The 54599-nt window shown below is 71.8% G+C and carries 54 protein-coding genes, 5 pseudogenes and 1 riboswitch (1 of these 60 running past the window's edge); of the genes and pseudogenes, 26 read left to right on the forward strand and 33 right to left on the reverse strand.

From position 1 onward, the window contains the following. The first annotated feature begins 85 nt into the window (after positions 1-85). The 4 genes from ACIP5M_RS09610 to ACIP5M_RS09625 are packed head-to-tail and all read left to right on the forward strand — an operon-like array spanning position 86 to position 2357. Positions 86-529: a hypothetical protein gene (locus ACIP5M_RS09610; protein WP_401194155.1), complete on the forward strand. Its 444-nt coding sequence runs from the start codon at positions 86-88 to the stop codon at positions 527-529. Continuing rightward, complete coding sequence (locus ACIP5M_RS09615; protein WP_401194158.1) at positions 529-1482, forward strand: hypothetical protein; 954 nt, start codon at positions 529-531, stop codon at positions 1480-1482. The genes ACIP5M_RS09610 and ACIP5M_RS09615 overlap by 1 nt, the downstream gene beginning before the upstream one ends. Then, positions 1479-1889, forward strand: coding sequence for a hypothetical protein (locus ACIP5M_RS09620; RefSeq protein ID WP_401194161.1), 411 nt, complete (start codon positions 1479-1481; stop codon positions 1887-1889). The genes ACIP5M_RS09615 and ACIP5M_RS09620 overlap by 4 nt, the downstream gene beginning before the upstream one ends. 3 nt (positions 1890-1892) lie before the next feature. Further along, entirely contained in the window at positions 1893-2357 is a 465-nt protein-coding gene (locus ACIP5M_RS09625; protein ID WP_401194163.1) for a hypothetical protein, read from the forward strand. A gap of 214 nt (positions 2358-2571) precedes the next feature. Here the strand turns inward: ACIP5M_RS09625 and ACIP5M_RS09630 are convergent. Beyond that, positions 2572-3228 (reverse strand): annotated as a pseudogene (locus tag ACIP5M_RS09630) (transposase); the annotation flags it as partial. A 114-nt stretch (positions 3229-3342) separates the two neighbouring features. Next, entirely contained in the window at positions 3343-3774 is a 432-nt protein-coding gene (locus ACIP5M_RS09635) for a DUF5958 family protein (protein WP_401194165.1), read from the reverse strand. Between the two features lie 544 nt (positions 3775-4318). On the opposite strand from ACIP5M_RS09635, the gene ACIP5M_RS09640 reads away from it, so the two are divergent. Next, positions 4319-4816 (forward strand): DUF6193 family natural product biosynthesis protein, encoded by a 498-nt coding sequence (locus ACIP5M_RS09640; RefSeq protein ID WP_401194167.1) that lies wholly within the window; start codon positions 4319-4321, stop codon positions 4814-4816. A gap of 127 nt (positions 4817-4943) precedes the next feature. On the opposite strand, the pseudogene ACIP5M_RS09645 reads toward ACIP5M_RS09640, so the two are convergent. From ACIP5M_RS09645 to ACIP5M_RS09660, 4 genes and pseudogenes are all read right to left on the reverse strand, one after another. Continuing rightward, positions 4944-5179 (reverse strand): annotated as a pseudogene (locus ACIP5M_RS09645) (IS701 family transposase); the annotation flags it as partial. A 68-nt stretch (positions 5180-5247) separates the two neighbouring features. Further along, positions 5248-6060 (reverse strand): hypothetical protein, encoded by an 813-nt coding sequence (locus ACIP5M_RS09650; protein WP_401194169.1) that lies wholly within the window; start codon positions 6058-6060, stop codon positions 5248-5250. Positions 6061-6409: 349 nt separating this feature from the next. Next, the gene (locus ACIP5M_RS09655) at positions 6410-6997 is read right to left on the reverse strand and encodes a DinB family protein (protein ID WP_401194171.1); all 588 of its coding nucleotides are present in this window, start codon (positions 6995-6997) and stop codon (positions 6410-6412) included. A gap of 222 nt (positions 6998-7219) precedes the next feature. Continuing rightward, positions 7220-7987 carry a sortase domain-bontaining protein gene (locus ACIP5M_RS09660; protein ID WP_401194173.1) on the reverse strand — a complete coding sequence of 256 codons (768 nt, stop codon included), beginning with the start codon at positions 7985-7987 and terminating at the stop codon, positions 7220-7222. Positions 7988-8874: 887 nt separating this feature from the next. Between ACIP5M_RS09660 and ACIP5M_RS09665 the strand changes: the two genes are divergently transcribed. Beyond that, complete coding sequence (locus ACIP5M_RS09665) at positions 8875-9105, forward strand: response regulator transcription factor (protein ID WP_401194176.1); 231 nt, start codon at positions 8875-8877, stop codon at positions 9103-9105. Between the two features lie 115 nt (positions 9106-9220). Here ACIP5M_RS09665 and ACIP5M_RS09670 read toward each other — a convergent pair whose 3' ends face one another. Further along, a complete protein-coding gene (locus tag ACIP5M_RS09670) occupies positions 9221-9676 on the reverse strand; it encodes a transglycosylase SLT domain-containing protein (protein WP_401194178.1) in 456 nt (151 codons plus the stop codon). Positions 9677-10172: 496 nt separating this feature from the next. Further along, positions 10173-10517, reverse strand: a complete 345-nt coding sequence (locus tag ACIP5M_RS09675; RefSeq protein ID WP_401194180.1) for a hypothetical protein — start codon at positions 10515-10517, stop codon at positions 10173-10175. 303 nt (positions 10518-10820) lie between these two features. On the opposite strand from ACIP5M_RS09675, the gene ACIP5M_RS09680 reads away from it, so the two are divergent. The 7 genes and pseudogenes from ACIP5M_RS09680 (at position 10821) to ACIP5M_RS09710 (ending at position 17143) form a co-directional block, all read left to right on the forward strand. Then, a complete protein-coding gene (locus ACIP5M_RS09680; RefSeq protein WP_401194182.1) occupies positions 10821-11201 on the forward strand; it encodes a hypothetical protein in 381 nt (126 codons plus the stop codon). 133 nt (positions 11202-11334) lie between these two features. After that, positions 11335-11664: a hypothetical protein gene (locus tag ACIP5M_RS09685; RefSeq protein ID WP_401194185.1), complete on the forward strand. Its 330-nt coding sequence runs from the start codon at positions 11335-11337 to the stop codon at positions 11662-11664. A gap of 104 nt (positions 11665-11768) precedes the next feature. Further along, positions 11769-11841: pseudogene (locus tag ACIP5M_RS09690) on the forward strand. 73 nt (positions 11842-11914) lie between these two features. After that, positions 11915-13051, forward strand: a complete 1137-nt coding sequence (locus tag ACIP5M_RS09695; RefSeq protein WP_401194187.1) for a gala protein — start codon at positions 11915-11917, stop codon at positions 13049-13051. After that, on the forward strand, positions 13048-14748 hold the full coding sequence (locus tag ACIP5M_RS09700) for an ankyrin repeat domain-containing protein (protein WP_401194190.1): 1701 nt from the start codon (positions 13048-13050) through the stop codon (positions 14746-14748). The genes ACIP5M_RS09695 and ACIP5M_RS09700 overlap by 4 nt, the downstream gene beginning before the upstream one ends. After that, positions 14745-15944: an AAA family ATPase gene (locus tag ACIP5M_RS09705; protein ID WP_401194193.1), complete on the forward strand. Its 1200-nt coding sequence runs from the start codon at positions 14745-14747 to the stop codon at positions 15942-15944. The genes ACIP5M_RS09700 and ACIP5M_RS09705 overlap by 4 nt, the downstream gene beginning before the upstream one ends. 14 nt (positions 15945-15958) lie before the next feature. Beyond that, on the forward strand, positions 15959-17143 hold the full coding sequence (locus ACIP5M_RS09710) for a VWA-like domain-containing protein (RefSeq protein WP_401194195.1): 1185 nt from the start codon (positions 15959-15961) through the stop codon (positions 17141-17143). Between the two features lie 124 nt (positions 17144-17267). On the opposite strand, the gene ACIP5M_RS09715 is transcribed toward ACIP5M_RS09710, so the two are convergent. Next, on the reverse strand, positions 17268-18587 hold the full coding sequence (locus tag ACIP5M_RS09715; RefSeq protein WP_401194198.1) for a protein kinase: 1320 nt from the start codon (positions 18585-18587) through the stop codon (positions 17268-17270). Between the two features lie 268 nt (positions 18588-18855). Then, positions 18856-19590 carry a hypothetical protein gene (locus ACIP5M_RS09720; protein WP_401194200.1) on the reverse strand — a complete coding sequence of 245 codons (735 nt, stop codon included), beginning with the start codon at positions 19588-19590 and terminating at the stop codon, positions 18856-18858. A 217-nt stretch (positions 19591-19807) separates the two neighbouring features. Between ACIP5M_RS09720 and ACIP5M_RS09725 the strand changes: the two genes are divergently transcribed. Next, entirely contained in the window at positions 19808-20584 is a 777-nt protein-coding gene (locus tag ACIP5M_RS09725) for a maleylpyruvate isomerase family mycothiol-dependent enzyme (RefSeq protein ID WP_401194203.1), read from the forward strand. 130 nt (positions 20585-20714) lie between these two features. Here ACIP5M_RS09725 and ACIP5M_RS09730 read toward each other — a convergent pair whose 3' ends face one another. Both ACIP5M_RS09730 and ACIP5M_RS09735 read right to left on the reverse strand, forming a co-directional pair. Continuing rightward, entirely contained in the window at positions 20715-21251 is a 537-nt protein-coding gene (locus ACIP5M_RS09730) for a DoxX family protein (RefSeq protein WP_401194205.1), read from the reverse strand. Positions 21252-21336: 85 nt separating this feature from the next. Further along, positions 21337-22203: a dienelactone hydrolase family protein gene (locus tag ACIP5M_RS09735; RefSeq protein WP_401194207.1), complete on the reverse strand. Its 867-nt coding sequence runs from the start codon at positions 22201-22203 to the stop codon at positions 21337-21339. A 135-nt stretch (positions 22204-22338) separates the two neighbouring features. Here ACIP5M_RS09735 and ACIP5M_RS09740 point away from each other — a divergent pair, with 135 nt between their 5' ends. Continuing rightward, positions 22339-23424, forward strand: coding sequence for a GlxA family transcriptional regulator (locus ACIP5M_RS09740; protein WP_401194209.1), 1086 nt, complete (start codon positions 22339-22341; stop codon positions 23422-23424). A 17-nt stretch (positions 23425-23441) separates the two neighbouring features. On the opposite strand, the gene ACIP5M_RS09745 is transcribed toward ACIP5M_RS09740, so the two are convergent. Next, positions 23442-25142 carry a serine/threonine-protein kinase gene (locus ACIP5M_RS09745; protein WP_401194211.1) on the reverse strand — a complete coding sequence of 567 codons (1701 nt, stop codon included), beginning with the start codon at positions 25140-25142 and terminating at the stop codon, positions 23442-23444. Positions 25143-25331: 189 nt separating this feature from the next. On the opposite strand from ACIP5M_RS09745, the gene lepB reads away from it, so the two are divergent. Then, positions 25332-26000 carry a signal peptidase I gene (gene lepB / locus ACIP5M_RS09750; RefSeq protein ID WP_401194213.1) on the forward strand — a complete coding sequence of 223 codons (669 nt, stop codon included), beginning with the start codon at positions 25332-25334 and terminating at the stop codon, positions 25998-26000. Between the two features lie 65 nt (positions 26001-26065). On the opposite strand, the gene ACIP5M_RS09755 is transcribed toward lepB, so the two are convergent. From ACIP5M_RS09755 to ACIP5M_RS09780, 6 genes are all read right to left on the reverse strand, one after another. Beyond that, a complete protein-coding gene (locus ACIP5M_RS09755; protein WP_401194215.1) occupies positions 26066-27313 on the reverse strand; it encodes a molybdopterin molybdotransferase MoeA in 1248 nt (415 codons plus the stop codon). A 166-nt stretch (positions 27314-27479) separates the two neighbouring features. Beyond that, entirely contained in the window at positions 27480-27746 is a 267-nt protein-coding gene (locus tag ACIP5M_RS09760; RefSeq protein ID WP_401194217.1) for a DUF4235 domain-containing protein, read from the reverse strand. A gap of 140 nt (positions 27747-27886) precedes the next feature. Next, positions 27887-28435, reverse strand: coding sequence for a YcxB family protein (locus ACIP5M_RS09765; RefSeq protein WP_401194220.1), 549 nt, complete (start codon positions 28433-28435; stop codon positions 27887-27889). Positions 28436-28507: 72 nt separating this feature from the next. After that, entirely contained in the window at positions 28508-28957 is a 450-nt protein-coding gene (locus ACIP5M_RS09770) for a hypothetical protein (protein WP_401194222.1), read from the reverse strand. Beyond that, complete coding sequence (locus tag ACIP5M_RS09775; RefSeq protein ID WP_401194225.1) at positions 28944-29396, reverse strand: Ohr family peroxiredoxin; 453 nt, start codon at positions 29394-29396, stop codon at positions 28944-28946. The genes ACIP5M_RS09770 and ACIP5M_RS09775 overlap by 14 nt, the downstream gene beginning before the upstream one ends. 74 nt (positions 29397-29470) lie before the next feature. Continuing rightward, a riboswitch (guanidine-III (ykkC-III) riboswitch) is annotated at positions 29471-29534 on the reverse strand. Between the two features lie 52 nt (positions 29535-29586). Beyond that, the gene (locus ACIP5M_RS09780; protein ID WP_401194228.1) at positions 29587-30666 is read right to left on the reverse strand and encodes an AraC family transcriptional regulator ligand-binding domain-containing protein; all 1080 of its coding nucleotides are present in this window, start codon (positions 30664-30666) and stop codon (positions 29587-29589) included. 236 nt (positions 30667-30902) lie between these two features. Here ACIP5M_RS09780 and ACIP5M_RS09785 point away from each other — a divergent pair, with 236 nt between their 5' ends. The 7 genes and pseudogenes from ACIP5M_RS09785 to ACIP5M_RS09815 all read left to right on the forward strand — a co-directional run. Next, complete coding sequence (locus ACIP5M_RS09785; protein WP_401194230.1) at positions 30903-31676, forward strand: type 1 glutamine amidotransferase domain-containing protein; 774 nt, start codon at positions 30903-30905, stop codon at positions 31674-31676. A gap of 83 nt (positions 31677-31759) precedes the next feature. Further along, a complete protein-coding gene (locus ACIP5M_RS09790; protein ID WP_401194233.1) occupies positions 31760-33889 on the forward strand; it encodes a hypothetical protein in 2130 nt (709 codons plus the stop codon). A gap of 114 nt (positions 33890-34003) precedes the next feature. Then, entirely contained in the window at positions 34004-34165 is a 162-nt protein-coding gene (locus ACIP5M_RS09795) for a hydrophobic protein (RefSeq protein WP_401194236.1), read from the forward strand. Positions 34166-34302: 137 nt separating this feature from the next. Next, positions 34303-34968: a DUF4230 domain-containing protein gene (locus tag ACIP5M_RS09800; RefSeq protein WP_401194238.1), complete on the forward strand. Its 666-nt coding sequence runs from the start codon at positions 34303-34305 to the stop codon at positions 34966-34968. A gap of 531 nt (positions 34969-35499) precedes the next feature. Beyond that, positions 35500-36960: a hypothetical protein gene (locus ACIP5M_RS09805; RefSeq protein WP_401194240.1), complete on the forward strand. Its 1461-nt coding sequence runs from the start codon at positions 35500-35502 to the stop codon at positions 36958-36960. 48 nt (positions 36961-37008) lie between these two features. Further along, a pseudogene (gene thpD / locus ACIP5M_RS09810) lies at positions 37009-37539 on the forward strand (ectoine hydroxylase); the annotation flags it as partial. A gap of 404 nt (positions 37540-37943) precedes the next feature. After that, positions 37944-38123, forward strand: a pseudogene (locus ACIP5M_RS09815) (ectoine hydroxylase); the annotation flags it as partial. A gap of 220 nt (positions 38124-38343) precedes the next feature. Here the strand turns inward: ACIP5M_RS09815 and ACIP5M_RS09820 are convergent. The 8 genes from ACIP5M_RS09820 to ACIP5M_RS09855 form a co-directional block, all read right to left on the reverse strand. Beyond that, the gene (locus tag ACIP5M_RS09820) at positions 38344-38748 is read right to left on the reverse strand and encodes an ectoine synthase (protein ID WP_401194243.1); all 405 of its coding nucleotides are present in this window, start codon (positions 38746-38748) and stop codon (positions 38344-38346) included. A gap of 83 nt (positions 38749-38831) precedes the next feature. Further along, positions 38832-40100, reverse strand: a complete 1269-nt coding sequence (gene ectB / locus ACIP5M_RS09825) for a diaminobutyrate--2-oxoglutarate transaminase (RefSeq protein ID WP_401194245.1) — start codon at positions 40098-40100, stop codon at positions 38832-38834. Between the two features lie 95 nt (positions 40101-40195). After that, complete coding sequence (gene ectA, locus ACIP5M_RS09830) at positions 40196-40747, reverse strand: diaminobutyrate acetyltransferase (protein ID WP_401194248.1); 552 nt, start codon at positions 40745-40747, stop codon at positions 40196-40198. Positions 40748-41047: 300 nt separating this feature from the next. Further along, a complete protein-coding gene (locus ACIP5M_RS09835) occupies positions 41048-42163 on the reverse strand; it encodes a glutamate--cysteine ligase (RefSeq protein ID WP_401194251.1) in 1116 nt (371 codons plus the stop codon). Positions 42164-42286: 123 nt separating this feature from the next. Beyond that, on the reverse strand, positions 42287-43288 hold the full coding sequence (locus ACIP5M_RS09840) for a GNAT family N-acetyltransferase (protein WP_401194254.1): 1002 nt from the start codon (positions 43286-43288) through the stop codon (positions 42287-42289). Further along, complete coding sequence (locus ACIP5M_RS09845; protein ID WP_401194257.1) at positions 43285-44535, reverse strand: MFS transporter; 1251 nt, start codon at positions 44533-44535, stop codon at positions 43285-43287. The genes ACIP5M_RS09840 and ACIP5M_RS09845 overlap by 4 nt, the downstream gene beginning before the upstream one ends. After that, complete coding sequence (locus ACIP5M_RS09850) at positions 44532-45773, reverse strand: acetyl-CoA carboxylase biotin carboxylase subunit family protein (protein ID WP_401194259.1); 1242 nt, start codon at positions 45771-45773, stop codon at positions 44532-44534. Before ACIP5M_RS09850 ends, ACIP5M_RS09845 begins: the two co-directional genes overlap by 4 nt. Positions 45774-45787: 14 nt before the next feature. Further along, entirely contained in the window at positions 45788-47041 is a 1254-nt protein-coding gene (locus ACIP5M_RS09855; protein ID WP_401194262.1) for an ATP-grasp domain-containing protein, read from the reverse strand. A gap of 216 nt (positions 47042-47257) precedes the next feature. Here ACIP5M_RS09855 and ACIP5M_RS09860 point away from each other — a divergent pair, with 216 nt between their 5' ends. Both ACIP5M_RS09860 and ACIP5M_RS09865 read left to right on the forward strand, forming a co-directional pair. Continuing rightward, the gene (locus ACIP5M_RS09860) at positions 47258-48697 is read left to right on the forward strand and encodes a coproporphyrinogen-III oxidase family protein (protein WP_401194265.1); all 1440 of its coding nucleotides are present in this window, start codon (positions 47258-47260) and stop codon (positions 48695-48697) included. Further along, complete coding sequence (locus ACIP5M_RS09865; RefSeq protein WP_401194268.1) at positions 48694-49752, forward strand: DUF1152 domain-containing protein; 1059 nt, start codon at positions 48694-48696, stop codon at positions 49750-49752. The genes ACIP5M_RS09860 and ACIP5M_RS09865 overlap by 4 nt, the downstream gene beginning before the upstream one ends. 58 nt (positions 49753-49810) lie before the next feature. On the opposite strand, the gene ACIP5M_RS09870 is transcribed toward ACIP5M_RS09865, so the two are convergent. The 6 genes from ACIP5M_RS09870 to ACIP5M_RS09895 form a co-directional block, all read right to left on the reverse strand. Further along, positions 49811-50359, reverse strand: coding sequence for a hypothetical protein (locus ACIP5M_RS09870; RefSeq protein WP_401194271.1), 549 nt, complete (start codon positions 50357-50359; stop codon positions 49811-49813). A 67-nt stretch (positions 50360-50426) separates the two neighbouring features. Next, positions 50427-50837: an SsgA family sporulation/cell division regulator gene (locus ACIP5M_RS09875; protein WP_401194274.1), complete on the reverse strand. Its 411-nt coding sequence runs from the start codon at positions 50835-50837 to the stop codon at positions 50427-50429. A gap of 141 nt (positions 50838-50978) precedes the next feature. Beyond that, positions 50979-51944 (reverse strand): prolyl aminopeptidase, encoded by a 966-nt coding sequence (gene pip / locus ACIP5M_RS09880; RefSeq protein ID WP_401194277.1) that lies wholly within the window; start codon positions 51942-51944, stop codon positions 50979-50981. Between the two features lie 76 nt (positions 51945-52020). Continuing rightward, a complete protein-coding gene (locus ACIP5M_RS09885) occupies positions 52021-52830 on the reverse strand; it encodes a hypothetical protein (RefSeq protein WP_401194279.1) in 810 nt (269 codons plus the stop codon). A gap of 162 nt (positions 52831-52992) precedes the next feature. Next, the gene (locus ACIP5M_RS09890) at positions 52993-53358 is read right to left on the reverse strand and encodes a peptidase inhibitor family I36 protein (protein ID WP_401194282.1); all 366 of its coding nucleotides are present in this window, start codon (positions 53356-53358) and stop codon (positions 52993-52995) included. Between the two features lie 16 nt (positions 53359-53374). Next, a complete protein-coding gene (locus ACIP5M_RS09895; RefSeq protein ID WP_401194285.1) occupies positions 53375-54004 on the reverse strand; it encodes a hypothetical protein in 630 nt (209 codons plus the stop codon). Positions 54005-54203: 199 nt separating this feature from the next. Here ACIP5M_RS09895 and ACIP5M_RS09900 point away from each other — a divergent pair, with 199 nt between their 5' ends. Further along, positions 54204-54599 carry the 5' portion of an EF-hand domain-containing protein gene (locus ACIP5M_RS09900; RefSeq protein WP_401194287.1) on the forward strand. 102 nt of this gene lie beyond the right edge of the window, so the window shows 396 of its 498 coding nt (coding positions 1-396); its start codon is at positions 54204-54206; its stop codon lies off the right edge, out of view.

The following is a 54599-nucleotide window of genomic DNA, read 5'->3' on the forward strand; positions in this document are numbered from 1 at the left end:
GCCCATGCCACCCCGCATCACACATGGTTGATGTTCCGTCAGAAAAGGTTGCATCAGGGACAATGCGGTGTGCGAGGCTAGGCAAATGACGTTCGAATTCGAAGCAGAATGGACGCAGGCGAAGGGCGAGGCAGCCATGCGTCTCGCTTCCGCCGGGCCGTTACCCGCACCGACTCCGCAGCCGAGTCCCTCCGCGTCCCCCTCCCCCGCCCCGGGGCAAGCCGACCTCGGCCTCATCAACGGCCCCGTGCACTCCAAGGCCTCCGGCATCCGTACGGTCAACGCCGAGGCCCGGGGCAAGTCCACGCTCGACGACGCCGAGGCCGTGGGCCGCAGCCACGCCGGGTGGGTGGCCGGAGCGGCCAGCAACGACTGCGTGGGCGCCTGGCAGCGCAGGCTGCGGGAGCTCGCGGACCTGGTCGACGCCGCGGCGGACGCCCTGACCACCGGCACGAACGCCATCACCACCGAGGACCAGGCGATAGCCGACGGCCTGCGCGCGGCCGGCGGTGTACTGGAGGACGCCTGATGGTTTCCGTACCCGAGCTGAAGCAGGCCGACCCGCAGAAGTGGCGTGCCGCGGCCGACGACGCGGTGGCCGTGGCCAAGCAGTGCGACGGCCTGGCCTCCTACGCCCGCGAGGACGTGGCCCGTACGGTCAGCCGGTGCTGGGTCGGCGAAGCCGGCCGCGCCGCCACGGAACGGTTCGTGAAGCACGCCGACGACTACGAGACCTCCGCTCTGGCCCTGCGCGCGATGGCCAAGGTCTACGACGACCTGGCCGCGGCGATCGAGGCGGCACAGCGGGACCTGAACAGCGCCCTGGACTATGCCCGCACCCGCGACCTGAAGGTCGACGACAGCGGCCGGGTCCAGCTGTCCCACCCGGTGATGGTGCCGCAGGGCAGTACCGAGCACCTCGAACCGGTCAACCACGCCCAGGGGATCATCGTCGAGGCCCTGCGCAAGGCGACGCAGGCCGATGTGGAGGCGGCACGCGCGCTCCGCACGGTCGAGGGCCTCACCGCCATCTCCGATCCGAAGCTGGCCAAGGAGGCCTTGGTTCCCGGGTCCCCGCTCGCCGTCGCCCTGGCTCTTGCGGGCGGTACCGACGGCCTGCACCCCATCAACGTCTCCCCTGCCCAGTTCGCCGCACTGAACCGGGCCGCGGCCGAGACGGGCATCAGCCGCAAGCTGCTGCTGGCGATCCTGTGGCAGGAGCAGCAGTGGTACCAGAACTTCAGCCCCGGCCTGAACGGTCCCCTGGCCCAGGCGGGCCGGATCTTCAACTGGACGTTGCAGCAGTCCCTCAAGCCCGACAAGTCCCTCGGCATCACCCATATGAAGCCGGACACCGCGCGAGAGGTGATGAAACAAACCCTGAGGCGTTCACCCTCCGCGACGGCACCTTCCTCGGGGATCTCGACGACGCCCAGCTCACCAAGTACATCGAGGAGAACCCTGACGAGAACATCCGCATGAGCGCCTACCACCTCAAGGGCATACAGGAGGACCCCTACGGGGCGAAGACCGACAAGCAGCTCTTCACCCTGTACGCGGCCGACACCCCGGGCGTTCGGGAGCTGAACGAGCAGTACGGTGACGAGTCGGGCAATCGGGCCAATGACATCAGGACCCGGGGCGAGAACTGGGACAAGGTGGAACCGCACCTGGACGACGCGATGGCCTGGTATGCCCTCACGGACGAGCAGCGGGCCACCGCCGTACGCCAGCTCGAGTCGCAGACCCCGGCCGGACACCACGTCTCCGTCGACCCGATCTACCATGAGGGCGGCGGCCCGCACACCGGAACGGGAACCGGTCCCGCGGAACCCGGCACCCCTTCCCCGAGTCCGGGTCCGGCCCCTCGGCCGCCCAGGAGCAACTGACCGATGCGCACACGAAAGTCCATCCCGCTGCTGCTCGGGCTCCTGCTGACGCTGAGCGGCTGCGGCCTCGTCGGCGGCGACCGGGGTCCCAAGCCGTTGACACCGATGCCGAGCCAGGTTCCGATCGGCCCCGAATACGCAACCGCCGACGACGTGATCGCCGCTCTGGCGAAGGGTGGTTTCGACTGCAAGGTGACCGTGCGCAACGACTACCCGCACGGGTCCAACGCCACCTGCGAGGTGCAGCACCGCGGAACCACCGTGGTGAACGAGATCTCCGTGCTGAGCACGGCCCGGTTCAGCCGGGACGAGGTCGGCGATTCGATTGCGACAGGGCGTCGGGCCTACCGGCACACCATCGTCGCCGCCGGCAACTGGTTCATCTGGGTACGGCCGGGGATCTACGCCTACGACATGGCCGCGGCGCTGCCCGGTTCCGTGGTCCTGGAACCGCTCGTGGAGAAGTAGGGATCCCGTCGCCGCGACCTGCGCACGCTGGACGCCTCGTCAGTGCTCCAGCCGTAGATCGTGTTCTTCATTTCTGATTCGCAGCTTGTCGACCGTAATGGCTTGCCCGGGCTGGGACGTGATGCGCCGCCAGGCGGACCGTGGAGCTGGTGGGCCACGTCGTGTACCGGCCTGACGACCAGCGTTGTAAACAGTCGCTGGATCTCGTTTCACGCCATGAGGTGAAGCGACGGGCCTGGGGCTCGTCCAATCCGGCTAAGCCCTTTCCGGATTGGACGGTCGCTTCCACCCGCCACCGTGATCGAGCAACGCGGGCCAGCGTGGCCAGGGGCATGAGGGTGGGCGAGAAGCTGCGGTAGCAGGCGAGTTCAGCGGGGTGCGGTTGCGGCGGCCCGGCAGCTGGAGACTGCCGGGCCGGGGCTCGGCCAGGGCGATACCAGTCCTGGAAGCGGTAACCCTTGGCGCCGACACCTGCCGACAGCTTCTGCCCGGCCCGCTTTGGCACCTTCGCGGCTAGGGCATCCGCGGGAACTTTCCCGCGCCGGTTGCGACTTCGGCTGAGCAGGCGATGGCGAGCACGTAGCCGACCGTGCGTTCTTCCCGCGCTGACCGCAGCTTCGGGTTGCCGCCATAGGCCTCGTCGCCGGCGACCCAGCCCACGCCGTGCCCAGCGTCCGGCAACCGGCCGATCATGCGGGCGGCCAGTTCCGGCTTGGTCGCGAAGAGGGTGTCCCTCGCCCCGACCCGCGACCCGGCAGCGGTCATGGTCGCGGGTCGACGAGCGCGGGATGTACAACTCCCGGTCCACCGCCGCGTGCCCGCGCAGTCCCGCGTAGACAAAGCAGACCGCGACCTGGGCGGTTTCGGTCCTCACGGGGTGGAGGCTCATTGGATTTCCCCACCCGGAGCGCGTGGACCTGCGGACGGATGTCACTCAGGAGGGGCCGCTCGATAACCGGCCCAGCCCGAGCTGCAACGACCGATGCTATGGATGCTCGGTCGCCGTCGGCAGGTTGTGCCATGCATGTCCGCAGGCGCCTTTGCAGTGCCTCTCGCGGCGGCGACTGTCAGCAACGGCGAACACGGAAACGAGGACGCGGAACGCCTTGACGTGTTCGGTGGAGGGCAGGCCCGCGAACCCGTAGCGGGGCGGGTCCATGCAGATCATGACCGAGGGGTTGGCCGTGGGCTTCACACCGGACCGCGCCACCCCCGCACGGCCGTCCGCAGCTGTCATGTGCGCCTGCATCCCATAGCCAGCGACTTCCTGAAGAACCATCCGCTGGCATGTCGGGGTGAGGTCGGAGAACCAGCGCACCCCAGCGTCCAACGTGCGGAGCCCTTGGGCGATCTCGTTGACGACCCGCTCGGTCTCGCGCCGGAAAGTGCGGCCGTCGTCGCTGCTCGGTTCAGTCATCGCTGGATGTTTTCATGAGGCTGATTCCGGACGAGGGCCGGCACCAGCACCCGACAAGGCACGGGCGACCCCGGCGATCATTGCCTCCAGTAATCGAGCGGGGAGGAGCGAAGAGCAGCACTGACCGATTTCACAGTGCTGACCGCGCTTCCTCGGATGACTGCGGCTGTAGGAGGACGACGTGCTCCGCGCCGTTATCGGCTGGGGCGTTGTCACGAGTCGTCAAGCTCGGTCTCCGCTACTTCGGACGGTGCTGCACCGGCGCGTTTCTCGATTCGCGGGTCAGGCACAATCGGGCCCTGTGGCCACACCCCCCGATCCAGCCGTCCTGTATCCCGACGTTGCAGCGCATGGCAGCCTCAGCGCGGCACTCAGGGCCGTGGCAGAAGGTCGTCTCGACTGCGTCCCGATGACGGGCCCGGAGCTCGGTCTGCTCCGGGCTGCCAAGGTCGGCTGCACGCTGCCGCACCGCCGTTCTCTGCAGGTCAGAGCACTACACCACGAACGACGGTGGTCGATCCGTGGTTCCGACTCGTTCGCGAGCATGGCACTCATCGACGGCACTACGGACGATCTGGCAGAGGTCGCCAAGGCCGCGCGGGCCTGGCACGACGGCGCAGGGTTGAGCGATATCCGTCGAGCCGCCCCGTTCGTGCATCTGACCGGCCGCTTCGAGGTGCCCGACCTTGACCCCGCACGTCTAACGCGAAGCGAGTGGCAGTACCTGCGCACAGAGGCGAGCGAGCTGGAGTACCCCTGGCGGCCTGCGTACCAGGCCCTTGTCGAGGCGGCCCATGCCGAACCGGCACTCCGGGCGCTCTTCCCGCTGACCAGCCACGGTGTGCTGAGTTTCTCGACCACGACACGCCCTCGTCTCTCCGTCGTGGGACCGCGCCTGGTCACCCGTGACGCCGACCGGTACTCGGTCGCCATGACCGTCGCCGGCGAGGGTCTGGCGCAATTCGCCACGGCGTCCGAGGCGGTGGCGGCTGCGGTGCGCCGACTGCCTGACGGCCTCGCCTCGGTCGCACTCGGTTGTTGATCCGCCCCGCTCAGAAAGCCCGGCCCGATCGGCGTTCACTCGACGGCTGCCCGGCCTGGCTGCGGCCCGTCCTTCCGGAGCAGCCATCACGGAAGAGCGGTCAGAACCGATTTCACAGATCCTCATCAGCAGTGCCGGTGTCCTGGCACCGACGGTGTGGGTTCCCTTCGCCCTTCTTCAGGTCGCCGGTCTCGTCGACTACGAGGCTGCCTGGTCATCGTGCAGCTGATCCACTACGTCATCACGGACGTTGTCATGTACCACTTCGGCGTCCAGGTGGCCGCGCAGCAGATGCTGCATGCCGTGCGGAGTCGCTTCCCCGGCCCACTCGGCGATCGACCAGCAGTTCTTGCGCGGCAGGTCCCTGTTTCCCCGAAGGCACCGCCAACCGCGCTGTGGATGCCGTCGGCGGCAGGGTTCGGTCAGCCGCTCTACCCGTAGTTCATGAACCAGTGAGTGTCGAAAAAGCGGGCCATCGTGAACGGGTGGTGCGGGTCGATGAGGATGCGGCAGACGAACTCAGCGGCTTGGCAGTCGAAGGGGACGTCCTCACCGTCGAAGGACCGGACCACGACAGGCCAGCGGTCCGGGTCGTCGCCGTCGACCCTCCAGCAATACAGGTTCTCGTGCTCCGTGCCTGCCCAAATGAGCAGGTCGTCCTCCCTGAGATCCGTCCACGGCTCCTGGTTCAGGTCCAGGAATCCGTCGAAGGCGCCCTTGCCGAACGTCTCGACCATGCGCTTGTAGTCGCTCGGCAGCGCGGTGCCCAGCCGGGACTCCATCTCCGCCCAGTCCACGTCCGGCCGCTGGTCGGACTGTGTCCAGCCGGTGAGCAGTCTGAGCCGCTCCATCCAGTCGATGTCCTCGCCCTCGCCCTCGTCCTCGTCCTCGTCCGGAGCGACACCCAAGGGTTCGGGCACTTCTCTGCCAGCGATTACCAGCACCGACCGCTGGGTCCCTTCGGCATCCCGCGCCGTCCCCGCGCCGACCCACTGATCCCCGTACGCCCACGCCCGTAGCGTCACGGCGCGGTCCTCGAAGGGGACGAGGAGAGCCGCGCCCCTGGAATCGTCGACCGTCGGATCGGTGAAGCCGTCGAGGACGAGGGTGCGCGGGGCGCCATACATGCCTGCGAGTAGGTCGATCAGGTCCTGCGGGTCCAGATCGCCGGGCAGGTACATATAGCTGTCCCCCGGGCCGAGCCGGGCCAGTAGGTCGTTGACGGCCGCTTGCGTGAGCTCCATGGCGGACAGTGAAGCGCACCGCACTGACAATGCCGCTCATCGGGGGCTCGAATGCTTCCTGTCGGCAGGCAGGGTCCACGCCGTGACCTGCGACCACCACCCGATCTGATCACGATCTACAGCTGGAGTATTAGGGAACGGATCCCAGGGATTGCCGGAACTGCTCTGTCCGCGCGGAGTTTGACGGGGCGGCGCCGCCGTGGTCCCCGGCGGGACCGGACGGCGGGTATGCCGCGGATGGGCGGCTTGAGGGTGAGGCTTCCGTGCATGTTCGCGCAGGACACGGCAACGGCGAGCGGGATGCCTTGGGTATCGGACAGCACGTGCAGCTTGCTGCCCTTCAACCGCTCTAGTAAGGCTTGATTGGGGCGGCCGACTTGGCGGCCTGCTCGATCTTCGCGCAGTGGGCTGCACGGGCTTCCTCGTCGATCTGCTTCTCGAGTTCGGCACGCAACCCGGTCCGGCCGTCGAGGCCCTCGCGCAGGATATCGGCATGCCCGGCATGCCGGATGGACTCGCCGAGGACATGGACCATGACGGCGAACAGGTTGGTGTCTGCATGAGGCTCCGGCCACCACGGCACGTGGCCGGGGGCGTCGAGGGGAAGCTCGTTGATCGTCGCGTCCGAGTGTTCCCACGTGCGCCGGTAGAACCCGATGATCTGATCGCGGGTCTCGTCCTCGGTCGCCCACAGATCGCTGCCGTTGGAGTCCTGCCACCGGGGCAGCGGTTCCGGGGAAGGGCGGTCGAAGACCTCGCCGAAGTACCTGGCCTCGACGGTGGCCACGTGTTTGACCAGGCCGAGGAGGTTGGTACCGGTCGCTGTCAGAGGTCGGCGGGCGTCGTATTCGGACAAGCCGTCGAGTTTCCAGAGCAGCGCCTTGCGGTCCCGCCGCAGTCTTCCGTGCAGGTTGTCCTTCGCGAATTCGTCGATCATGCGGTACGAGCCTGCCATGGGGCTGCTCGTGGTCTCAAGATCCCGTACCGAGCTGCAGAGCTGAGGCCTGGCCGTGGCCGCCGCCCTGACTCGCCGTCTGGCGACTGCTGGGATATGGGTGAGGAGCCGGTCGCCTCGTGTCACAGGGCCGGTGGGTCTGGGGCGTACGGCGCCACTTCATGGACGTCGCGGTTTCCTCGCGGCCGCGGCGCCATGAGGTCCCTACGCGCCGGCCGCCGGCTTCGTGGAGGCCAGGACGCCGATCTTGTCGATGCGGTGCTCCGGGTTGCCCCGGTCGTCGCGCCAGAAGTTCCCGGCTGCGTTGTCCTCCGGGGTCGCGCAGGTGGAGATCGTGATCATCGCCTTGGTGGGCTTCACGCCCGGCTCGCCAGGGACCGCGGCCCGCTGCTCGGTCAGGGAGCGCTCCGAGCGGAAGGAGGTCTTCCGAGTCCCGGTGATCCGGTACTCGTACACGGCGCCGCCCTCCGTGACGAATACGGAGTCGCCTACGCCCAGGGACGGCAGGTCGCGCAGCGGCCCACCGGCTGAGAGCCGGTGCGCCGTGATCAGGTAGTTGCCGATCTGGCCGGGGCCCACGCCGCCCCTCGCTCCGTACGGGCTGGCGGCGAGTCCCTGGTCCTGGACACGGGTGCCGGGCCGGTCGTCGGTGGTCCCCTCGTACGGAACCAGGGACAGGCCTTCCAGGCCGATCCGTGGGATGGCGAGCGTGGCCGGCTGGGTGCGCGCGCTGCTCGGCGACTCCGGCGACTCCGGCGACGAGGTCGCGACGGCGGACGGCGAGGCCGTCGAAGCAGCCACGGTGGGGGTCGGGGCGGTCGGGAGGCTCGCCACGTCCGCCGACGACGGCACGGCGGAGGCGGCGGTGGGCCGGGCTTCACCGCTCGCGGCGTCGGCAACGGTGGAGCAGCCGGCCAGCGCGAGCGTAAGGAGGGAGGCGAGCACGGTGGGGACGGTTCGCTGGCTCAACATGGCATTCCGGTTCGAGGGCCGGGCGGTCGTACCCGGCATGGGGACGACACCTATCGGGCAAATGACGCTAGCTGAGTGAGAGATTCCGCAACAGGGCTTCCTCGCGTGAGGTGGGCCATTCCGCCTCGCTGCCCATGGCGGAGGATCGCAAGGATCTTGCCAGTGGCATCGAGTCCGGAGGAGCAGTCCCGGCGGACCTGGATGGGAGTCTTGGGCTGACGCTGGTAACCGTGGTTGGCGCCCTGCGAGAGGTGAACCGTACGGGCCCGGTCCGAACCGCTGGGCGGGGTGGCTGTTCGTGCCGGTGCGCTAGCGATCTGCTACTGCCGAGCGGCAGCAGCGTCGCCGTGCCCCCCTGCCGCAAGCAGCAGTCGGGCGGTGTAGCGGGCTCCGAGCGCGTTGAGCCTGCAGGCGCGGCCGCCAGGGGGCGGACACCTGGCAGGTCGCCGGAACGACGCGGCGGGCACCGGAGGCGGGCCGGGTTCGGCCGTAGCCTCCCCTGCGGTTGTAGCCGCAGGCGGGCGCTGCACATCTGGCACGCCAGGCACCTCGGATGCTTCCCGGGTTCCCCATCCCCTCGAGGTGATCGGGATGGGGGCATAGATGGCCCAGACGGTCTCCTGCCGGGCCGGTGCCGGCGAGGCAGGGAACGGGATCGACTCACCGCGCGAGCGGAGCGGCATCACGACGTTCCTGTGCTTCATCCGAGCCCGCCGAGGCCCGGCGCCATGGGCGGAGGGCCTTGTCACACGCCTGTGACAGTCGGCGGACACTCTCGTGAAGCGCCTCAGCCAGTCTCTTAATAAGAGACAAACCGGACATTACGTCCAACTGCTTCCGAGGGTGCGAGCAGCGACGACCGAGCCGAAACCGGCGGAGGAAATCCCATGAGCCTCACCCTCACCATGCCGCACACCCAGACCCCCGCCGTCGCACTGGCCCCGCGTGAGCAGGAAGCACTGCGCCACATCGCCGCCGGCCGCACCTACCTGCAGACCGCCCGCCACATGGGCCTCTCCAAGCACACCGTCGACGCCTACCTCCGCCGCATCCGGGCGAAGCTGAACATTCACAGCACCGCTGAGCTGACCCGAACCGCCATCGCCCTCGGGCTGTGACATCCAGCTACCGCACAAGCCGCCTTGCCGGCAGCAGCGCGGCCGCATGCGCAAAGACGCTCGGCCGGGAGGTGCCGGCCGAGCGTCTTTCGTGTGTCTGCTGTCCGCTGGTGGCTTAGTACCAGTGGTTGTTCTGCCAGAAGTTCCAGGCGCCGACCGGGGAGCCGTAGCGCTCGTTCATATAGTCCAGGCCCCACTTGATCTGGGTGGCGGGGTTGGTCTTCCAGTCCGCGCCGGCGGAGGCCATCTTCGAGCCCGGCAGGGCCTGGACCAGGCCGTAGGCGCCGGAGGAGGCGTTGGTGGCGGTGTAGTCCCAGCCGCTCTCGTGGGAAACGATGTTGTTGAACGCAGCGAACTGGGCCGGGTCCTTGATCATCTGCTGGGCGATCGCCTTGGCGCTCGTCGGGGCGGCCTGCGCCGGGACGGCGGCAAGCATGGAACCGGCGACGCCCAGGGCGAGGACGGAGCCCACGAGGGTCTTCTTGGAAGCGGCGATGCGGCGGATGACGGCGTTGGACACGGATTGACCTTCCGAAGGGGACAAGGGCGGTCGCGGGCATGCCGAAGACATGCGTGAGCCACTCACGCGGAGGAGAGGGGTTCGTCGGCGGGGGTGAAGGACCCCGGCGCCTTGCGACTCATCCAGTTCTACAGACCCCCGGACCCCCTGGCAACGAACCCCCTTACTAACGGGATTCGCAGACGGGGCACACCGGCCCCCCTCGGGCGGGAGCGGCATCCGCGCAGGTGGGAGGCGGCACAACACGGGATATATGGGGCATCGACAGGCCACTATGCCCGTTCGTATGTGACCTGGGTCCTGTGGGGCGGCTCACCGCCTGGAGCCTGCCGTGTGACCCCAAGTCACCGGACGCTACGTGGAGAGGCCGGTCGAATGCCCTGATCGCTCTGAAATTCAAAGGGAAGGTGACGCCCAGAACCGGCTTCCCCATGGCCGCCATGCGCGACGCCCGAAGGGGCGCCCGCACCGGGTGGCGCTGGTCGCCACGCAGGGCGGCTCCGGGATCCGAAGCTTCGGATCCCGGAGCCGCCCTGTACCCCTGCGCTCAGACCCCGTCGGGGACGTCCACGAAGGCGTTCGTCTGGTCGAAGTCGAGGCCGAGGGCATTCGCGGCGGAGCCGTTGTCCCCGTTGACGCAGATCTGCTGGATCTCGTTCGACTGCGCGGTGTTCGTCTGCGTCGTGTTCGACTGCGCCACCACACCGAAGACGGCGACCGCGATGTTCACCGGGACATTGACACTGGTGGACGTGTTACTGGCCTCAGCAGCCTGAGTGCATTCCCGGGCAGCACCGTCCCCGTCCCCGTCGGCGGAGGCGACCCCCGCACCGACCATGCTGAGGCTCCCGATCATGGCGGCCACGAGAGCAGCCTTACGAAGCTTGCGCATTACATCCCTTTCCTGCCTCACCGGCATGTTTCGTTACCGAAACATCACGGTTGCGCACTATATGTGGCCAATGTCCCCTTTGTCCGAAACACGCCGATCTCCACCGGGGTCTCCCGTCGCCGCGGTCTCGCCGTGGCGCTCGATGGCCCCAGACGGGGGGCGAGCGGGAAATCGACGGAACACAACCGTCCGGCGGCGGTCGGTCGCTACCGTCTCCTCAGCGTCGTCACGTGCACGGGGCGCGTGGGCGCCCCTGGCATTTCGCCCTGGCGCCCCCGACGACACGACATCGAGGAGGCCACGATGAGACACCTGCTCTCCACCTTCGCGGTTGCCGCGGCACTCACCGCCACAGGCGTGACCCCGGCGGTCGCCGCCGAGCGGACTCCCGCCGCCACGGCCGTCGCCTCCTGCTACGGCGGAGCCGTCTACTTCGACGCCGTCCTGGGCGCTTGGCCGCGGAACGGCAAGGACTGGGCCTACACCACCAGCCGCTGTGCGGACATCAACGTCAAGCCCAACAAGGGCTCCTGGGCGAGCGTCTGTTTCAAGGCGACCGCCACGTGTAACGGACGGACCTGGGCAGCAGCCGGCCAGTGGACCGTGGTCGCCACGAACGTGAAGGACGGAACCGGCTTCTACCTGGCCTTCCAGACCCCCGTCGACGGGTACGCCGCCTACTGAGACGCGCCCGCGACCCCGGTTGCGGGCCGGCGCGCTTCCCGGCCTTCACCGCCGTAGCCTGCGCCGCCTCTGCTACCGCGGCCTGAAGCTCTGAACGCCGGCCCAGCACAACGCCTGCGGCACTATGGTTCGAGTGAGCGAATCCTCTGAGCAGGCGCGCAGCGCAGCCCGACTCTGGCACGAACACCGCCGTGCACCCTTCCCCGACAGCCTGCGAGGTGCCGAGGGGGGCACGGACATGTGGCTGCTCGACCTGTACACCGCCGGTTGCGTGGTGGCGTGGCTGGCCCATGGCGGCACTCTCGACTCGGAGAACAGCCGCATCCTGCAGAAGTGCCTCGACGAACTACAGCACGTCGTCCCTGAGATCAACGAGCCTGCAGCGGCTCAGTACTACCAGCGGTTGCACCGGCTCGCCCTTCTCGTATCCGGGAACAGTTCCCCGGCCCCGGTTTCGAAGTAGCCGCGTCAGGACGGCAACTGGCGGACGTACTGGGGCAATCGGGGATTGACGGCTCAGACTGGTGATCGATTTTCGGCCGCCGGGTGGGTATGATCGCCGGCAGCAAGGCCGTAGCGCAGAGGTCGTCGCGCCCACGCATCGAGCTGGAGGACGTCGGTTCGAATCCGACCGGTCTTGCGTCTGCTTCTGCATTTCTCGTCTCACGTCATGATGGACGCCGGGCACCGGCGAAGGAACCGGTGGAGTGGTGATGACACAGCCGACACCCGTACGGTGCCCCGCGATCGAGCACCCCGACCTGCCCCCGGCAGACCCGGCCGGCCTCGAGCCGCTGCTCGCCCGGCTCGCCGCGGACCGGCCCGTCGAAGCCGACGAAACCTTCCCGCTCGGCACCCTGCGCACCGACGGCCGCGTCGACCTCTGCAAGCAGGGGCTCGGCCCCCTCGGTGCGGCCCGGCTGCTGCCGGCCGCGGCCGCCTCCGTACACGCGACCCATCTGCTCCTCGGTACCAACGCCATCGGCGACGCGGGTGCCCGCACCCTGGCCGGGGCCCTCACCGGCGGGCATGGGCTGCACACCCTGTACCTCGGCTGCAATCGGATCGGCCCCGACGGAGTGAGCGCCCTCGCCGGCGCGCTCACCGAGGACACCACCGTCCGCGCCCTCTGGCTCAAGCGCAACCCGCTCTTCGGGGACGGCGCCCGCACCCTGGCCGCGCTGCTGCGCCGCAACGGCTCCCTGCGCACGCTCGACCTCGTCAACACGGGGATCGGCGCCGACGGCGTACGCCTGCTGCTCGACGCCCTGCTGGACCGCGCGCATCCCCTGGAACGGCTGTTCCTCGGCGGCAACGGCCTCGGCCCCGACGCCGCCCCGCTGCTCGCCGCCCTGATCCGGGACGCCGGCGTGCGCGAGCTGTACGTCCCGGCCAACCACCTCGGCGACCAGGGCGCCGCGGCCCTCGCCACCGCCGCGGCCGCCTCTGCGCACCCGGTCCGCCTCGGGCTCGGCGGCAACGGCATCGGCGCGGCCGGAGCGCGTTCCCTGGCCTCGTCCCTCGGGAGCATCGAAGCCCTCGACCTCGGACGCACCATGTCCGAGCGCAGCCTCGGAGCCCCCGGCAACCATCCCGGCGACGAAGGGGCGTACGCGTTGGCCGCCGCCCTCCCCGGCAGTCCCCTGCGCCGCCTGGAGCTGCGCCACACCGGCCTCACCGGACGCGGCGCGAAGGGCCTGCTCGCCGCGGTGCCCGCCGACAGCCCCCTGGAGTACGTCGGCCTGGGCCCGGGCCTGCCCCGCCGCGTGAAGCGCTCCTTCACCGAACGGCTCCGCCCCGCCCGGGCCGCCCACCCGGACGTGCGGGCCATCGGCAGCGTGTACCGGTGAGCGTGGTGAAGGCCGAACTGTCCGGCGGTTTCCGGCAGGAGGACGGCCCGGCCTGGCAGCGGATCCGCCGCTACGCGGTGCCCGGCTGGATGATCGAGCAGGCCACCGCGCACCGGCTGGCCGGTGACTGGCGGGCGGCCTGCACGGCCGCCGCCGTGGACGTCGACTTCGAGCTGCCCGAGCTCGAGGCCCGCTACGGCGCCGCCGTCGCCGAGGCAGTGGCCGATGACCTGCGGCACCTCGCCCCGGACCTGCTGCGCTGGCACCTCCCCCGGCTCCTGGGTGGCCGCACCACCATCGCCCCCGACCTGCGGATCCTGCTCGCCTCCTACGGCGGCCCGGGCGGCCCGACCCTGTCGGTCACCACGCCCGTCATGACGGAAGGCTCGCAGCGGCTGCGCCTGCAGTGCGCGCCGGTCGTCGCCAAGAAGTGGAACGTGTACACGGGACAGGGCTTCGTCCCTGAGGACTGGACCGCGGTCCGGCCGTTCTGGGACGCCCGGTGCGCATCCGAGCTGGGCGCGCGCTTCGCCGTCCAGGACGGCCTCGCGGAGCGGATAGCCCGGCTCCGGGACCGCGAGGACGTGGTCGAGGCGTACGCGGCGGCGGGCATCGAGTGCGACCTGACCGTCCCTGCGCCGCAGCCGTACCAGCGCCCGGCCGACCCGAAGGCCCTGCTGGCGCGGATTCCCGTCGACCTCACCCGGCTCGCGCCGGAGGTGGCGCGGCTCGTGGCGGCCGGAGCCGGGAACCGGTACCGGATCGCCGCCGGCTGGCTGTTCCACCTCCTGCTCGAACACGGTCCCGATGGGCTCCGGGCCCGCATCGCCCCACAGGCCGAGGCGCTCGCCGTCCCGTCCCTGCCCCGGTACGCCTGGCAACGGCTCCCCGACCTCGAACTGGTACGGGCCGGCCGGATCACCCCGCGCGAGCTGCACCCGCTGGTGGCCGCCGCGCTGTTCCCCGGTGCCGGACCCGTCGTGGGCCCGCCGGGTCCGGAATCGGGCAGGCCGGTACGGGTGCGCTGCCGCGGCGGGTGGCACGAGGTGCGCTCGCGAGGCGGCGTACTCGATGTGCCGCACACCCCCGAGGAGCAGCAACGCGAACGCGCCATGCGGGCGTTCGGCGGCGCGGTCTCGGGGTGCTTCGCCGTGCAGCAGGCCTGGACGACGGGCGAGGGGCGGCTGCCCCGTGCCCTCCGGGCCCAGCGGCACGAACTCTTCCTGCGCGCTCAGCACGGCGACACCCCCGGTGTGGTGGCCCTGCTGGACGCCGGCGTGGACCCCCGGATCCGGGACGCCCGCGGCCGCGGCCTGCTCCACGTACTGCACCTGCTGGACCACGAGGTGCTGCTGCCCCGGCTGCTGGCCGCCGGACTCGACCTCGAGGCGCGGGACAGGAGCGAGCGCACCCCGCTGCTCTCCGCGGTGCATTGGGGCGGTTCGGCGGATCTGGTCAGGGACCTGCTGGCGGCCGGCTCCCGGATCGACGTCATCGACGAGATGGAACTGTCGCTGTCCCAGGAGATCCGCCGCTACAAGCGAACCGACCTCGCCTTTCTGCGGGACCGCGTCGACGAGGAGTTCCCCGGCATCGGCGCCGACTGGTTCGACGAGCACATGGAGTACCGCGAGGAGGACGCGGACGACGAAGACGCAGACGAGGACGCAGACGAGGACGAGGACGACGACGCATGAGTGCGAACCGGGCGCAGCCCGCACGGGCCCTGGCCGCCGCCGACGCCCTGGGCGCCCGGCTGAGCGCCACCCGCACCGAGCCCGCCACCAACCCCCAACTGGAGGCGCTCGCCCTGGCCGTGACGGCCAATCAGCCCGTCCTCCTGTGGGGTGAGCCCGGCATCGGCAAGTCCGCGGGCATGGAGCAGCTCGCCACCGCGCTCGGCGTACGGCTGGAGACCGTCATCGCCAGCGTTCACGAGCCCTCCGATTTCGCCGGACTTCCCATCGTCGGCGAGGACCCCGCCACCACCGGCGTGCCCATGGCCCCGCCGGACTGGGCGGTACGCCTCGCCCGCACCGGCCACGGGCTGCTGTTCTTCGACGAGCTGTCCTCCGCCCCGCCGGCCGTGCAGGCGGCCCTGCTGCGCGTGGTCCTGGAACGGCGGGTGGGCAGCCTCGAACTCCCGGCGGCGGTACGGATCGTGGCCGCGGCCAATCCGCCCGCCAGCGCCGCGGACGGCTGGCACCTCAGCCCGCCGCTCGCCAACCGCTTCGTCCACCTCGACTGGACGCACAACCCGCGCACCGTGGCCCGTGGCATGGCCGGCACCTGGCCCGAGGTGGCGATCCCGGCCGTCGATCCCGCCAAGGCCTCCTCGGCGGTCGCCCGGGCGCGCGGCGCCGTGTCCGGCTTCCTCACCGCCCGGCCCGGCCTGGTCCACCACATGCCGGCCGACGCGGCCGCACGGGGCCGCGGCTGGCCCTCCCCGCGTACCTGGGAAATGGCCCTGCGGCTGCTGGCCACGGGGTACGCGGCCTCGACGGGCCGGGAGGCACTGGCCGCCGCGCTCACCGGCGCGGTGGGTGAAGCCGCCGGGATCGAACTGCTCTCGTACCTCGAGCACCTCGACCTGCCCGACCCGGACCGGGTGCTGGCCGACCCGGACGCCTTCGCCCTGCCCGAGCGCGGCGACCGGCAGCTGGCCTTCCTCATCGCCGTGGTCGCTGCCGTGCAGAGCGAGCTCACCCGGCCCCGGTGGGAGGCGGGCTGGGCGGTGCTGGCCAAAGCCGTGGACGCGGGCGTGCCCGACGTCGCCGCCCGCGCCGCCGCCGACCTGGCCGCGATGCGCGACCTCGACTGGCCCGTGCCCGCCGGTATCGACGCCTTCGTGGAACTGCTCCAGCTGTCCGGCTCCCTGCCGGGCGGCGGTTGAGCCCCGGGCCCGCCGTGCGCCTGCACCTGGACCGCGCGAAACTGCTGGCAGCCCGTTACAGGGCCGCGGAGAGCCGTCCGTACCTCGCCTCCGCGCTGTACGCCCTGACCGTGGTCCCCTCGGAGGGGGTGCGCACCATGGGCGTCGACCGGGACTGGCGCTGCTACGTCTCCCCCGCCTTCGTCGAGGCGACCCCGGTCGTCGAGCTGGCCGGGGTGTGGATCCACGAGGTGGCGCACCTGCTGCGCGACCACCACGGCCGCGCCGAGCGGCTGCCGGCCGCCGATCAGCGCGATCACGTCCGGGTCAACATCGCCCAGGACTGCGAGATCAACGACGACCTGCTCGCCGACGGGCTGGCGCTGCCCGAGGGACGGATGGAGCCCAGGCTCTACGGGCTGCCCACGGGCGGCCTGTTCGAGAGCTACCTGTCGGCCATCCCCCGCTCACCCCACGGGCCGGACTGCGGCTCCGGCGCGCACGGCACCCCCGCGCCCTGGGAGCTGGGCGAGGACGGTGGCCCCGCCCGGGTGGGCCCGGTGGAGGCAGAGGCGCTGCGCCGGCAGACCGCCCAGGCCGTACGGGCCCACCAGCGCAGCCGGGGCCGGGTCCCCGAGGGCTGGGCCCGGTGGGCGGAGGAGCTGCTGGAGCCCTCCGTCGACTGGCGCCAGGCCCTGTCCGGGGCGGTCCGCGAGGCCGCCGCCTGGGCGGCCGGCGCGGTGGACTACACGTACCGCCGCCCCTCGCGCCGCACTCCCGCGCTCGGCGGCCGGGTGGTGCTGCCCAGCCTGCGCAGGCCGCTGCCGCGGGTGGCCGTCGTCATCGACACGTCGGGTTCGATGGGCCCCGACGACCTGGCGGCCGCGCTGGCCGAAGTCACCGGCGTCCTGCGGGAGGTGGGCGTCGGCGGCAACCGGGTCGCCGTCCTCGCCTGCGACGCGGACGTACACGCCGTGACCCGGGTGCGCCAGGCCGGCGAGGTGACTCTGGCCGGCGGCGGAGGCACGGACATGCGGGTCGGCATCAGCGCGGCGCTGGCCCTGCCCGACCGGCCGAACATCGTGATCGTGCTGACCGACGGGTACACGCCGTGGCCGGAGGAGACACCGTCCTGCCGGCTGATCGCCGCACTGGTGGGTGACGACCCGCCCGCGCCCCCGGCCTGGGTGGAGACCGTGCGGGTCGACGTCACCGCGTGAACGGCGTACGGACCGGGGTGGAGGGCGGTGTCGTCGGCACCCGGCCCGAACGTGAGGGTGTGATCACCGGCCGGCGGAGCCCGGGGAAAGCGGTCACCCAGCGGGCCGGTCAAGGGCGGCTCGATCAGTTGGGTCGTCCCTTGTCCTTCCTGCCCTTCGCCTTCTCGTGGTCGTCCTTGGTCTTCGACGACGGCCGGCTCGCCGGCTGAACGTCCCGCGCGGAAGGCGGGAGTTCGCGGGCGGTGGACGGCGTCGGGGTCGTCAGGCCGGGGCTGGCGGAGGCCGGCGGTACGTACGGTGTGGGAGCGGCCGCCTCGGCATCCTTCGGTGCCGAGGTCTGGCTGGCGGAGGTTTCGGCAGGAGGGGTCTTCTCGCCTGCCGGAAGCCCGCCCACGAGGAGCGCGCAGGCGCCGACGGCACTCACCGCCGCGAGGCCGATCGCGGCCGCCCGCCGGCGAGCCGGGGTCATCGCCGGCGCGCGTGCGTCCGGTCGTGGGGGCTGCGCGGCGGCGCGGGCAGCCGCGAGGGGCGGCAACGGTGAGCGGTGCGTGGGGGTTTCGGTGTGCGGCGCGCTCGCCACGCTGGCGCGGGGCCGCCCGGTGGCGCGGGGCGACCGCGCGGTCGCGATGGCCTGCAGGCGCAAGTGGACCCGGGCGGCGTCGGGACGGGCGTGGGGATCCTGGTCGGTCATCGCTGTGAGCAGTCTGCCGAGGTCGCCTGGCAGACCGTCGGGCAGCCGGGGCGGGTGCAGGAGGTGGGCGGTGCCGACCTCCATGGGTGTCCCCTGGTACGCGCGGTGGCCGGTGAGCGCTTCGAGGAGCGTCAGGCCCAGGGCGTAGACGTCGGCGGCCGTGCTCGCACCTTGGCCGAGGAGCTGCTCGGGGGCCATGTACGCGAGCGTGCCGACCAGTGTGGCCGGATCGCTGTGGGACCGCTCGTGCACGGTCCTGGACAGCCCGAAGTCGGCCAGGTGCGGGAACCCGCTGTCGCTCAGCAGGATGTTGGAGGGCTTCACGTCGTGGTGGATGATTCCGTGCGCGTGGACGTGGTCGAGGGCCGAGGCGATCTCCGTGCCGAGTCGGATGACCTGGACGGGACTCAGAGGACCGGCTTCGATGCGGGTGCGCAAGGTGACGCCGCGGATCAACTCCGTGACCATGAAAGCGCCCTGTCCGTGACGGCCGATGTCGTAGACGGTGACGAGGGCGCGGTGGGAGAGCCGGGCCAGGGTGCGTGCTTCGTCGCAGAAGCGGTCGGCGGTGATCGTGTCCGAGCCGGCGCGGAACACTTTGACGGCTACCTCACGCCCCAACACCTCATCGACGCCCCGGAAGACGTCCGCAGTACCGCCGGAGCCTATGGCGGCATGGAGCCGGTAACGACCGCCGAGCAGCGTGTCGGGTTCGGGCTGCGCTCCGTACGCGGGGACGGTCCGGGCCGACATGCGGGATCCTCTCCACTCGCGGACAGTGTCCCGCGCCTACCCGCCGGGCCTCGCGCTACGCAGCCCCGCCGGACCCACCGTGTCGGACGGCACCCCTCCCCGGCGCCGGCCGGCCACCCCTGCCCATCCCCATCGCCCGGGTACCGCGCGGGGCCAGGGAGGTCGGGACGTCGGCCCTTGGCGGGCGCGGCGCCGGCACGCGGGTGTCCGGCGGGCCGAACTGCCGGCCGGTGTCGGGCCGCGCGGCTGGTGGAGGGTGGCGGGCCGGTCAGGCCGAGGCGTTCCAGGCGGTCGTCAGGCCGTCGAGCCATGCGGGGGGAAGCTCCGCGGCGTCCCACTCCTCCCGCAGCGCCTGCGGCGCGGCGAAGAGCCGTTCCAGCACGGCGATGCTCGTGGCCGAGTGGAGGAGCGAATAGCGGCCGTGCACCGCGATGGTGCTGCCCGGTCCGAAGGCCACGTACAGCTTCTCCAGCCGGGTGCGGTGGGCCGCGGCGAACTCCGTCAGCCGCCCTGCGTACCCGGCCCTCTGCCGGGGGTTCATCGTGCCGAGGACGGCCACGAGCACCTCCTCGGTCACCTCCGGGTCCAGTTCCGAGGCCGCGGTGAACGTGAGATGCAGCGGGGTGACCGCCACCCGCGCCCGCTCCACCTCCATGCGCCCGGCCCGTGGACGCTCCCCGGCCGGGCCCGGCTGCCCGTCATCCGTCTCCAGGGCCCGGAGCAGGGTCTGCTCGGCGATCGAGCCGAGCTCCTCCAACAGGCCCCCGGCACCGTCGAGCCAGCCCGTCTCGTAGGCCGCGCCCTTGTCCCCGGGCGCATTCCGGCCGCCGCTGCTCAGCTCCTTGTGCGCGAGAGCCAGTGCACCTGCTTCCACGAGCCCGATCAGTTCCCGCGCGTCACTCGAAGGGACCCCCGCCCGCGCCAGGAGCTGCAGCAGCGTGGCCCTCGCGTTGTCGACACTGACCTCGTCCAGCCACTGCCGTCCCTCGTCGGCCGCGCTCATCAGATCCTCCTCGTCACTCGGCTAGTGCAGTGTGCACAACAAGATCGCCCTTCGACGGGTCCAACGCCCGACAGCCGGGATGTGCTCCCGGCCCCCGGCTCGATTGACACTCTCACCTTTCCGGTTTACGTTCTGGATATTATTTGAGGACATTAATCATTTAGGACCTCAAGCATCCCGCCCGCCCTCCCGGCGGCCATGGAAAAGGAACACCGGCATGAATCCCGCCCAGCACGGCGCGGCCGTCGCGGCCGAGACCGCCCGATTCGTCGCCGTGGTCAAGGCTGCGGACCTCACCACTCCGGTGCCTTCCTGCCCGGGCTGGACCCTGGCCGACCTGACCCGGCACACCGGGCAGGTGCACCGCTGGTTCACCGACCTGCTGCGCCGGCGCATCCAGCAGCCCCCGACCAGCCGGGAGGTCGACCTGCGCCTTCCCGAGCAGCCCGACGACTACCCGGACTGGCTGTCCGAGAGCGCCGCCGAGGCCGCCGAGATGTTCACCTCCACCGACCCGGACGCGCCCATGTGGGCCTGGGGACCCGATCAGCACGCCCGGTTCTGGATCCGCCGCATGCTCTTCGAGACCCTCGTCCACCGGACCGACGCCGAACTCGCCCTCGGCCGGACACCGCACATCGACCGCGCACTGGCGGCGGACGGCATCGACGAGTTTCTCACCAACCTGCCGTTCGCTTCCCCCTTCGCTCCGCTCACCGCCGAACTCCGGGGCCCCGACCGGACCGTTCGCTTCAGCTGCACCGACGGCGACGACGACTGGCTGGTCCGCCTGCGCCCCGACGGCTTCGCCCTGGTGACCGACACCACCGAAGCGGGCACCACCGAAGCGCGCACCGCCGACGCCACGGTCCGGGGAACGGCAGCGGACCTGCTCCTGCTCCTCTACGGCCGCCTCGACCGCGACAGCGACGCCTTCCACCTGGAGGGCGACCCCGATCTGCTCGCCCACTGGTTCGTCCACTCGGCCTTCTAGGCACCCGGTACGGCAAGGCCCCCCGGGCAGGGTGCGCCCGGGGGGGCCTTCAGGGGTTCGGCCGCGTGGTGGCACCCGCGCCTACCCCGAGGACTACACCGCTTGGTCCGACCGGCGTCAGCCTCCGGGCTCACACCTCGTCAGCGGGCTTCTCGTCGGCCTCCTGTTGCCCCCGCGCCCGTTTGGCAACGACGACGGCTGCCCCGATCGCGCTCGCGGTGAAGGCCAGTGCGAGCATCCACCGCTGGTCGAAGGTGTGGCCGGTGGCGTGGTCGAGGGAGTAGCGGCCCGCGCCGGCGAGGCCGATGGCGGCTGCGGTGAACCCGAGGAACGCGGGGTACTCGTATCCGCCGGCCTGGGCGAAGAATCCGGCCGGGGCGTGGACGGACACGGCGCCCGCCATGGCACCCGCCGCCGCGGCGCCGGCGGCCGGGGTGGCCAGGCCCAGGACCAGCAGGGCCCCGCCGCCGGTCTCGCCGAGTCCTGCGGCCAGGGCGCTGTGCCGGCCGGGGGTGAAGCCCATGTGTTCCATCGCGGCCGCGGTCTTGTCCAGGCCGCCGCCCCCGAACCAGCCGAACAGCTTCTGCGTGCCGTGTGCCATGAGCACGGCCCCGGTTCCGGCGCGGAGGGCCAGCAGCGCGAGGTCGCGTCGGTTGATGCAGCTCATCGGAGTCTCCCTGGGACGGCGGGGGGCGGCGGGTGCCGGGAACATCCGTATCCCCTCCCGGCGGTGCCGCCCCCAGTGCCCCGCTCTACGTCCGCCGAACGGCCGCACCCGGCGGTGGCGGAGCAGAGGGGTCAGGGGCGGGGTCCGCGCGGGTGTGCAGGCGGTGGGCGAGGAAGGAGAGGATCTCGTCGCGGGCCCGGACCGTGGGGTGGCCGGCCTCGTCGACCAGATGGGCGGTGACGACGCTGTGCGGGGTGCCGACCAGGTCGGCGAAGAACGGCGGCGTCGCCGGGTTGGCGGCGCTGTCCGGGAGGACGCGCCCGTCGAAGGCGTCGCCGAGCAGCGCCCGGTAGGCGGCGAAGCGTTGCCCCGTGCACCAGCGGTCGCCCTCGAAGCGGTAGGCGAGGACGGTGAGTCCGTCGCGGTCGAGCCGGTCGCGCACGGCGCGCGCATCCGCCGCGTCGAGTTCGAGTCCGCCGGGGTCGTCGAGCGGTAGCGACGGGTGGTTGACCACGGGGGCGATCACCGCCGGCTCCAGGGCCATCGTGAGGGCGAAGTTGCCGGTGAAGCACAGGCCGATCGCGCCCACCCCGGGCCCCCCGCACGCGGTGTGGGCCTGGCGTGCCAGGCCGCGCAGCCAGAGCGTCACCGGGCTGGTGCCTCCCCCGGCGAAGGCGCGGAACTCCGCGCTGACACAGGCACGGCGGACGACCTCCCGGCCGCCCTCGACGGTGGGGAACGCGCCGTCCGTCCCGAACAGCGAGGGCATGTACACGGTGAAGCCCGCGTCCCGCACCCAGCGTGCGAGCCGCAGCACGTCGGGACTGATGCCCGGCATCTCGGGCAGCACCACGACCGCGGGCCCCGCCCCGGCCACGTACACCGTCTTCGCCACCCCCTCCACGGCCACGCTCCGGCGGGTGAAGTCGGTGATCGGATCGTCGTCGCTCATGGGGGCCAGCCTGGCGCCGGAACCGGCCGTCGGGTGAGGGGCGGGATCGCCGGGGCCGGGGGTAATCTCGCCACACGCGGAGCGGTACGCGGTCGACGACGCGGGACCCGGGACGCGAGGGGGTAGGGGGCGAACATGGCGGACATGGCGCGGCAGGCGGCGGACGGTGTGGCTCCGGGCGCCGGGCCGGGTGCGCTGCGCGTCGGGGTCCTGGCGTATCCGGGCTGCTTCGCGTCCGAAGTGTTCGGCGTCCCCGACCTGTTGACGATGGCCGGGCACGTCGCCGGGCCGGACGCGCCCGGCTACCGGGTCTCGGTTCTCTCGCCCCGCCGCCGGGTCACCGCCTCGGGCGGCGCGGCCCTGGACGTGCGTCCCCTGCGCGAGGTGGACGTCCTCGTGGTACCCGGCTTCGAGCTGGGCCCGGGCACGGACCTCGACGCCCGGCTCGCCCGGCTCACCCCCGAGATCGCGGCGATCCGGGCGCAGGCCGCGGCCGGCACCGCCGTCGTCTCCCTCTGCGTCGGCGCGTTCCTGCTCGCCGAGGCGGGGCTCCTCGACCGGCGCCGGGCCACCACCTCCTGGCTGCACGCCGGCGAACTGGCCCGGCGCTGCCCGGCCGCCGACGTGCGGCCCGAGCACTTGGTGATCACCGACACGGGGGTGACCACCACGGCCGCGTTCAGTGCCATGTACGACTTCGCACTGGACCTGATCCGCCGGCACAACGGCGCCCGGGTGGCCCGGACCACCGCCCGGGTGGCCCTCGTCGACGATGCGCGGACCCACCAGACCCCTTACGTCGACCCGCGGCTCCTCCCGCAGCCGGGACGGGAGTTCTCCCAGCAGGTCATGCGGTGGCTCGACCAGCACCTCGCCGAGCGGTACGACCTCGCCGCGCTCGCAGACACCTTCCGGGTCAGCACCCGCACACTGCTGCGCCGCTTCGCCGAGGAGACGGGGCGCAGCCCGCTGACCCATCTGCAGGCCTCCCGGGTCCGCCGGGCCCGCCATCTCCTGGATACCACCGACCGCACGGTCGCCTCCGTCGCCGCGGCCGTCGGCTACCGCGACCCGGGCACCTTCGCCGCCCTCTTCGCCCGCCACACCGGCCACCGGCCGAGCGCCTACCGGGCCCGGACGGTGCGGGAGGGCGGTTCGGCGTCAGCGCCGGGCGGGCAGCACGGCGCCCGGAGCAGTTCGCGAAGTCGTCGACCGCGGTAGGTCAGCTGCGGTACAGGTCAACTGCGGTACACCTTCACCACCTTGCCGTCGATGCCCGCGTGGACGTAGCCGCCTCCCCCGGTCTCGTCCGTGATGTACGGGCGCATGGACGGGGAGCCGTCCATCAGCCACGGTCCCACCAGCACGTAGCGCATGGCGGGGTGGCCCACGCCCAGGTCCCGCTGCGACTGGTCCATCAGGGCGGGCAGCACGTCCCAGTTCACCTGGGTCATGTCGAAGGGCGGCTGCCCCTGCTGTACCGGCATTCCGCTCGCCCCGAACCGGCTGACCTTGCCGTCGCTGTAACGGTACGAGTGGGTCGCCTTGGCCCCCGGGGTCACGGGGACGTCGGCGAGCACGTAGCTCTCGTAGATCCGCAGGTTGAGGAAGGTGGTGGTGCCGGTCTCCTTGCGCAACGCCTCGACGGCGGCCCGCGCCCCGGCCGGGTTGATCAAGCTGCCCTGGGGTGCGGCGGCCGGGGTCTCCTCGCCGGAGCCGCGCGCGCCGCCCGAGGCGCTGCCGGAGCCCGCCGCGGACGCCGAGCCGGAGGGCGCCGGAGTCGTGCCCCGGGCCTGCTGCCCCGACCCCTTCGCCGACCCCGATCCGGGGCCGTCGGGAAGCCACTGGACGGCCGCCAGGGTGCCGCCCGCGAGGACCACCGCGACGGCCGCGGCGACCAGGCCCGTACGGCGGCCCCTGTTCGGCCGGGGGCCGGCCACCGGGACCGTGGGCGAAGCGGCTGCCATCCCGGCCGGGGGCGTGTGCCCCTGCACCGCGGTGGGCATCGGGGCGGCCGGCCCGAAACTTCCCAGCGCGGCCGCCGGGGCGGGGGCCGGGGTGACCGGCTGGGCCGCCGGCCGGCCGGACTCGAGGGCGGCGCTCGCCTCCCGCAGCAGCTGCTCCAGCTGCGCGGCGTCGGGGCGCGCGGCGGGATCCCGCACGAGCAGCCGCTCCAGTACGGGACCCAGCGGGCCCGAGCGCACCGGCGCCGGGATCGGCTCGTCCAGGACGGCGACGACAGTGGCCAGCCCGGTGGCCCGGCGCAGCGGATGCACACCCTCCGCGGCCACGTACAGGAGCATGCCGAGCGACCACAGGTCGGAGGACGGATTGCCCTCCTGGCCCCGGACCCGCTCGGGCGCGATGTACTCGGGTGAGCCGATGAGGTCGCCGGTGGCGGTGAGGTTGGTCGCCCCGTGCAGGGCCGCGATGCCGAAATCGGTCAGGACGGCGCTGCCGTCGGGCCGCAGCAGGACGTTGGCGGGCTTCACGTCGCGGTGCAGCACTCCCTCCGCGTGCGCGGCCCGCAGCGCGGAGAGCACTTCGAGGCCGAGGCGCAGCACCTGCGCCACCGGCATCGGTCCCTGGGCGATCCGGTCGTGCAAGGAGCCGCCCTTGACCAGCTCCATCACGATCCACGGGTGCGTGTCGGCGTCCCCGGCCGGCTCGACGATGTGGTGGATGGTCACCACGTGCGGATGTGCCAGCCGGGCCAGCGCCCGGGCCTCGCGCACCGCCCGCTCTCGCAGTTGCACGTCCAGACCGGGACGGGCCGCGGCGAGCGCCGGGTCCGGCGGACGCACCTCCTTGAGCGCGACCTCGCGCTGCAGGGCGATGTCACGCGCACGCCATACCGTGCCCATGCCCCCGCTGCCCAACGGGGAGATCAATTCGAAGCGGCCGTCGACCGGCTGTCTGCCGCCCTCACTCGTGTCCATGGCGGGCCATCGTATGAGCCCGTGGGCCTCGGTCCCCCACCTGGGTCGCCTCCGGCCGTTGCTCCCTGCGACTCCGGGCAGCCGGTGGTGCGCGAGCGTGCCGGCGCGCGGTTCCGGCGCACCCCGCCCCGCCGTCCGGTCCGCCCGTGTCGATAGGGTGCGGGCCGAACTGCCGGGAGGGGCTGAGGGATGGGACCGGGACGAGGACTGTGGATCACCGGGCTGGTGCTGATACCGCTCGGCGTGTTGTTGACGGCGGCCACGTGGCTGCTCGGTGACTCCGTCTTCGGCGGCCACAGCGTCGGCTCCGATGGGATGCGGCCGACGTACGAGCAGGGCGACACCGTCTTCACGAAGAAGATCGACGGCAGCGAAGTCCATCGCGGCGACGCGGTCTTCTCCTACCTGCCCGGGCGCTACTCGGACACGGATCTCGTCTTCCAGCGCGTCATCGGCATCGGAGGCGACCGGGTGAGCTGCGACGGCAAGCAGGTGCTGGTGAACGGCGAACCGTTGCGCGAACCGTACGTCGCCGGGGGCGACCCCGTGGGTGACGGCACGACCTATGACGTGAAGGTGCCGGAAGGCCGGCTCTTCATGCTGGGCGACAACCGTGTCACCTCGCGGGACTCCCGCCACTTCCTCGCCGACGGACAGAGCGGCACGATCCCGGCGGATGCGGTCCGTGAGCGGGCGCTCGACGGCCCGGGCGTCGCGATCGCGATGGTCCTCCTCCTGGTCGGCGGCTTCCTCCTCACACTCATCGGACTCGGCTGCGGGCTGGCCGGGTACCTGGTCAAGCGGCGGGCCCCGGGGACGCCCCCGACGCCGGCAACCGCGGCTCGCCTCTGGTCGTGACGCCGCCGCAGGTCCCGTCCGGGCCAGGGGGGCCGGCCAGGCGTGCTCGGCGTGGGGATTCCCGGTCAGTTCGTCGTCAGGATCAGGGGCGCCGGATCGCCGTCGCTCCAGTCGGGAGGCAGCGCCGCGAGCGCGTCGCCCATGGCGGCTCCGCGTAGGAAGGCGGCGCGATGCCCGTCGGCGATGCGGGCTCCGGGGCCGTCCCAGGTGACCGGTACGAGCCGGGTCAGGCCGGCTCTCGGCCGTACCGGACCCGTGACGGGTACCTGCGGGAGTGCGGGAAGGGTACGTCCCGACAGGCCGGCGATCAGGGGGCCGAGCAGCGTGTGGGCGGCGACGAGTGCCGCGTACGGGTTCCCGGGGAGCCCCACGACCCACCGCCCGGCGGGGAGTTCGGCGAGCAGCATCGGGTGTCCGGGGCGGCAGTCGACGGTGTCGACGACCATCCGTGCCCCCGCATCGCCGAGCAGGCGGCGGAGCTGGTCCGTGGCGCCGACGGAGGTGGAGCCCGTCACCACCACGATGTCGACGTCCTGCATGGCGTGCACGGTGTGGGCCAGCAGCCCCGCCGGCTGGTCGGGCACGTGCAGCAGCCGGCCCGTCTCGCCGCCGAGTTGGGCGATCAGGGCGGGGAGGAGCGGTCCGAGGGCGTCGCGCACCCGCCCCGGGCCCGGCCGGCCGGTGTGCTCCAGCTCGTCCCCCGTGATCAGCGCGCCGACGCGGGGGCGCGGCCGTACCACCAGCGAGTCGTGGCCGCAGGACGCGGCGAGGCCGGCCAGCGCCGGACCGATCCGGGTGCCTGCGGGCGCGAGGACGCTTCCCGCGGGGGTGTCCTCCCCGGTGCGCCGGATGTGCCGTCCGGGCGGCAGTACGGGACCGAGCACCCGGTCGCCGTCGACGAGCACCGCCGATTCCAGCGGCAGAACGGCGTACGCCCCGGCTGGGACCTGGGCCCCGGTCGAGATCGCCAGGCACTCCCCCGCCCCCAGCCCACCCGGCCAGGAGATGCCCGCCCGTACGGCCCCCCGGACCCGCCAGGGGCCGGGGCCTGCCACCGCGTAGCCGTCCATGGCGGCGGTGTCGAAGGACGGAAGCGGATGCAGGGCGGCCAGTTCCCCGGCCAGGGTCAGGCCCGGGGCGTCGGCCAGGGGCACGGTACGGGGAGCGAGTGGGCGCGGCGCGTCGTGTGCACGCCTTCGGGCCTGCGCCCAGGACGCCGCGGCGTGCCGGGGTGGCTCGGTCCCCTCGGGTGCGGGGGCCGGAGCGGGGCCGGAGCGGGGCGTGACGGTGACGGGCGCGGCGGACGCAGACATGGGTACGAGTCTCGATCGGGGGCGTTTCCGCCCTTCACCGTGTGGATTGCGGGGGCGCTCCGATCCGCTCACGATCCGCCCACCGCGGCGGTGAGCCCGCCGTCCCGCATGCCGGGGGCCGCGCACCTGCACGGTGCGCGGCCCGGCCGGCGAGGCGGTGATCAACCTAGGCCGGCCAGGTGCCGGTCAGCTTGCGCACCCCGCTGGCGCCGGCGCGGTCCACTGCCGCCTTCACCACGGCGAAGACCGCCCCCTGCAGGGCAGCGGCCGGGAGGACCTCGCCCCACGACCGGCTCTCGTCCAGGGCGTCCGGGGCATCACCCTGGCGCCCGACGACCCGCCACACCTGCTTGAACGCCATCCCGGCCAGCAGGCCGCCGGCCATGCCGAGGCCGAGCCCGACGGGCCTGTATGCCATCTTCATCTTGTTCATGGTTCCTCCCTCTCCGAATCTCTCCGGGTACGGGCGGCCGGCCGGACCGGCCCTGCCCGTCGCCACCCGTACTGTGCACCTGCCCCGGTACGGCACGGCGATGTGTCCGTGACGGGCTCGCGCACCGGCGTCGGAACCGCTCAGATCTGCCGCAGGTGTCGGGTGAACAGGGCGCGGGCCCGGTCGAGGTCTTCGGGGGAGGCCGCGCCGCGTTTGGGCAGGACGAAGAGGAACTCCATGCTGCCGGTGAGGACGAACAGGTCGGGAGTCTCGAACCACCAGGGGTAGGACCGCCACTCGACGGCATCGGTCTCTCCGGATGTGCCGGTGGTGGTCAGCCCGTCCTCTGCGATCGTGGTGAGGCAGGCTCCGTGCGCCGCGTGGACGGCGTACTGGTCCCGTGTCCGGCGCCTGCGGAAGTACTGGCGCACGACGAGCACGGCGATCGCACCGAGCACGGCCGCCACGATGGTCTGCGTCTGGTCCAAGTGCATCCGCCACGCCTTGAAGACGCACGCGACGGCCCCGGCCGCGCCGAGCAGCAGCAGGTACCTGGTGCGGCCGGGCCACGTGTGCAGGGTGTACCGCCACAGGGCCTTGTCGTAGTCCTCGGCGGCCGGGGTGTACGCGAACCGCGCAGCCCGGACCGGGGCCGGAGTTTCGGCCGGCTCGGCTTGATTCATGTCCATGACAGCGGACGGTACGACATCGTCCCTGCACGACCACGCCCCACCCGACCCTCGCCCCGACGGGCGCCCGCGTCACAGCCGCCAGTACGTACCCGCACGGGAATCGACGTGCACGACGTGCCGGCCCACGCGCACCACGTGGTGGTCCGGGCCGGTCCAGGAGCCGGTGACGCCGTCGGCGCCGGGCAGAGGGGTCCAGACCTCCAGGAAGGTGGTGCCGTCCGGGTTGGTGCCCCGCTCGACGAGGTTCGGCCCCTCCCACCGGAAGGTCCCCGCGTCTTCGCCCGGCTCGCCCGTCAGGTGGTGAAAGCGCACCTCGGACCCGTCGAAGGCGGTCGTACCGGCGAAGCCCCGGCTGTCGGCGTAATACGGCCCGGCCTGCAGCCACACCACTTCGCGGTCCTCGAGGAGGGGTCCGCCGTTGCGGCTGATGCCGCGCCGCAGCCAGGCGCCGTGCTCGGGCACCGGGACGCCGGGGCCGCCCGGGACGCCGGCCCCCGGCTCGGGCTCAGGCCCGGTCACCGGTGGCGGGGTCGTCGACGGCCAGGAGCGTCAGCGGTACGTTGCCCCGTACGGCCTGGGAGTACGGGCAGACGGCGTCCGCCCGGTGCAGGAGGGGCTGGAGGTCCGCCGCACGCCATCCCGGCAGGCTGACGGTGAGGGCCACCGCGAGGCCGTAGCCCGCGGGCGTGTCGGTGGTACCGAGTTGGACCTCGCACGCTACGTGCGCGGCGGAGGCGTCCGCCCCGAATTCGGAGGCGACCTCCGCGAGCGCGGAGGTGAAGCAGGCGGCGAAACCGGCCGCGAACAGCTGCTCGGGGTTGGTGGTGCCGGGCACCTTCTTGCGCGGCGGGGCGAGGCGGACCTCCAGGCGCCCGTCGTCCGTGCGTACGGAGCCGGTGCGGCCCCCGGCGGCGTGCGCGGTCGTCCGGTACAGGCTGCGGGTGAGGGGTACGGCCATGGCGTTCGGTCCATCTGCTCGACGAGGACGCTGCCCGGGTACGGACAGCGGACGGCGCTGCTCGTGCAGCACCTCGCGCGTCGTCGTGCGTAACCGGGTACGGCGCATCTCGTCCGGGGCCGTGGATCCGGCCGCCGGACAATCTAGCAACGGCGGCCGCCGCCCGCGGCCTTGCCTGCGGTGACGTTCCTCACCCGCCGCCGGTCCGGCCGCCACCCGGGGACGCGGGCCGGTGCCGGCTGCGGTACGCACCGGGAGGCATGCCCTCCCACCGGGTGAAGGCACGGGCCAGGGCGGTCGCACCGCTCAGGCCGACGAGGGGGGCGATGCGGTCCAGCGGCAGGGCCGTGGTCTCCAGCAGTCGCCGGGCCCGGCTGTGGCGGGCGGTGTCGAGGAGCGCGCGCCATGACGTGCCCTCCGCGTGCAGGGCCCTGCGCAGGGTCCGGACGCTGAGGTTGAGTTCCCTGGCGGGGCCCTCGGGGCCCGCGGCCTCGAGCGTGGCGTGCTCCAGCCACCGCCGCACGCGCTCGGCCGCGGTCGCCGTCCCGGTCGCGGACCCGTTCCCGGTCGCGGACCCGGACCCGGACCCGTTCCCGGCCCCGGCAGTGGACAGCTGGTCCAGGAGCCGGTCGGCGTAGGCCCGGTGGAGGGCGTTGAGCGCCGGGTCGTAGAGGGGGCGGCGCCGGTCGAGGTCCCCGTTGCCGACCGTGATCGCGTTCTCCGGGGCCTCGAAGGTGACGGGGCAGCCGAGGACGCGGGCGTACGGCTCGGCCGCGCCCGCACGCGGATGGGTGAACGACACGGCCAGGGGCGCCCAGTCGTCGCCGGCGATCCAGCGGGCGGCCCGCACCATGCTGCTGACGACCGCCTCCACCTGCTGGGGGTGCATGGCCGCCGGGTCGACGGTCGGCCGGTAGCAGATCCGGCTGTCGCCGCCGCGGCGGTGCAGGGTCACCGTGCCCGCCTGGCTCACCAGGGGGTGGTACCGCTCGGCCGCCCGTGCGGCGTCGGCGAGGCTGGCGCAGGTGAGGACGAGGTGGCCCAGGATGTGCAGGCCCTCGGGCCTGATGCGGTCGCCCACGAGGAGCCCGGTGTGCGGGCCGGTGTCCGGGGCGGCGAGCACCGTGTCCCACAGGGCGCGCATCTCGCCGAACGCCAGCCGGTCGGTGGGCAGGGCCCAGGAACGGGACCCGCCGGCGCCCTCCTCCGTGGCGCTCAGGACGGCGTGGGCGTAGCACGCGGTGACGGACGGCGGCTCGATGGTGGACACGGCCGCCAGTCAATGCGGGCGCACCGCCCCCGTCAACACCGCCCCGTCGGCACCCCCGTCGTCGGGCCGGCCGCCGCGCGCCGGGGTCCGAAGAGTCAAGGGGTTGGCCGCCGGAGTGAATGACGGGGCCGCGGGCCGCTCCTAAGGTCGGCCTTCGAACACCGAGGCGATCAGGGGGTCCACGGAGCCCCGGGGAAGCGTGCTGCCCTGATCGCCACCGCTCAGAGGAGTACGCCGTGATTCTCTTCCTGCTGCCCGCAGGCGACTACGACCCGACCGAGGCGGCGGTGCCCTGGGCCGCACTGCGGGACGCCGGCTTCGAGGTGCGGTTCGCCACCCCCGGCGGGAAGGTCGCGCTCGCCGACCCCCGGCTCACGGACATCGGCTTCTCGTGGCTCTCGCCCTGGCTGATGACCCGTCGCGCCGAGCTGGCGGCGTACCGGCGCCTCACCGAGGACCGCTGGTTCCTCGCCCCCTCCTCGTACGCGGATGTCGACCCGGCCGGCATCACGGGCCTGTTCGTGCCCGGCGGCCACGCCGCGGGCATGCGGACGCTGCTCGAGGACGCCACCGCCCAGCAGCTGTTCGCCCGTGTCTTCCTGCAGGGGCTGCCGGTGGGGGCGGTCTGCCACGGCGTGCTGCTCGCCGCCCGGGCCGAGGATCCCGCCACCGGGCGTTCGGTCCTCCACGGTCGGCGGACGACGGCTCTGACCTCCCTGCTGGAGCTGACGGGGTGGAACCTCACCCGGTGGTGGCTGGGGCGCTACTACCGCACGTACCGCACCACCGTGCAGCAGGAGGTCACCGCGGCGCTCGCCGATCCGAGCCACTTCCTGACCGGCCCGCCGCTGCCCCTCCGCGACTCGGCGACCCGGCCCGGACGCGGTTTCGCCGTCACGGACGGGAACTACGTCTCCGCACGGTGGCCCGGCGACTGCCACCGCCTGGCTGCGGAGTACGTGGCTCTGGTCCGGGCCCGTGCCGCGGGTGCGGTGCACCAGTCGGGCTGAGTCCGGCCGCTTCGAGGCCTCATCGAGCAGGCCGGCCACCGACGTGTCCATCTCCGAAGTGTCGTGAACGCATCGTGAAAGGGATGGGGATGAATCGACGAAGAGCAGCCGGGCGAAGCCGGTACCTCTTGACCGGCCTGGTCCTCGCGCTGGTCACCCTGGTGCTGGGCCCCGCGGCCTCCGGCGCCTCGGCGGGCCCGCAGTGGTGGGAGCCCGTGGCGCGCCCGGCCCCGGATTCGCAGGTCAACGTCACGGGGGAACCGTTCACCGGGACCGACGCCCAGGGCCGGGTCCGCGGATACGTCGACGCGCACGTCCACCTGATGTCCAACGAGGGCTTCGGGGGACGGCTGGTCTGCGGGAAGGTCTTCTCCACGGCGGGGGTGGCGGACGCCCTCAGGGACTGCCCCGAGCACTATCCGAACGGCGTCCTCGCCCTCTTCGACATGATCACCAAGGGCGGCGACGGCAGGCACGACCCCAACGGCTGGCCGACGTTCCGCGACTGGCCGGCCCACGACTCCGCCACCCATCAGCAGACCTACTACGCCTGGGTGGAGCGGGCCTGGCGGGGCGGCCAGCGAATCCTGGTGAACGACATGGTCACCAACGGCGTCATCTGCTCGCTCTACTTCTTCAAGGACCGCGGCTGCGACGAGATGACCGCGATCAGGCTGCAGATCCAGAAGACGTACGAGCTCCAGGACTACGTCGACACCATGTACGGCGGCCCCGGGAAGGGCTGGTTCCGGGTCGTCACCGAGGCCGCCCAGGCGCGCAAGGTGATCGAGGCGGGCAAGCTCGCGGTCGTCCTCGGGGTCGAGACCTCCGAACCGTTCGGCTGCAAGCAGGTCCTCGACCGGGCGCAGTGCACGATGGCCGACATCGACCGCGGCCTCGACGAACTGCACCGCCTCGGCGTGCGCAGCATGTTCCTGTGCCACAAGTTCGACAACGCCCTGTGCGGCGTCCGGTTCGACACGGGCACCACCGGAATGGCCATCAACGCCGGTCAGTTCCTTTCCACCGGCACGTTCTGGAGCACGGAGCCGTGCCCGGGCCCCCAGCACGACAACCCCATCGGCTTCGGACTCGCGGCAGGACTGTCGGCGGAGGGCGCGCAGGAACACGACGCGGCGCAGGCGCCGCAGGATCCCGGCACCTCGCCGGCGGAGGCGGAGGCCAGGATCCGCGCCACGCTGCCGGAAGGGACCGAACTGCCGCAGTACGGCTCCTCGCTCCAGGCGCAGTGCAACCGCCGCGGCCTGACCGCGCTGGGCGAGTACGCGGTGCTGGGCATGACGAAGCGCAACATGATGCTCGAGATCGACCACATGAGCGTCAAGGCGGCGGACCAGGCGCTGCGCGTCCTCGAAGCCGAGCGCTACTCCGGCGTGCTCTCCACCCACGGCTGGATGGACGACGACTGGACCGAGCGGGTCTACCGCCTGGGCGGTTTCATCACCGGGCACATGTACGAGGCACCCGCGTTCACCGCCGACGCGCGCAGACACGCCGCCCTGCGGGCCCGGTACGGAGCCGGGTACGGAATAGGCACCGACATGAACGGCTTCGCCTGGCTCCCCGGCCCCCGGGCCGCGGACGGGAACCCCGTCCGCTACCCCTTCCGCAGCCCCGACGGCGGCTCGGTCCTCGACCGGCAGGTCACCGGCTCGCGCGTCTGGGACGTCAACACGGACGGCGGCGGCACCCACTACGGTCTCGTACCGGACTGGATCGAGGACATCCGGGTGACCGGCGGCCAGGACGTGGTGGACGAGCTCATGCGGGGCGCCGAGGGCTACCTGCGCACGTGGGAGCACTCGCTCGGCCACACCACCCCCTTCGCGCCCCTGGTCCGCGGCTACCGCCCCCACGCCGGACACCTGGCCTCCTCACGCCCCCTGCCCGCCGGCTTCACCCACGAAGGGGTCTGGAAGGTGCTGCGGGATCCCGCGCCCGGGACCGTCCGGCTCTACGAGTGCAAGGTGGCGGACCACTCGCTGCTGACCGCCGACCCGGGCTGCGAGGGCCGGCAGCCGCTCGGCGCGGTCGGGTACGTGTACACCACGGCGGTGCCGGGTTCGGTACCCCTCTACCGGTGCTACATACCGTCGGTGTTCGATCACTTCGTCTCGAGCCGCGCCGACTGCGAGGGGCCTTACACCAGGGAGGGTCTGCTCGGCTACGCCATGCCGGTGACCGCGCGGTAGCGGGATCGCAGGGGTGCCCCGGCCGGTGCGGCCCCGGGGCGCCCCGACCTGGATCCGAGGCCGGCGAATGCTTGCCGATTGCGGGGGCATTCGACTGTGCGGAGGTTGATAATCATGGTTCCCCTTCTTCTGGTTCTTCTGCTCGCCCTGATCCTGTTCGGTGCCGGTTTCGCGGTGAAGGTCCTCTGGTGGGTCGCGATCGCCGTGCTGGTGATCTGGCTCCTGGGGTTCGTCGCCCGTCCCAAGACGGGCAGCGGCCGCTGGTACCGCTGGTAGCCGCACCGAGCTGCTCACCGTAGGCAGCGATGGGGCCCGCCTTCGTCGAAGGCGGGCCCCACGCCCATGCCGTGGGGCCCGCCCGCCCATCTCAACGGCGCAGGGGTGACCATGGACCGGCGGGGAATCCGCTGAGCATGAATTCCACGGAGAAGGACGCCGCCCCGCGCCGGTGGCGCCGGGCGGCCGGCCGGAGCGCCGTCGCCCTCGTCATCACGGCCGCCCTCCTGGTCCTCGCCGTCCGCTTCGTTCCGCTGCCCGGCCTGGGCGGGCTCTTCGGCACGCGCACCCACGACCGGACGGGCCCGGCCGTGCTCAAGTCCCTGCGTGACATGAGCCGGCTCGAAGGCGCGGCGGGCGACTACCAGGTCGTGGTGGACCTCGAACACGACGCGCCCTTCCTCCCGGACGCCATCCGCGGCACCCGCACCCTGTACGTCGGCGCCGGCTCCGTCTCGGCCCACGTCGAGCTGGGCGGACTCGACCAGCGGGCCGTGACGGTCAACGCGGACCGGACCGCGGCCTCCCTGCGGCTGCCGCACGCCACGCTCGGCACTCCGGCGCTGGACCCGGCGCGTTCGTACGCGGTGTCCAAGCAGCGCGGACTGCTGGACCGGCTCGGCGACTTCTTCTCGGACAACCCGGCGGGAGAGCAGGCCGTACAGAACGTCGCGGTGCAGCGCATCGAGGAGGCGGCCAGAGCGAGCGGACTCGCGCAGCGCGCCGAACGCAACACCACCGCGGTGCTCGAGGGCCTGCTGCGCTCCCTGGGCTTCACCGAGGTGACGGTCTCCTACGTCTGACGCGGCTCGCCCGCCAACGGCCCAAGCAGCAGCGGAGGATGACGGATCGCCTCCCTGATGGCCCGCCCTTCCGATTCCGGAAACGACCGTTCCTGGGCCGAGTTGGGCCTGCGGCTGTTTGAGGGCCGCGATCGGGGACACACGCGCTACGACGGTGGTACGTCCTCGCAGACGGACGACCACCGCGGCTGGTGACCGCAGGCGGCATCCCGTCCCCCCGGGTGCCGTCGGCGGGCCGCCCGGCCGTCAACCGATCGATCGTCTCGTCGCACGGCACACCGGCCCCTCAGCCGGCGCCCCGGCCTCCCCGCGGTGCCCCAGCCGGTCAAGCCCCCGGCGGTCACTGTCCACTCAGCGGCCCCCGGGCCGCCGACGAGACGACGACCGGAGACCCCTCCCCCGCCGCACCGGCTCGAACAAGGGGAGATCATCGCCCTCACCTTCTCCTCTGTGCCAGTCGCCTGACGCACAGTCGGATCATTCGCCTACACTCCCGCAAGCCATGGACATGGCGATATCAGGGAGCAATGGATGAGGAAGAGTTACAAGGCGAGGGCGTTGTTGTCGCTGGTGGCGACCATCGCGGCATCGTTGTTGTCGACAGCACCCGCCCAGGCCGCCGGCGACCCCGGTCTCGCACTGGGCAACTTCGAGCTCCGCCCGATCTCCAACCGGGCCCAGCTTCAGGACCGGGTCGCCAGACTGAACGCCGACCTGCCCAACACGGGCGTGAACGCGATCCTGCAGCAGGAGGGCGGCCGTCAGGGCAACTGGAGCTCGGGGGTCTGCAACGGAGCTGCCGTGGAAAGCGGGACGGTCCCCGAGAACTTCTCCCGCAGCTTCTGCTTCGACGGCGACGACAACGGCAGCCCCACGACCTCCGAGTGGTGGCCGCAGGGCGTGACCGGCGTCGCCGATGCCGACGCGGACCAGACCTGGGGTGATCCCTCACCCGGGTGGAATCCCGCGGAGCACAAGCCCTTGATGGTCACCTGGTACAACAAGGACGACTGGAACGACGACGACAAGCCCGACGACATGGACGTCGACGGGCTGCACACCGAACGCAAGGGCGTCCGTGTCTCCTTCATCGACTCCAGCACCGGCAAGTACGCACACGTGCTGCTGGTGTACCCGTTCATCAACGGCTCCGGCAACGCGAGTTACATGAGCGTGCGCACGTCGCAGCGCTACTCGTCGGGTTCGTACTCGTACGGTTCGCTGCACGCCGGCGGCATCGTCTGGTACGGCTACTACCTGTACGTGGCGGACACCAACCGCGGATTCCGGGTCTTCGACCTGCGCAACATCATCGACCTCGGCGCGCTCCCCGCCGGCCAGTGGGGCACGTCCAAGACCGCCATCGGCAGGCAGGACGGCGTGTACCACGCCCACGGATACCGCTACATCCTCCCGCAGAGCGACGGATGGTCCAACTCCGCGTGCGACACGGTGGAGCCGCCGCCCGGCACTCCGTGCGACGTCCAGGACGGCGAAAAGACGTGCACGGCCCAGGACGTCACACCGAAGACCAGCTATGCCAGCCTCGACCGCAGCTCGACCGTGCGGCACATCACCACCGGCGAGTGGTGTGAGAAGGCGCAGGTCACGGATGCGTACACCACGGGCAGAGTCATACGATGGCCTATGGACACCAGCGGAGGAACTCCCGCGACGAACAGTTACGGATACTGGGCGGCCGACGCCGCCTACCGCATTCCGTACGCCGCGGCAGAGCGCGACAACGGCGGGATCCAGGGAGCCGCGGTCATCAACGGAACGTACTACCTCAGCCAGAGCCGGGGTGCGTCGAACGGCAGGGTGATCGTGGCCAGACCCGACGCCGCCACCGGCCGGCTCGTCGAGACGACCGGTCGCCGGAGGTCCGCGATCGGGGTCGAGGACTTCTCCGTCTGGTCCGGAGCCACGAACCAGCTGTGGACCGTCACCGAACACCCCGGACAGCGCATGCTGTTCAGCATCACCCCCTGACAGGGCGTCCGGGCCCCCGGGGGCGCTTCCCCGGGGGCGCGTCCGGGCCTCCTCGGCTCGGACGTCTACGTGCACCAGTCCCGGATCAACGTGAAGCCCGGCTTCGGCGCCCGGGGCTTCTACTGGCACTCCGACTTCGAGACCTGGCACGCGGAGGACGGGCTGCCGCGCATGCGGACCGTATCGGTGTCCATCGCCCTGACGCCGAACCACCCCACCAACGGCGGTCTCATGATCATGCCGGGCTCGCACCGCAGCTTCCTGGGCTGCGCCGGCGCCACGCCGAAGGACAACTACAAGAAGTCCCTGCAGATGCAGGACGCGGGCACGCCCTCGAACGAGGCCCTCTCGAAGTTCGCGGACGCCTGCGGGATCCGGCTCTTCACCGGCCGGGCGGGCTCGGCGACCTGGTTCGACTGCAACGCCATGCACGGATCGGGGGACAACATCACGCCGTATCCGCGCAGCAACGTCTTCTTTGTGTTCAACAGCGTGGACAACGTGCCGGAGGAACCCTTCGCCGCGCCGTTCCGCCGTCCCGAGTTCATCGCCGCGAGGGATTTCACGCCGGTGCGGTGACCCCGCACCAGGGCGTGAACCACGGCCGCGCCCCCGTCCGGGGGCGCGGCCGCACGTCGCCCGGGAGCCGGTCGCGGCGTCTGCCGGCCTCAGGCGTCGGTGCCCCCGGAGCCGGAGCCGGAGCCGGTGCCGGCTCCGGCGAGAGAGCCGGAGGCCGCAGTGGCGATCACCCTCCTCAGCATCACCATCGTCCTGGCGGCCCTGGTGATCAAAACGGCTGTTGCCGAGATCCGCGTACCCGGAAGCGGGCGACGTCAGTGGGCCGCCCTGGCCGACCGGCGCGCCCTGGCCACCGGAGCGGCGGCCGGCCTGGGGCTCGGCCTGCTGGGGTGGATCGCCGCCGGGCCGGCCGCAGTCCCCTGGGCGGCGCTCGCGGGCCTGCTGGTCGCCTTCGTCACCGGAACCGCGGTGAACTCGACCGCCTTGTCAACGACCCCGCGATGCGCGCGGACGAACGGTCGATCGTCGAGCCCGCGTCCGGGGAAGTACGCTCCGTCTTCGAAGTGCACCGGATCAGCGAGGTGTTCGCGCGCCTCGCCGCGGACCCGCGCGTGGTGGGAACGGCGCGGCAGATGTACACATCCACTTCCTCGGGGGTGACGAGCTGTTCGACGGGGAGGAAGCCCTGCTGGTCGAAGCTCTCGAGTTCGTGTCCCCACAGGGGTCCCGGGGTTCCGGGCTCGGACCACACGACGGGGTCCTTGCGGCCGATGAGCACCTCCTCGGGGCCCCGGCTCGGGTATGCGTCCGCAGTGCGCACGGGTGTGGTGGTCATGATGGTGCCTGCCTCTCCTCTCGTCATCCTCAGGCGTCGTGCGGCTCGGTGAGCAGCGGGTAGACGCCGTTCTCGTCGTGGTCCTCGCGCCCGGTGACGGGCGGGTTGAAGACGCACAGGCAGCGGAAGTCGCTCCTGACACGCAGGGTGTGGCGTTCGTGGCCGTCGAGCAGGTACATGGTTCCGGGCGTGATGCGGTGCGTGTCGCCCGTCTCCTCGTCGGTGAGTTCGGCCTCTCCCTCGAGGCACACGACGGCCTCGACGTGGTTCGCGTACCACATCGACGTTTCGGTACCGGAGTACAGCACGGTTTCGTGCAGGGAGAAGCCGACGCGTTCGCGCGCGAGGACGATGCGCTTGCTCTCCCAGGTTCCCGAGGCGGCCTTCACGTGCCGCTCGGTCCCCTCGATGTCCTTGAAAGAACGGACTATCACTCTGGATCTGCCTTTCTTCGGCTCTGGCGCGCCGCGCACGGTGTACGGGGGCGGCGCACCGGCGCAGCCGTGCTCAGCCGTGCTCAGCCGGTCTCGCGGACGGATCGCGTCAGGATCTCCAGGCCCTCTTCCAGCTCGGCCGGGGAGATGGTGAGCGACGGCAACAGCTTGACCACCTCGCCCTCGGGACCGGAGGTTTCGACCAGGAGGCCGTTCTCGAAGGCGCGCCGGGATATCGCGGCCGCTCGCTCCTTGTCCTGGAACTCGAGGCCCCAGACCATGCCACGGCCCCGGTAGCTCGTACCCGCCCCCGGGTCGTCCGAGCAGATGTCGCGCAGCGCCCGCTCGATCCGCCCGCCCTGGATGAGGGTCTGCTCCCGCAGGACCCCGTCGCGCCAGTACGTGTCCAGGGCGGCGGTGGCCGTCACGAAGGCGGGGTTGTTGCCGCGGAAGGTGCCGTTGTGCTCGCCGGGCTCCCAGATGTCCAGCTCCGGCTTGAACAGGCACAGCGACATCGGGAGTCCGTAGCCGCTGATCGACTTGGACAGGGTGACGATGTCCGGGGTGATGCCCGCCTCCTCGAAGGAGAAGAAGCCTCCGGTACGGCCGCAGCCCATCTGGACGTCGTCGACGATGAGGAGCATGTCCCGCCGCCGGCACAGCTCCGCGAGCTGTCGCAGCCATTCGGGCCGTGCGACGTTCACTCCGCCCTCGCCCTGCACGGTCTCGACGATCACGGCGGCGGGCTGGTTGAGCCCCGACCCCTGGTCCTCCAGCAGCCGTTCGAACCAGATGAAGTCCGGTACCCGGCCGCCGAGGTAGTTGTCGAAGGGCATCGGCGTGGTGTGGACGAGCGGCACGCCGGCGCCGGCCCGTTTGAAGGCGTTGCCGGTCACCGCGAGCGAGCCGAGGGACATCCCGTGGAAGGCGTTGGTGAACGAGACCACCGCCTCGCGTCCTTTGGCCTTGCGCGCCAGTTTCAGGGCCGCTTCGACGGCGTTCGTGCCCGTGGGCCCGGGAAACATGACCTTGTAGGGCAGTTCGCGGGGCGCCAGGATGGTGGACTGGAAGGTTTCCAGGAAGGCGCGCTTGGCGGTGGTGGACATGTCCAGGCCGTGCGTGATGCCGTCCTGCTCCAGGTAGTCCAGCAGGGCGCGCTTCAGAACCGGGTTGTTGTGGCCGTAGTTGAGCGATCCGGCTCCGGCGAAGAAGTCGAGGTAGTCGCGGCCTCCCTCGTCGTACAGCCGGCTGCCCCGCGCCCGCTCGAAGACGGTGGGCCAGGCTCGGCAGTAGCTGCGTACTTCGGACTCGACCGTCTCGAAGACGCTCAGGACCGGCTCTGTGATGGTCAATGTATTTCTCCCGATCAGGTGCGGCGTGACGGCGGTCGGCGCCGTCGCCACGTCATGTGGTGCGGTGGTGCGGTGGTGCGTAGAGCTGGTGGGGCTCAGAAGGCCAGCGGCGTGATGCGGTGGAGGACTTCGGCGTCGTGGCCGCCGTCCTCGGGGAAGTGCCCGGGCTTGAACAGGACCTCACGGGTGAGCTGCGCGTCGTGGCGTTCGGCGTACGAGGCGAACAGCCGCTCCGACGCGGAGTTGCCGGGCGTGATGGTGGTCTCCAGGCAGCGCAGCCCGTGGCGCTCCGCCGTTCGGGCGGACAGGCCGTCGAGCAGCGCTCCCGCGACTCCCTGTCCGCGCAGGGACTCGTCGACGGCGATCTGCCATACGAACAGGGTCCCTGGGGCCTCGGGGCGGAGGTACCCGCTGACGAATCCGACGGGTTGTCCGCTCATGTCACGGGCGACCGCCGAGGTGCCGGCGAAGTCACGGCACCAGAGGAGGTAGCTGTAGGAGGAGTTCAGGTCCAGGGCCTTCGCATCACGGGCGATGCGCCAGAGGGAAGCTCCGTCTCCGAGGTTCGGGCTGTCGAGGCGCAACTCCGAGGGAAGTTCCAGAAGGCGGCTTCGGCTGCGGGTGAGGTCTGCGGGTGCAGTGGTCATGCAGAGGGAAGCTACCCAGCGCAAATGAAAATCGCATGGCCGGAGAGGGTTCCGAAATGCACATGCGGATGGTATTGGAGAGTGCTCAACCTCACCCCGTCAACCGGCGCGCCGGCGACCAAACTGGCGCATAAATACCGACATATACACCCAGGTCTTGCAAAGATAACGAGATCATAACTCCTTTGCCTTGTCTCATGGTTGCCCATGCAATCTTTACCGTTTCCTCAAACGGGAGACGGTTTACTCCCGCGAAGACCGGACAGGGGTGGTGGCCGGCGGTGGCCGGAACGGGGTCGCTCAGGCCTCGTTGGTGATCCGTGCGCACTCGGTCACCACACGGGCGAGGGTGCCTTCGCTGTGGAAGAGCCGGCGCTGTACGCGGGCGCCGTTCCCCCGTTCGTGGAGGTGTGCGATTCCCTCGCGGACCCGCTCGTCGTCGCCGTGGTCCACCAAGGCCTCGCGCACGTGCTGGTACAGGGCGTCGACGGCGTGGGCGGCGGAGGTCTCCAGCATCGTCTCGGGGTGCAGCAGGGGGCCGTCCAGTCCCGAGCGTGCCGCCCGCCACGAGGCGAGGCGCAACAGGCTCGTGCCGATCCTCGCCGGCGGCTCGCCGTCCCGCCAGGCGCGGGCGGCGGTTTCCACCAGGCCGCGGATCAGGCAGGCCAGCAGGACGGGTGTCGTCGCGTGCAGGCACACGTCCGCCACCCTCACCTCGACCGTGGGGTACGAGGCCGACAGGCGCGCGTCGAAGTAGATCATGCCCTCGTCCCGCAGCACCCCGGTCTCGATCATGGCTCGGACCTGCTCGTGGTAGCGGTCGGCGGAGCCGAAGACCTTCACCGGACCCGCCGAGGGCCACCGGTTCCACACCCGGCTGCGGTAGCTGCCGTACCCGCTGTCCTCGCCCTGCCAGTACGGCGAATTCGCGCTCATCGCCATCAGGACGGCCAGCCAGGGACGGATCCGGTCGAGGACGGCGACGCCTTCCTCGTCGGAGGCCACCGATACGTGGACGTGCGTACCGCACGTCAGCTGCTCCTGGGCCGTCAGACCGAACTGCTCCCCCAGCCACTGGTAGCGCTTGCCCACGTTCAGCGAGGGCTTCACCGGCAGCGGCGACGTCGCGACGGCCGCCACCACGGCGCCGGCGTCGGCCGCGTGCCGGCTCGCCTCGCCGCGGATCCGGACGATCTCGTCCTGGAGTTCGCCCATCTCGGTCACCGGCTCCGTGGCGAACTCCAGCTGTTCCTTCTGCAGCTCCTCTTCGAACGCGTGGGGCCTGCCGCTCCCGCGGCCCGGTTCCTTCCACGCCAGGCGGTCCGCGGCTGCCAGAACCGCCCCCGAGACGGCGAGGGGCGCTCCACTGCGCGCGTCCACCAACAGCAGTTCCTCTTCCACACCTACGCTGCGCATGTCGCCACCCGGAGAGATCGACTCGTCACGTTCAGCTGTACGCCTGCCCTCCCTGATCTCGCCCATGCGGAGGTCCCCCGCGGCGCGGTGCGCGCACGGACCGGGCAGGGCGGGGCCGGCCGGCTACCCGTCGACCAGTGCGTAGAGGCCGGAGATCGTGGCGCCGCGGCGGCGTTTGGCCTCGATCGTGGTCATGCCCGCGTGCAGGGCGGCCGTGCCATGGGCGTAGGCATCCTCGACGGGCAGGTAGTACATGAGGTTGAAGTAGAGGTGGGGCGCCGGGTGCCGGGGGTCCGTGGCGACCGCGCGGATCCACGTCGTGGCCCCGTAGTGGTAGTACAGGCAGAAGCCGATCATGCGTTGCCCGTCGTAGGCGGCCACCACGCGCGCTTCGGTGCCCATGGCCGCCGCCTGCCGCTTCAGCAGGGCGGTCATCGCGTCGGTACCGTCCAGGTCGTGCCCGTGGTCCTGCTGGTGCCCGGCGAGCAGGACGCCGGCTGCCCCGAAGCAGTCCTCGAGCGTCTGCCGGCGCACGTCGAGTGCGGCCGCGGTGAAGGCGCGGCGTTCGCGGCGGATGCCGACGCGGCGCCGGGAGGGGAGGGAGGCGATGTAGTCGTCCATGCCCGCGCCGGGCAGGGGGATGAGGGCGTCGTCCTCCAGGTGGAGGGGGTGCTCGGGGTAGAGGTGGGCGAGCCGGGTGGTGGCCGGGGCCGTGAGGTAGGGCCACCAGTGCGTCGTGTCGTGCCGGCCGGCGAAGTCGCGTGCGGCGTCCCGCAGGAGCGCGAGGCAGTCGTCCCGCTGTCGCGGCTCGAGGCCGGGGGCGGTGAGCGGGGTGTTGTGGTAGCCGCGCCGTGCTCCGGCGATCACGCGGGGACGCAAGTGAGCGGGCAGCACCGTGCCGGGCTGGTAGGCGTCGTTGGGTTCCTCGCGCACCAGGTAGAGGGGCGCGGCGGCGAGCAGGTCGCCGTTGCGGTCCCGCACGAGCGCGTACGCGGCCGTGGCGGTGGGATCGGCTTCTTCGCCGGCGAGCCACCGGTGGGAGAGGTAGAGGCCGGCCGGCCGGGCGAGGTGCTCCCACTCGGCGGCCGGGACGCCGTGGATGGATGCGATGACGCTCGTGATCAACGGGGTTTCCTCCGGCGGTGGCGGTTGGGGGCTTTGAGGGCGGGCGCGGCGCACATGGCGATCAGGCAGGCGGCGGTTTCGACGCCCCACGGCAGGACGGGCCCGGCATCCAGGAGCAGGGTGAACAGGGCGGGAGCGGCGACCATGCCGATGGCCCAGGAGAACTGGTACAGGCCCTGCGTGAAGCCCCCGGCCGCCTCGGGGGTGAGGCTCACGGACAGTTCGCTCAGTGCCGGGCCGAGGAGGATCTCCGCCACGCTGAACAGGGCGATCGCGACGATGAGCACCGCCCAGGCGGCGAAGGCGATCTGCGGCAGCGCGGGCAGGGCGAAGGCCCCCATTCCGACGGCCATGATCAGGTAACCGGCCGCCACGGCGCGGCGGGGCGCCTTCGGTGCCAGGTGCGCGGTGATGGCCGTCGAACCCGCGGAAACGATGGCGGTGTTGATGAGGAACAGCACGCTCGCCGCCGACGCGGGAAGCCCGAGCGCGCGGGTGGTGTAGACGGCGACGAGCACGGCGAGGATGGCCTGGGCGAGGACGTAGGGGAGGTTCACGGCCACGAGCAGGAGGTAGCGGCGCGTGTGGTCCGCCCGGGTCACCAGCGCGCCCGGCGGTGCGTCCTGCGGTGGCGGTGGAGTGGTGGTGAGGGCGGCGAAGCAGGCGGCGGCCAGCAGGTAGGTCGCGGCGTCGACGGCGATCATCCACCGCAGTGAGCCGTTCCCGAACACCGTCAGGGCCCCCGCCGCGGCGGCGGACCCCGCCGCGAGGCCCACGTTGCGCAACGAGCCGGTGAACGCGAACCACGACCGGCGTTCCCGGGCGCCGGTGACGTGCGTGATCAGGGTCCGCTGCGCGGTGAAGTACATGTTGATCCCGGCCTGCACCAGCAGGTACACGCCGGCGACGTGCCACAGCTCACCGGCGAGCAGGAACAGGGTGAACCCGGCGGCGGAGAGGAGGTTCGCCCACACCACGACCGGTTTCGGCCCGACGCGGTCCATGAGGCGTCCGGCGAGGAACGTGACCGGCAGCGCGAGGGCCTGTCCCACCGTCATGGCCACGCCCACCTGCGCCAGCGGCAGACCCCGCGCGTCGGTGAAGTACAGCAGCCCCAGCGGCAGCAGCATGCCGTTGCCGACGGAGTCGATCAGGTTGCCCGTGACGAAGAGGCCGTGCCCCCGCAGCACGGGCAGGCCGAGGCGGTCCGCGGTGCGGGGGCGGCTGCGGGCATACGTGGCGCTCACGGGGCCAGCAGGGAACTGATCTTGCCCATGACCTCGGCCGCGGGGAAGCCGGTCGCCTCGTGCAGCTCCGTCAGGGTCTTCACCACCCGGCCCTCCTCGCCTTCGGCGACGGTGATCACGACGATGTCGCCGTGGGAGGCGCCGTCGATGACCAGCTCGTGCGCCGTGACCACCTCGACCCGTTGCCGAAGCTCGGCCACGACCGCCGGGGCGATGCGCTCCGGGGCGAGGAATTCGATGGCCCACCCCACCCGTGGCACCATGCCGCCGGTCAGGGGAAGGCCGCGGGCCATGCGGGCGAGGGAGGCGAAGGTGTTCGTGCCCGACGCGGCGCACGACAGCGTCGTGGCACCGCCGATGCGGGGGTTGACCTCCAGGATCACGAACCGGCCGCCGGAGTAGACCATGTCGACGTTGACGGACCCGCACACTCCCAGATCTCCGCACAGGCCGACCAGGGTGCGGGCCACTTCGGCGAACGCGGCATCCGCCTCGGGGCGGGGCCCGCACCAGCGCAGGTCGGCGAAGGTGAACACCGGCTCCGCCCCGGCGCGTCCGGTCCAGCACAACGGCAGGACCCGGTAGGTGCCGGGCCGCCCCACGATGTCCACGCTGCACAGGTCGCCTTCGACCACCTGTTCCACCACCGCCGACACCTGCGGCGGGGGCGCGAGGTAGGCGTCCAGATCGGCGGCGGAGTGCAGGGTGCGGATGCCCATGCTGGTCGAGTCCCACACGGGCTTCGACATCAACGGGTAGCCGATCCGTTCGGCCTGCACGCGCAGCGCGTCCCGGTAGCCGGGCACCGGCAGCCCCCGCCCCGCCAGCAGGTCGGAGTCGGCACGGAACCCGGCCGGCACCTCGAGGCCGGCCCGCTCGCAGAGCTGCTTGGTCTCCCACTTGTCCACCAGAAGCATCGTCGCCGCGAGCGGTGTCATGATCGTCGGGATGCCCGCGGCCTCCAGGAAGGCCTTGGCCGCGGCGTCACGCAGTGCGTTCTCGCACGGCAGCGAGATGGACACCGCAGCGTTCGCCCCCCAGGCGGCGACCGCATCCGCCATCTCCCGCGGCGTCACCCCCCGCTCGAGCCGTTGCCGGTAGCCGGGGAAGTCCTCGTCACCCGCGCTGCCACTGGTGTGGAACAGCCCGGCCTCGATCCCCTCGGCGGCGAGCCCGCGCACGGCCTGCTGGATGAAGGGGTCGGCGCGCCGGATGCCCACCGAGCGTAAGAACGCCATCTTGCGCACCTGTTTCAACCCACTTCCACTCGGGACCGGGCGGCCACCTGATCGGCCAGCCGGCGTGCTTGATCAACCGTTTCCGCGCGGGCCACCACGTGCCCGATCCGGCAGGAGGAATCCGCGGGTTCCGGCACCACGTCCCCCGGCCGGAGGTGGAACTCGCCGTGCGTGCCAGGCATTTCGGGTATGAACGCCTGCCGCAGCACCCCTCCGCGCTCGGGCAGCAGGAAGCGGATCGCCGCCGCGTCCGTACGGGAGGCGGCGGTGTCGGGGACCCGGCCGAGCACGGCCTGGAGGTAGGCCACGGCTTCGTTCACGCCCGTCGCGGCCTCGACGATCTCGCACAGGTTGTCCCCCGGCAGGCGGGCTCCGGTCTCGATCACGTACGGCGTCTGCGTGCCCGGGGGGATCTTCACCTCCGTGTGCGCGATCCCGTTGCGCACGCCGACGGCGAGCGCCGCCCGCGCCGCGATGTGCTGCACCTTCCTGACCAGCGGCGGAGCCAGGCCGGAGGGGCAGGTGTGCCCGGTCTCGATGCGGTACCGGCCCTCGGTGGTGTCCTTCCTGACGACCGGCAGCGGGTAGGCCACCCCGCCCGCCACCACCGTTTCGCACGAGTACTCCTCGCCCGGGATGTACTCCTGCACCAGAGCCCGCGCGTCGAGCTTCAGGCCGTGCGGGTGGGCGTGCGTGTACTGAAGGGCGGCTTCGACCGCGGGGGCGAGCTGTTCGGGGCCGTCCACCACGGACACGCCCCACGAGCCGCCCTGCTCGGCGGGCTTCACCACCAGGGGGCGGCCCAGCTCCCGCGACTGCGCCACCTCGTGCGCCTCGCCGGCCTCGTGCACGACCGCCCAGCGGGGGGCGGGGATGCCGGCCGCGGCGAACGCCTCCCCCATGAGGATCTTGTTCCTCGCCGCCCGCGCGAGAAGAGGATCGTTGCCAGGCAGGCCGAGCCGTTGGGCGAGCAGCGCGGCGAGCGGGGTGAACAGCTCGAAGCAGGCGGCGACACCGGCGATGGCGTGACGCCGGCAGAAGGCCTGCATGTCTGCGAGGGCCGTCGGGGTGTCCGCCAGATCCGTCGCGCACACCCCGGCGAGGGCCGATCGCAGCCGGTCCGGGTATCCGTCGTAGATGTCCTTGCGGGTCGCCGCGTACAAGCGCAACCCCAGTCGGTCAGCCGCCTCGACGAGGAAACGCCCCGCGTTCCCCATCGGCTCGATGACCAGCACTCCCGGCCCGTCCGGGCCCGCCCCGATTGTCATGCGACCAGCAAAGCCGCGGGGTGAGGGTAGCGGCTATGGGCCTGACAGACGAAAACAACTCGCCGCAGATCGTGATGTTTTGGAGCAAAGTCCAGCCAACTCACCAGTACCGGCATGGTATTTGGTGCGCATACCCGATGGAATCACACAAGTGTCCCGTGATCGGATCGCCACGCTAGGTAAACCGCATCCGCGACCCGAACGGGGAGCAACACCGTGACCAGCCTGCACCAGCAGCTCGCCGACCACATCGAGCAGGGCGTCATCCCGCCCTACCAGTACTCCTACCCGCCGCGTTCCACCTACCGCCCCCTCCCGGAGGGCAAGTGGACCGTCCCCGACGTGTGGGCGCTGGACCTGGCCAACTACCAGGTCCCCGAACTCAACCTCTACCTGCACGTCCCTTTCTGCGACCGCAAATGCGGCTTCTGCAACCTCTACACCATCATCAGCACCGACCAGGACGTCTTCGACGCCTACACCGACGCCCTGTGTACCCAGATCCGGGATCACGCCGAGATCATCCAGGCCCGTCGCCTGCGCACCGTCTACATCGGCGGCGGCACTCCCGCCCTGCTCAAGCCCCGCCACTTCGAGCAGATCTTCACCACCATCGGCGAGATCTACCCCAACTGGCGCTCGACCGTCGAAGAAGTCGCCGTCGAAGCCACGCCGTCCTCCATCGCCGACGCACCCGGCGAGTTCAAGGCGCTCATCGACATGGGCCTCACGCGCGCCAACGTCGGCATCCAGTCCCTCGTCCCCCGCGAGATCCGCGAGGCCGGCCGCGGCGGCGAAGACGAGGACGTCATCCGCCGCGCCGTCCACACCGCGCACGAACTCGGCCTGCCGGACCTGTCCACCGACCTGATCATGGGCTTCGCCGGACAGACCACCGAAACCTGGCGCCAGAGCGTGAACGAACTGGCCGCGCTGAAGCCCACCACCATCAGCACCTACTTCCTCACCGTGCGGCCGGACGCCTGGTTCTCCAAGACCGGCGCGTACCAGTACATGTGGCAGCCGGAGCTGTACGACCGCTACGACTACGCCCGTGAGACCTTCCTCGAGCACGGCTACGTCCAGGAGGGCTCCGTCCGTTACAAGACGCCCGGCCGGGGCGGCTACGTCCAGAAGGTGCTCACCTTCCACGGCGTCCCCCTGCTCGGCCTCGGCGTCGGCGCCCGCTCCTACACCAGCGTGCTCGACTACATGAGCGGCAGTGTGAAGCCCTCGACGGCCGAGGTCGCCGACTACATCAAGAAGGCCAGGAACCATGAGCTGGCCCCCGTCACCGGCTTCGAACTGACCGGGGAGGAAATCGTCCGCAAGCGCCTCGTCCTCGACTCCTTCGACCTCGACCTCTCGGAACTCGACCACTTCGGCTACCAGAAGCACGCCGCCGAGTTCGAACCCATCCTCGACGCGGCCGAGTCCAACGGGCTCCTCCACCGCTTCGGCCGCCGCATCCAGCTGACCCCCAAGGGCTTCAAGTACCGCGACATCCTCTCCTGGATGTTCTACTCCGAGCCCGTCAAGGCCCTCGACCGCGAGTACTACGAGAGCCTCCACGCGGCGAACGAGCGCGCCCAGCGGAACATGGGAGCGACGCCCGTCCGCATCACGGGCATCGACCTGCGCGAGCGCGCCTTATGACCGACCTGTACATCGCGGCAGGCGGAGGGGGAGACCCCATCGGCACCCTCATCGCCGCCCGCACCGTCATCGTCGACCCGGCCCCGCCGCTGATCGCCACCTACGCGTGGGAGCGCCCCGAAGTCGACCCCACCTCCAGCCCCCTCGGGAGACGGGACTTCGCCGGGCTCGCCCTCGGTGCCGATGGCACCGCGGCCTTCACGCCCGCCACCCGCGCCCGCTTCCCGGCCGGATCCACCATGCCCGCCCTCGCGAGGGACCTGCCGGCCCGGCTGCTGCTGCTGGACCCCGCCGAGGGGCTCTCCTCCCTGGCACGGCAGGTCGCGTCCATGGCCGAAGCCGCAGGGGGCCGCATCCGCATCGTCGACATCGGCGGCGACGTCCTCACCCACGGCAACGAGCCCACCCTGCGCAGCCCGTTCGGTGACGCGCTGACCCTGGCCGCCTGCCACCTCACCGGCATCCCCACCACCGTCTACGTCGCGGGCCCCGGCCTCGACGGGGAAATAGGTGAACGCGACCTCCTCGAACGCCTCGTCGGCAGCCACCCCCTCGTCCCCGGCCGCGACGCAGCCTCGGCAGCGGCGCCCGCACTGGCCTGGCATCCCTCCGAGGCATCCGCGCTGTGGGCCGCCGCCGTCCACGGCGCCCGCGGCACCGTCCGCACCGTCCACGGCGCCCTCCACCTGACCGATGTCTCCCCACGGCTGTACCACCTGCCGCTCCGGGACGCCATCGGCCACAACCCGGTCGCACGGGCCCTCATCGACGAACGCCCGGCCACCCTGGGCGCGGCAGCCGACCTCTCCCACCGGATCACCGGCATCCACGGGCTGGACAGCGAATCCGACCGGGGACCCCGGCCGGACCCGCCCGCCGGGGGGACCGCCTTCCTCGACCGGGACGAGGTCCTGAAGACCCTCTCCGAAGCGGCCGACGGAGCCCGTTACGTCACCCTCCGGTACGCCGCCCGCACCCTGGGCCTCACCTGGAGGGACATCCCAGCCGTCCGCGGCGTCCTCGACACCGGCACCCCGCTGCTCAGGCTCACCTGAACATTCACGTGTTCCTCCGTCCCCGGCCGTCGCAGGCGTCACTCGCCCGCCCCGTGGCTCAGCCCGGGGTGACTGCCGGGGACGGGGTGTCCTTGCGGTGAGGGTCGAGGCAGTCGAAGAGCACGCGGCCGGACCTGCGGTCCAGGAGGAAGTCGCCGTCGTAACGGCCGCCCGTCACGGCCCGGGTGAGCTTCTCGCTCGACACCCATTCCGCGTCCGGGGGCAGGGAGGCGCCGATCTCGGCGGGGACGTCCTCGGGGGCGCTCGGCGTGAAGGCGTACGAGGGGTCGTCCAGGTACACGCGCACGGTCGCCGGGTCCTGGGGCGTGAGCACGCCGAAGAGCCGTACGTCCGTGGGACCGGGCACGCGGGAATCCTGCGCCGGGACCATCCCGCACCACGTGGTCGACGCGAGCGGCCCGAACTCCGGGAATCTGGCGCCGATCTGGTCGAGCTCCGTACGGGCCTCGCAGACGCCCATCAGCCGGCCGTGGCCCTTCTGCTGTTGCGGGGCGCCCGGAGTCGCGCAGGAGGTGGATGCCGCCAGGACCGCAGCCGTCGCCACCAGCGGCAGCGCGCGGCCGAGCGCCGGCCCGGTGTGGTGCATCGCCGCTCCCCTTTCCGTCAGGATCTACTGGCCGGCCGCTGTTCGGCCGCCCGTGGTCCGGACTGTGTCACTGGCTGAGCAGCGCGTCCAGATGCTCATCGAGTCGTGTGCTCTCGGCGTCGGCCGGCACCACCGCGTACGTACGGCACAAGAAGGCGGCCACGCCCTCGGCGTCCGCGAGGAGCACCGCCCGGCTCTCGCCCGCCGGGGCGGCTGCGCCCAGTTCGATGCGGAGCGCTCGCCGGGCCGGGCCGCCCACCGGGCGGAACCTCACGTCGGCCTCCCCCACCGGCCGGTGGAGTCCGTCGGCCAGCATCTGACGCTCGAAGTGCCAGCACGCCAGGGGCCTGCCGTCGTGGAGGATGACCGCCCGCACGGCGACCGGGTCCGACACGGTGTACGAGAGGTGCACCAGCAGCGGCTCGCCGTCGGCGGTGGCGAGGCGTGCGCTGATCACGGCGGTCATGCGGGACGTCACAGAAGGCCTCCATGAGGACGGGCACCTACCGGCGGGCGCTGGAGGCGCGTGTGCCCGCTCTCGCCCGGACCACACCACCCCATCCGGGTGAACCGGCTTCCGGACGCCGGTCGTGTGCCCGGCCGGTCCCGGAGGTGCCGGTCACCGTCCGCCCCTGCCGAACCGCGCGATCGCCTCCAGGATCTCGTCCTGCATCGAGGGACTGCCCGTGTGCCCGGAGTCGCCGATCACCTTCAGCTCCGCGTCCGGCCACGCCTTGGACAGCTCCCACGCCGTCTTCAGCGGGCTTCCGAGGTCGAGCCGGCCGTGGATCAGCACCGCCGGGATACCGGCCAGGCGGTGCGCGTCACGCAGCAGTTGTCCGTCCTCCAGCCAGGCGTCGTTCGCGAAGTAGTGCGCGCAGATCCGGACGGAGGCCACCAGCGCCTTGTCGGTCTTGTCGCTGTAGGCGCCGGGCCGGCCGAGTGCCTCGTGGGCGATGACAGCGTCCTCCCAGGCGCACCAGTCCCGCGCCGCCTTGAGCCGGACCGCCTCGTCCGGACCGTTCAGCAGCGTGTTGTAGGCGGCGACGAGGTTGCCGCCCCGGTCCGGTTCCGGCAGCGCGTCGCGGAACCTCTCCCACGGGCCCGGCAGGAGGCGTCCGACGCCGTGGTAGAGCCAGTCGGTCTCCTCCGGGCGGGTCATGGTGACGCCGGCGATGACGATCTCGGAGACCCGCTCCGGGTGGCGCTCGGCATAGGCGAGGATCAGCGTCGAACCCCACGAGCCGCCGTAGAGGAGCCAGCGCTCGATGCCCAGGTGCTCGCGGAGCCGCTCCATGTCCGCGATGAGGTGGTCGGTGGTGTTGGCAGCGAGGCTGACGGCCGGGTCCGAGGCGTGAGGCGTGCTCTCACCGCAGCCGCGCTGATCGAACAGGACGATCCGGTAGACCTCGGGATCGAACAGGGTGCGACTGCCGCGGCGCCCTCCGCTGCCGGGCCCGCCGTGCACGCACAGGGCCGCTTTCCCCTCGGGATTCCCGCTGGTCTCCCAGTAGACGCGGTTTCCGTCGCCGACGTCGAGGAGCCCGTGCGCGTACGGTTCGACGGGCGGGAACGGCTGGTTCATTGACGGTCTCCTCCTGAAGACGCGAAGAACACCTCGCGAGGCCGGTGGACGGCTCCGCGGCTGGCGCCGGCTGTGGTCAGTACGCCCCGAACGACCAGAAGACCCCCACCTCCTCGTCGGACACCGCGATCAGGCCCAGGTCCTCGAAGAGGTCGAGGCCGTTGACGTACGCGGACGTGAGGAAGCCGTGGGAGCGGGTGTTCTGGAGGCCCGCCGCGAGGAAGTCCGGGGCCGGACCGGTGGCGGCGGTCGTCGCGTTGGTCCAGAACCGCGCGGCGGGCCCGTACCGGTCGAGCAGGGTCCGGGCATCCGCCAGCAGGGCGTCCCGGTCCGGGCGGGAACGGACCGGGGCGGGTTCCGCCTGCCATTCCTCGGCCATGATGGCGAGCGCGGCGACCGCCGACTCCGCTTCCAGGGGGTACAGGCGTCCGGGCAGCTCTGACGGTGCCGGGGGGTCGAAGGGGTACGCGGGCAGGGTCTCGCGGGCGGCATTGGTGCGGTCCGCGTCCAGTCGGAGCCATCCCCGGGGGTCGGGGACCAGCCGGTTCATCACGGCGTGGACGTCGTACGCCCAGTCCTCGTGCCGGCGGGGGCCGGTAGCCGCGAAAGTGTACGGGTCGTCGAGCAGCCGCAGCGCCGCCGCGTTCCAGGGACAGCGACGGGACCGGAACTCGACGAGAAGACCGCCGACCTGCCGTGCGAAGTCGTCCTTCGGCTCGCCGGGGATGCGCCGGAGCCGGTCGAGGGCCCAGCGCACGAGATCGCCGCCTCCGTCCGCCGCGAGGGGGACCGCCCCTTGAGGGGGCGGCTGGTCCGTCCCGTCCCAGAGCGCCTCCAGGTACGCGTCGAGCATGTCCAGGGCGGTTCGGTCGGCAGGCAGGGGCATCCCGCCACTCTAGGTCTTGCGGATCGGGCCGGGCTCGCGGCGTGCAGGGACGCGGCACCGTGGGGGGTGCCGGCCGCGGCGGCCGCTGTCTCGGAGCCGGTGCACGCAGGGGAAGGCACGGCTCCGAGCGGCCGCCTCGGCCCGACGTGGCCGTCGGCAGTCTCAGCAGCCCATGGCCCAGGTGTGCGAGTCGCCGCTGTCGTTGGCCGCGGGGTTGTGGTTGACCTCCTGGCCGGGGGCGAGGCAGATGGTCATGTGACCTCCCTGATGTGCCCGGGAGTAGACCCGCACGTGATCCTTGATGCCCGGGCCCGAGATGCCGTGGTTGGCCCAGGAGGAGTCCTCGTCGGCGATCCAGCTCTCCCACCAGCCGTCGTCACCCGACCAGTTCGCCCGCTGGCCCCCGAAGTCGGTGTGCTCCCAGGCGCAGAACTGGCCACTGGGGCAGTCGGCCGCGCCGGCCGGAGCGGCCGCGGCGAGGAGGAGGAACGCCGCGGCGGCGGAGGTGAGCAGCCTGCTCGTGTTCATGAGGGGACGTTGCCTTTCATGTGGGGGGTGGGCGGTCGGCCAGGAGGGCCGCCGCGCGGTGCACTGCGCGGTCGCGCAGGCGGTCGTAGGTCTCGATGTCCGCACGGTGCGCGGCGCGGACCTGGGCGAGCCGGACCGGCTCCAGGCGGTTCCGCAGCTGTTCCAGGCCGCTCCCGCGGATACACGGGGTGTCGTTGTCGCCGCACGCGGCCCTGCGGGCCAGAGCGGCCCGGTAGTCGGCGTCCTCGCCGAGGCGGGCCTGGGCCTCGGGGCGCAGGTTGTTGACGGTGACTTCGGCGCGGAACCAGCGGGCCTGGTCTCCGTAGAGGAAGCGGTGCGCTTCGGCCAGGCAGCCGTCGGTGTGCGCGCGGACGGTGTAGCCGGTGGCGAGCGTGAGCGACAGTTCGGCCGGCCCGGCCCCGAACAACGCCTCGTGCCGCGGCGGCGGCCCGACGGCGCCACGAGTCTGCAGGCACCTGTCCACGAGCACCTGCTGAGCGGCCTTGATCAGATCACCACGGCCCTGCTCCGAGGCCGGCAGCGCCGGCCCGGCCGGTGCCGCGCACCCCCAGGCGCAGCACAGCGCGAGGACGACGCCCGACGCCCTGCGGGCGGACGCCCCGAACCGGCCGGCGCTGATCCCCATACCGATGGGAACGATCAAGGACTGTCGAGGTCACGGCGTGGTCGGGGTGCACCCGCACCGGTACGGATCGGCTGTTCGGGTGGCTTCGCCGCTTGCAGAAACGATCTCCGACTCCCTGGCCGTTAGACGAGGCCGCCGGGCGGACACGGTGGGACCTGCCAGGGAACCCGCCATCCTGTGAAGGAGAGTTATGGACATCATGGCTGCCAGGGAACACGTCTTCCGCATGCTCGATGTGGACGGTGACGGTGTGATCTCCCGCCAGGAGTACCTCGCCCGCCCCGGCCGGGCCGCGAGGGAGCTCGGCCGGGACGCCGGCGATCCACTCGTCGCCACTGCCCGCACCCTGCACGAACGCGTCTTCTCCGCCATGGACGCCAACGGGGACGGGCACGTCACCCTCGACGAGTACGCGGCATGGGCCGGCGCGCACACGTTCGACGACGTCTGCCGGGACGCGCTCGGATCGCTCTTCGACCTCGCCGACATCGACGGTGACGGCACCTTGGACCGTGCGGAGTTCTCACGACTCCGCGCGGTGCTCGGCAACTCCGCCGACAACGCCGCCATGGCGTTCGACGCACTCGACACCGAC

It is taken from the genome of Streptomyces sp. NPDC088762, assembly GCF_044750905.1.
Classification (GTDB): domain Bacteria; phylum Actinomycetota; class Actinomycetes; order Streptomycetales; family Streptomycetaceae; genus Streptomyces.

What these genes read in the sequence shown, in the direction of transcription:
- ACIP5M_RS09610 (WP_401194155.1), top strand. Translation starts at nt 86, where the DNA reads ATGACGTTCGAATTCGAAGCAGAATGGACGCAGGCGAAGGGCGAGGCA.
- ACIP5M_RS09615 (WP_401194158.1), top strand. Translation starts at nt 529, where the DNA reads ATGGTTTCCGTACCCGAGCTGAAGCAGGCCGACCCGCAGAAGTGGCGT.
- ACIP5M_RS09620 (WP_401194161.1), top strand. Translation starts at nt 1,479, where the DNA reads ATGAGCGCCTACCACCTCAAGGGCATACAGGAGGACCCCTACGGGGCG.
- ACIP5M_RS09625 (WP_401194163.1), top strand. Translation starts at nt 1,893, where the DNA reads ATGCGCACACGAAAGTCCATCCCGCTGCTGCTCGGGCTCCTGCTGACG.
- ACIP5M_RS09635 (WP_401194165.1), bottom strand. Translation starts at nt 3,774, where the DNA reads ATGACTGAACCGAGCAGCGACGACGGCCGCACTTTCCGGCGCGAGACC.
- ACIP5M_RS09640 (WP_401194167.1), top strand. Translation starts at nt 4,319, where the DNA reads ATGGCACTCATCGACGGCACTACGGACGATCTGGCAGAGGTCGCCAAG.
- ACIP5M_RS09650 (WP_401194169.1), bottom strand. Translation starts at nt 6,060, where the DNA reads ATGGAGCTCACGCAAGCGGCCGTCAACGACCTACTGGCCCGGCTCGGC.
- ACIP5M_RS09655 (WP_401194171.1), bottom strand. Translation starts at nt 6,997, where the DNA reads ATGATCGACGAATTCGCGAAGGACAACCTGCACGGAAGACTGCGGCGG.
- ACIP5M_RS09660 (WP_401194173.1), bottom strand. Translation starts at nt 7,987, where the DNA reads ATGTTGAGCCAGCGAACCGTCCCCACCGTGCTCGCCTCCCTCCTTACG.
- ACIP5M_RS09665 (WP_401194176.1), top strand. Translation starts at nt 8,875, where the DNA reads ATGAGCCTCACCCTCACCATGCCGCACACCCAGACCCCCGCCGTCGCA.
- ACIP5M_RS09670 (WP_401194178.1), bottom strand. Translation starts at nt 9,676, where the DNA reads ATGTCTTCGGCATGCCCGCGACCGCCCTTGTCCCCTTCGGAAGGTCAA.
- ACIP5M_RS09675 (WP_401194180.1), bottom strand. Translation starts at nt 10,517, where the DNA reads ATGCGCAAGCTTCGTAAGGCTGCTCTCGTGGCCGCCATGATCGGGAGC.
- ACIP5M_RS09680 (WP_401194182.1), top strand. Translation starts at nt 10,821, where the DNA reads ATGAGACACCTGCTCTCCACCTTCGCGGTTGCCGCGGCACTCACCGCC.
- ACIP5M_RS09695 (WP_401194187.1), top strand. Translation starts at nt 11,915, where the DNA reads ATGACACAGCCGACACCCGTACGGTGCCCCGCGATCGAGCACCCCGAC.
- ACIP5M_RS09705 (WP_401194193.1), top strand. Translation starts at nt 14,745, where the DNA reads ATGAGTGCGAACCGGGCGCAGCCCGCACGGGCCCTGGCCGCCGCCGAC.
- ACIP5M_RS09715 (WP_401194198.1), bottom strand. Translation starts at nt 18,587, where the DNA reads ATGTCGGCCCGGACCGTCCCCGCGTACGGAGCGCAGCCCGAACCCGAC.
- ACIP5M_RS09720 (WP_401194200.1), bottom strand. Translation starts at nt 19,590, where the DNA reads ATGAGCGCGGCCGACGAGGGACGGCAGTGGCTGGACGAGGTCAGTGTC.
- ACIP5M_RS09725 (WP_401194203.1), top strand. Translation starts at nt 19,808, where the DNA reads ATGAATCCCGCCCAGCACGGCGCGGCCGTCGCGGCCGAGACCGCCCGA.
- ACIP5M_RS09730 (WP_401194205.1), bottom strand. Translation starts at nt 21,251, where the DNA reads ATGAGCTGCATCAACCGACGCGACCTCGCGCTGCTGGCCCTCCGCGCC.
- ACIP5M_RS09735 (WP_401194207.1), bottom strand. Translation starts at nt 22,203, where the DNA reads ATGAGCGACGACGATCCGATCACCGACTTCACCCGCCGGAGCGTGGCC.
- ACIP5M_RS09740 (WP_401194209.1), top strand. Translation starts at nt 22,339, where the DNA reads ATGGCGGACATGGCGCGGCAGGCGGCGGACGGTGTGGCTCCGGGCGCC.
- ACIP5M_RS09745 (WP_401194211.1), bottom strand. Translation starts at nt 25,142, where the DNA reads ATGGACACGAGTGAGGGCGGCAGACAGCCGGTCGACGGCCGCTTCGAA.
- lepB (WP_401194213.1), top strand. Translation starts at nt 25,332, where the DNA reads ATGGGACCGGGACGAGGACTGTGGATCACCGGGCTGGTGCTGATACCG.
- ACIP5M_RS09755 (WP_401194215.1), bottom strand. Translation starts at nt 27,313, where the DNA reads ATGTCTGCGTCCGCCGCGCCCGTCACCGTCACGCCCCGCTCCGGCCCC.
- ACIP5M_RS09760 (WP_401194217.1), bottom strand. Translation starts at nt 27,746, where the DNA reads ATGAACAAGATGAAGATGGCATACAGGCCCGTCGGGCTCGGCCTCGGC.
- ACIP5M_RS09765 (WP_401194220.1), bottom strand. Translation starts at nt 28,435, where the DNA reads ATGGACATGAATCAAGCCGAGCCGGCCGAAACTCCGGCCCCGGTCCGG.
- ACIP5M_RS09775 (WP_401194225.1), bottom strand. Translation starts at nt 29,396, where the DNA reads ATGGCCGTACCCCTCACCCGCAGCCTGTACCGGACGACCGCGCACGCC.
- ACIP5M_RS09790 (WP_401194233.1), top strand. Translation starts at nt 31,760, where the DNA reads ATGGGGATGAATCGACGAAGAGCAGCCGGGCGAAGCCGGTACCTCTTG.
- ACIP5M_RS09795 (WP_401194236.1), top strand. Translation starts at nt 34,004, where the DNA reads ATGGTTCCCCTTCTTCTGGTTCTTCTGCTCGCCCTGATCCTGTTCGGT.
- ACIP5M_RS09800 (WP_401194238.1), top strand. Translation starts at nt 34,303, where the DNA reads ATGAATTCCACGGAGAAGGACGCCGCCCCGCGCCGGTGGCGCCGGGCG.
- ACIP5M_RS09805 (WP_401194240.1), top strand. Translation starts at nt 35,500, where the DNA reads ATGAGGAAGAGTTACAAGGCGAGGGCGTTGTTGTCGCTGGTGGCGACC.
- ectA (WP_401194248.1), bottom strand. Translation starts at nt 40,747, where the DNA reads ATGACCACTGCACCCGCAGACCTCACCCGCAGCCGAAGCCGCCTTCTG.
- ACIP5M_RS09835 (WP_401194251.1), bottom strand. Translation starts at nt 42,163, where the DNA reads ATGCGCAGCGTAGGTGTGGAAGAGGAACTGCTGTTGGTGGACGCGCGC.
- ACIP5M_RS09850 (WP_401194259.1), bottom strand. Translation starts at nt 45,773, where the DNA reads ATGGCGTTCTTACGCTCGGTGGGCATCCGGCGCGCCGACCCCTTCATC.
- ACIP5M_RS09855 (WP_401194262.1), bottom strand. Translation starts at nt 47,041, where the DNA reads ATGACAATCGGGGCGGGCCCGGACGGGCCGGGAGTGCTGGTCATCGAG.
- ACIP5M_RS09865 (WP_401194268.1), top strand. Translation starts at nt 48,694, where the DNA reads ATGACCGACCTGTACATCGCGGCAGGCGGAGGGGGAGACCCCATCGGC.
- ACIP5M_RS09870 (WP_401194271.1), bottom strand. Translation starts at nt 50,359, where the DNA reads ATGCACCACACCGGGCCGGCGCTCGGCCGCGCGCTGCCGCTGGTGGCG.
- pip (WP_401194277.1), bottom strand. Translation starts at nt 51,944, where the DNA reads ATGAACCAGCCGTTCCCGCCCGTCGAACCGTACGCGCACGGGCTCCTC.
- ACIP5M_RS09885 (WP_401194279.1), bottom strand. Translation starts at nt 52,830, where the DNA reads ATGCCCCTGCCTGCCGACCGAACCGCCCTGGACATGCTCGACGCGTAC.
- ACIP5M_RS09890 (WP_401194282.1), bottom strand. Translation starts at nt 53,358, where the DNA reads ATGAACACGAGCAGGCTGCTCACCTCCGCCGCCGCGGCGTTCCTCCTC.
- ACIP5M_RS09895 (WP_401194285.1), bottom strand. Translation starts at nt 54,004, where the DNA reads ATGGGGATCAGCGCCGGCCGGTTCGGGGCGTCCGCCCGCAGGGCGTCG.